Source organism: Clostridium cuniculi (genome assembly GCF_004353185.1).
GTDB lineage: Bacteria > Bacillota > Clostridia > Clostridiales > Clostridiaceae > Clostridium > Clostridium cuniculi.
The window spans coordinates 115,344-166,832 of record NZ_SMUS01000003.1 but is presented as its reverse complement, the minus strand read 5'-3'; the positions used below and the strand labels follow the sequence as shown (position 1 = coordinate 166,832).

Here is a 51,489-nt window from a genome sequence, read left to right as displayed (position 1 = left end):
ATTTTGTTGTAAGATTTTTTTTGTTAGCATGAAAAATATTTTACCATAAATCCTAGGCTTATAGAGTCTAGGATTTATTTTTTTAGCAAAAGGGGCTGTCGCACTAATTATTTAGTGCGACAGCCCCCTTATTTTTTCAATTATTAAAATTTATTTCTTTTTCTTAAACATTACAGAACCAATAGTTGCAATAATTGTACCAAATAATCCTACTGCTACTGCTGGAGTTCCTCCTGTCTTTGGTAAATTAGAATTTCCTTTGTTTCCTTTATTTCCGCCATTTCCATTATTACTGTTGTTATTAGAATTTCCGTTATTATTGCTATTAGAGTTACCATTATTATTGCCATTGTTATTATTGTTACTTGAATCTGCCATAACTAATCCATCTATTGCTTCTTTTAATTCCTTTTCTGAATCAGTAACATCTTTATCAGTAGCATCTCCATTTTCCATTACAGATTTAGCCTTAGCTAGCTTATCCTCTAAAACCTTCCAAGACTTTTTAGTATATTTACTTTCATCTAAGCTTTCTGCTTTATTTATTAAATCTTGTAACTTATCTTTATTTGGTTTTAATCTTAATTCTAAGAATGATCTTATTAATTGATCATAACTCTTAGAAACTTCTGCTTCTAGTGCATTTTCATCAGCTATAACTTCATTTGCTTTATCTAAAGCAACTTGTAATTTAGCCCAAGTGCTATCTATATATTCACTAGCATCTAATTGGTTAATTATGTCAACTAATTGTTGTAATTGCTCCTTATTACCCTTTTCAAAAGATAACATTTGCATTGCACTACTTAATCTATAAAATGCCTTATCTACTTGCTCTTGAGTATATTTTCCACTTTCTAGTAAACTTTCTGCTTCAGCTAATGCAGCTTTAAACTCTTCAACAACTACAGGAACAACATTTGAAAGTTCTTCATCTGTAACCTTATTAGCTTCTTCTATAGCAATTTCTAAATGTATCTTATATACATCTTCAACTGGTGGTGTAACTTCTCCTCCATCTTCAGATCCTTCACCAACTTTAATGTTTATAGAGTTAGATACTACTGTAGTTTTACCATTAAATGATACTTTAACTGTTAATGTAGTATTTCCATCCTTTAATCCAACTAACTTACCATCCTCTACTTTAGCAACTTCATTATCTCCTACAACATACTCTATTTCTCCATCACCTATATTAGCAGGAGCTCCATTATTCATTAAAGCCTTTATTGATAATAAAGATAAATCAATGCTTTCATTTACACCTATTTCCGTAATAGATGATCCTAATGTTACCTTATCAATTACTGGACTTTCAATACTTTCATCAATTTCAACAACATAAATATTATCTAATATTAAATCTGCATATCCAGTTCCCTTATCAATTGAAATATAATAATCATCCTTATTTCCAGTTGTGAACTTTTGATTCTTAGAGCTTGTCTTAGTATATTGTCCACTTTCAACTACTGTAGCTTCAAGAGGTATACTTAATAAAGTTCCTTCACTTCTTGATTTAATATTTACTGTATAACCTGGTGTAGCATCTTTAAGTGAATATAGGAATCCTAATTCATAAGTTTTATTCGGTTCTAACTTAAATGTTGAATCATCTGTTACTAACATTTGACCTGTTTCACCAGATTGTTGATTAGTCTTTAATGAGAATCTTCCATCAAGTACCCAGCTCATTTTTTGTCTTCCAAGTAGATCTTTTTCTGCTAAGTGAGATCTGTTTGATGTACCTCTTCCTGGTGCTAAGAAGAATGGTGTAATACCTTCATCTACATTTTCAAAATCTTCATAGAATACATATCCATCCTTATTAGTATTACCTGGATGTTCCCAAATTCTGAAGTCATCTATTATTACATCACCCTCTCCATCTTCTGCATTAAGATAAATATCTGCAGTAGTTACATTCTCTGGTACTGTAACTTCAATCTCCATTCTTTGGAATCTATCATCTAAATATTTATGCCCTTCACCAGATCTTGCAAATGATGCTCTAGTAATTACATTAGTTAATTCTTCATCTCCACAGTTTACACCTAAAGTAACTTTTCTATTACCATCATTTTTAACCCAAGCAGATATAGAATAAGTCTTACCTGGTTCTAAACCTTCAATACTTTGTGATATACTACCTTGCTTATTAGATATTGATACAACATCATTACCAGCTCTTCTACTTGCAGTTTCATTTACAAAAGAAATATGATCTGTATTTCCATCTTCAGAATTCTTTGACCAAGTCTTCCATTCTTGAGAGTCAAATCCTGGGTCCTTTATTTGTGATCCATATCCCCAATCATCAATTCTTTCTTCTGCTACCTCACCTTTTGTTACAAGGTATGGAGTACTTTGTTCAACATCTAATTTAACTTTACCATTTACAACAGGAACTGATTTAACATGTTCTCTTCCAAGGTCAGTTAACTGATATAATTCAACTGTAGATAAGTTTTCCCATTCATCAGGTAATTCCCATTCAGAAGATGTTCCAAGTGGATTCCAGTGATAAATCTTTGTATCTTCCCCTTCATCAAAATTCCATTCTAAGAATAACTTAGTCTTTCCTTCACCAATGCTGTTATATGAACTTTCTGGAGTAGTAGCTACTAACTTATCATTTTTATAGTAATTGATATTAGCTCCTTCTCTAACCCCTACTAAATTATCAGTAAATTTAACTTCATCATCAGTTCTAGACATTATTTCAAAATGTTGCATGTATTTAGTAGGTAATACTTGATTATAGAATCTTTCTATACCATTTACACCTTCAATTGCATGGTTATTACCCCATCCACTTGATAATAAATGCTTATTACCTTTTAAAATAGGATCTGATAAGAATCCATCCTTAGTACTATTCCTAATAAATCTTAATATTTCACTTGTACCACCTTCATTTGGATATGCAGGGTCTGCTCCCCAGTGAGTCCAAGTTACATGTTCTTCAAGAGGACTATGGAACTCTGTTGCAACTTGATATCCTAAATCATTTAGCTTTTCACCAAGTTGATGAGCATTCCATCCATTACCTGTATAAACGTCAACATATACCCAACCTAAATTAGGTAAATCTTCTTTTAACATATCTAATCTTCTGAATAATTCACCTGTAGTTAAATCTGCTCTTTGATTAACATAATAAGCTTGATCTAACCAGTTCCATCCTGGAGAATTAGTATTTACTGAACCATTATCAGGATATTGGAATGCATCTAATTGATATTCTGTAGCATTTATATGAACACCAAACTTAGCATTATATTTAGCACCTTCTTCTATTAAGGTGTTGAAATCTTCAACTCCACCTTGTCTTATACCAATATGTCCACCATAGTCTGGAATTGAGTCATCATGCCCTTCAGCTTGATATCCTTTTTCAAGTACCATTTGTCCAAATCCATCTGTATAATTATATAACTTCTTAACTGTATCTAAAGTTCTTAAGAATGGACTTTGAGTATAACCTATATTAAAAGCAATATATGAAAGACTATTTTTTAAATCCTCGGCTCCTAATGGTGCTTCAACTCTATTTCTATATTCAATTGCAGCATCTTGCCAGTTTATTGTCTCATCCTCATTCATATCTTTAGTTATATATGCTTCTGCCCATAAATTTTCTTCATCACTATAAAAATCTACATCTGACTCAGAATCTAATACTTCTCTATATGTCCAAGCTCCAGTTCCAATACTAGTACTCTTATATCCATTTCTATTTTCAGTATTTAAAAGTATTCTACTAGAGTATTCCACAACATTATTATTTAATGATATAGCAAAATCATTATCATTAATAAATGCATAAGTCTTAGCTTTACTTGATGGCTCTAAATCTTCAACAGTACTTATTTCATCAGTAATTTGATGCCAAGCTCCTGTTGATAATACAGCTGCAATAGCACCACCATTATCACTTCTTACTTCTGCAAAGCTTTGATTTGGTAATGATACTTTTTTAACTATAAAGTCACCAGTTTCCTCAATATTAGTTATTTCTAGTCTTATTTTATTATCTTCTACAGACATAACAGCTGTTAATGTAACTCCAATTTCATCAATAGCCATTGTATAAGTAGCCTTATTATCTTCTACAACACAATTAACTTCTGGAGTATAGTTTTTACCATTAAGATTAACTTTATTAGATCTTGTTTCTTGTCCAATTAATGTTGAATCATCAGCTTTCCAATTATACTCAATAACTCTTGGGAAAGTATTATCTAATTTAACTGTCATTATGTCTGATTCAATAGTTTGCTCTGTTATTTCTGGTAAATCTGTATCTGTTTCAGAAGTGATCTCATTAACACTAACATTATCTAAAGTAACAGTCTTATTTCCAAACCATCCAACTAATCCTATCTTACCTCCTGAAGTTGGGAATTTATCTGATGTTGCACTACCTATAACTTCTCCATCTATAGATAATGTAACTTTGTTATCTTCAACTTCAAGTTTCATTCTATAAGTTTTATTTCCCTCTAATTTCTTTGAACCTGGGAAAGAACCGTAAGACTCAGAACCATTTGTACTTGCTTTCCATACCCATGAACCTGCATCATAACAAACAGCTCCCCAGTTTTTAACATCACTTACTCTAAAACCTAATCCAATTCTTCCTGAATCATTGTTTACAGTAAAATCAGTTTCATATACAAAGTTCTTAACGTCAGGACAATTCATATCTGCTGACACAGATACACCGTTCATAGGAACTTTTACTGCTCCATCTGCTACTGTTGCAGAAAGTCCTGTTGGTTTTAAAACTTGCCAATCTCCACTAGTTTCAGGAGTTTCAAAATCAGTTGAATATTCTATTTTATCTCTAACTGTAATATTAGCTTTAGCCTTTGGTGTTCCTTCAGCAGATCCTTTAATAGCTCCTTCAACAACAAAGGTACCTACTTCTGCATATTTAGCTGGGTCAATATAATCCCAAATTACAACTTCTTGTCCTTTTGTACCATCAGAGTATGTTACATTAACTTTATATGGCAACTCAGGCTTAGCATTTAATAATGTAGATATATTTGTCTCTTCTACCTCTTTTATATCTGTTACAACTTCATTATCAAGTGACTTAACCTTTAAATAGTCAACATTTATAGTTTTATTATCAAACCAAGTTCTATATCCAAACTTACCAGCTTCTTCAGGGAAATTACCCATATTAACGGCATCATTAAATATTTCAGTATCATTAACAGTTAAAGTTATATTATTTCTTTGCACCTTTACCTTCATTGTGACCCATTGGCCAGCTTCAATTGTTGGTCCTTCAATATCATCTTTCCATGCTGTTGGAGTTTCAATAAGCCATTTTCCTTGCGCAGTTTCTCCACCATTATATCCAATAAATCCATAAGTATTAGCATCTTGCCCTCTAAATACAAGTCCAAACCTTCCAGCTGCCTTACCTTCTTCTGGATTAAGTTGAAATCTTACTTCAGCCTCAAAATCCTTTATGCTTGGACTTTGATTTTCTAAAAATACTAATTGATTATTAGCAGTAGTATCTCTAGAAATTTCCAGATATCCAGTCTTTCCTTCAGTATCCGGTACATCATTATCCATATTCTTAACAATAGTTCCATTTCCTATTAAGTTTGTCCAAGATGTACTTGAATAATTATCATACTCTTGATTATAAGCATATTCTTCTGATGCCTTTTCTACATTTTCTACCTCGCTATTTTCTACTATTAGCGTAGTGTTATTTTCAGCTAATGCTGATACTGGAATTTGTCCAACTGTTACTGCCACTGCTATAATAAGAGCTATTTTCTTATTCATTGATTTGTTTTTTATCATAATGATACCTCCCCTATTTAATTAATATCTATTGATATAAAACTCAATTTTGTGTATACCTTTACACTGCATATTTATATTTTAATATAATTTTCTATTATTTTCCTTATTCAAGTTGTTAATTTATATAAACATCTTGCGAATTTTAACTATTTTGCCTACTTTATAAATAAAAAGACGTCTTAAATTTTAATTTAAGACGCCTTTTTAGATAGTAAAAAAACATTTTTATATTTTCTATTTTCCTTTTTCTATTAACTCTTGTATTGTTTTTTTAGGACTAAATCCAGTAATTCTATGCAAAAATTGACCATTCTTTAATAATATTAATGTAGGTATTGATTGTATTTGATAATAATTTGCTAAAAACCTTGAATCATCAATATTTACTTTAATAATTTTTACATTTTCATCTTCAGCATTTATTTGCTCTAATATTGGTGAAAGCATTTTACATGGTCCACACCATTCAGCATAAAAATCTACCAAAACTAATCCTTCATTTATTTCATTAATAAATTCTGATTCTTTAATAACTTTCATTTTAGTTCTCTCCTATAATTTATAAAAAAGACATTTTTTTAAACTATTATTTTGGTCTTTACTAAAATTATATTCAATAAACTAGCTATTGTTGCCCTTGAAAACTACTAAATGTGACTTTATCACATATAATCTTTATTTTATCCCCTTTTTTCTTACTGCTCGTGACTTTTTTATAGTTATGTTTTTATTTGGAGGCTGATTTTTTATATATCTCAAATATCTTGCAACTCTTTCATCCTTTTCTAAAGCTGCTATTGTATTTAATCTCATCGCAAGCTCCTTATTAGTATATAAAGCATGAATTTGCTTATGACAATCTTGGCATAGTAATGCCACAGGTAATTTTCCTCCTCCAACCTCTTTTGGTACTAGATGATGCTCAGTAATTTTAATAATCCCTTCACGTTTACATAACTCACAAATATAATCCTTCACTATAAACTCACCTACATATCACTAATAATTATATTAAATAAATACTTACAAATATATTTTATACTTTTTTTTGCAACTTATAATATATATTAAATTTTATTTATCCACTGACATGCTAAATTAAACCAAGTAGCTAGATGCTCATCTATATGCTCCTCTTTCCCATTCATAGCAGTACTCTCGTCACAAAGTGCCATTCCATGTCCTCCATTTGGATATACATGAAGCTCAAAAGGAACTTTATTCTTGGCTAATGAGTTTGCAAATAATAATGAATTTTCAACTGGGACTGTGGTATCACTAAATGTATGCCATAAAAATGTTTTAGGTGTATCTTTAGATACTAAATTTTCTAAAGATAACTTATATCTATTTTTTTCACTTTCTTCTTCTCCAAATAAATTATCAAAAGATCCCCTATGAGCAAACTCTCCAGCAGTTATAACTGGATAACATAATATCAAACCATTGGGTTTTATATTTTCTTTATTTACTCCTAAATCTTTTTCTATAAATTCATTATTCCAAAGCACTCCTAAACTTCCGGCTAAATGTCCACCTGCTGAAAATCCACATACAATAACTTTTTCTTTATCTACATTCCATTGATTTTCTTTTTTACGTACATAATTAAAGGTTTCTGATAACTCTAATAAGGCATTAGGATATCTTGTTGGTGCAACACTATATCTAAGTACAATTGCATTGAATCCTTGAGCCATAAATTTTAAAGCTATAGGCTCTGCTTCTCTATCTGAAGTAAATCCATATCCACCACCTGGACAAATTACTATAGTTGCTCTTTTTTTATTAATATTAATTTCTTCACTATTATCAGGAATATATGCACTTATAACAGCCTTACTTTCTTTTAATTTACTACATATATCACTTATTTTTATCTTCTCATAAATCATTTCCTTTTCTCCCTATATAAAAAAATAAACTTCAAATATTATTTTAATATTATTATTTTATTTATACAACTTTCTATATTAGTGATATTATACATTCATTTATTTAGAAATAAATTATAGTATTCTGGTGTCAATTATAACAAATCCCATTTTATAGTTACTTAGTATAAAATAGAGGAGAGAATTATATTGAAAATAAAAAACAACAATTATTAACTTATATTAATCTAATAATTGTTGCTTTCTTTTATATAAATTCTTATTTCTTTCCTGGATCTGGCTCTTCAAAAGCAGGTGCTTCAGGATTCTTTAAATCATCAAAATACTTTCCTGGTGTAGATAAATCTAGATACATCTTTGCATCTTTAGTATCTCCCCATTCCTTTAATGATCCTGTTCCAAGTATTTTATTAAAAGCTTCTCTAAACATTGTATTATGTGCTTCTTCACGTTGTAATAGATATTGAATAGTTTCTCTAACATATTTATCTTTTATTTGTCTATAAAGATTCTCATAAGTAGTTTTAGCCCTTTGTTCATTTCCTATATTAGTTAATAAATCCGCAGCTAAATCTCCTGTTTCATTTACATATGCTGCAGTCCATAAATATCCTGATGAATTAGCAAGCAATGGTGTTAATCTTGAGGTTGTACTTGCTTCAATAGCACCTACTTCTGCTGGAGGTGCTGTCACATCTTTACCATTTAATAAATTTATAGTTGTAGCTACCATCTCTGCATGACCAAATTCCTCAGCAGCTATGTCTAAAAATAAATCCTTTATCTCTTTATTCTCTACTCTAAAGCTTTGAATAAAGTAAGTTAGAGCTGCTGTTAATTCACCATTAGCTCCTCCTAATTGCTCTTGCATTATATTAGCATATGTGGAATTAGGTCTCTCAACTTTAACTTCACGAATTAGATGTTTCTCATGTTTGAACATAATTTAACCTCTTTCTTTCTAATATTTAACTTATTTATAAAAGTTCCTTATTAGTTTTTCTCTCTTTGTTAATGTTATGCTAATTATATTCTAATTTTTAATATTTATAAATTTAAAATACTTCTAAAAATAAAAAACAACAATTGTTGAAACTAATCAATAATTGTTGTTTTTATAGATAACTATTTTAATAATAAACATAAGATTTTACTTCTTATTAAGTTGTAACTTATATACTATGCTATTATCATAAAAGAAAGTAAACCATAAATAATTTATAAATAAAATAAACCATAAATAATTATGTGTAACAAAGCCTTTAAGTCCTATTAATGATAATAACCCTAAAAATCCCAAATATTTATATTTCTCATACTTCATAATGTAGCCCCCTCATATACTATACTCATATTATACCATATTTATATTTTATTTCCTATTATTTTCAGCCCTATTTTTTCACAAAGTACTTATATTCTGGTCTCCCAACATTACCAAAAGTCATTTCTGAATCAACTTTCCCTATACTATCTAAATAATCCATATACTTTTTAATAGTTACGTTACTAATTTTTATTTCATATGCAATTTCTCTTAATGTCCAAACTTCATGAGAATTTTCATTTAAAAATTTAATTACTCTATCTAATGTTTTCTCATTTAAACCTTTAGGAAGTTTAACCTGACTTTCTAAGGAATTGTTTATAAGTAAAGTATCTATATCTTTTTGAGTTAATATTTCATCATTAAGTAATAATTTCTTTTTTGCTTTATATTTATTAATAGATTCTTTAAATCTTTCAAATTCAAAAGGTTTTACTAAATAATCTACTACTCCATATGCAAATGCCTTTTTAATTTCATCTGTACTATTTGCTGCAGTTATCATTATTACATCTGTAAAAATATTTTTTTCTCTAATAGATTTTAATATATCTATCCCACTTTTTTCTGGTAAAAATACATCCATCAATATTAAGTCAATATTATTTTCTTCTAAGCTTGAAATTATTTCTTTTTCATACATTACAGGACCAAATGTTTTTACTCCTGTAATTTGTTCTAAATACCTCTTATTAATTAAAGCTACCATTGGATCATCTTCAACTATTAATACATTCATTATTTGTCTACCCCCTTTAAAATAGTTATAACAAATATTTTTTCATCATCAAACTCTTCAATATCTATACTTCCATTATAAATTTCAACTCTATTTTTAACTAAATATAATCCTGTTCCTCGTCCCTCTCCTTTTGAGGATATTCCCTCAATAAACAAGGTATTTCTTATTTTTTTATCAATATTTCTTCCATTATCACGAACTTGAATTTCTATAACAGATTCATCTTCATATAATGATACCTCTACTCTTTTTTTAATATCTCCACATAAAGAGCATGCTTCAAATGCATTTTCAATTAGATTTCCAAGGATAGTTACTATATCATTTGAATCTATAATTCCATGATTCTCTTCTAAAAATGATTCCTGTGTTAATACAAAATCTATTTTTCTTTCTTTAGCAACTGATTCTCTACTAATTAATAATCCTCTAACATATTTATCTTCAATACTAGAAAACTTACTTATAGTATTCTCTTGAATCTTCTGTATTTTTAAAATATATTTTTTAGCATCATCATAAGCATTTATTTCAAGTAATCCTAAAATTACATAAAGACTATTTTTAAACTCATGAACATTTGCCCTTAAATTTTTAATTATTTCATCTACTCCAGTTATTTCTTTTGCTATTTTATTAATAGGATTTTTATCAACTAAAGTAATTATTGTTCTAAGGCAATTATCACCTAATTTAATATTTTTAATTGTTATAAATATTTTTTTACCTTTTATAACAAATTCCTTCATTTCAACTTCTTCTCTATTATCTATATAAACATTAATTTTTTCTAAAATATCTTCTACTTTAAAATCATCAAATAACTTGTAACAACTTTTATTTATCTCTACAACTTCCTTATTTTTATTTAAAGATATAATTCCATCATTTACACTATCTATAATTATATTTTTTTCCCTATATAAAGCTGCAATTTCTAGAGGTTCCATATTTAATATTGATTTTTTGGTTTTATCCGCTAATATTTTAGCTCCTATTATTGATAACGATATAGAAAAAATAAATAATAAGCTATAGGTAAACTTAGTTTGAGATGTAATTATAGCAATATCTTTTTCATATTTACCTACCATAACAAATCCTACTTGCTGATTATTATAGAATATAGGTTGAAACCATCTTAATGTAGTGCCCATAGAACCTTCCATTATAGAATAATAGCTTATGCCTTTATTTATAACATCCCTATTATCTTCATTCACATATATTTCACCTATTTGTGTCTCATCTAAATGAGAATATTTTTCTCCAGTCATATCTCCAACAACAATAATATCAACATCATTAAAGTTTTCTATAAATATTTTTGTATAGTCTTGAATACTTTTATCATTATCTCTATTATAAAGTTTTTCTCTAACTACTTCATTTTTACTTATAATATTACCTATTTCTTTCAAAGTATTTTTAATATCTTCATTTGTGTCTGATATCTTTGAACTTACAAAAATAATATAAGATAAAATTAATGGAATAAATGTAATTGTTACAGCACCTAAAATTATAGTACTTTTAAACTTCATCTTCATATATATCACCAATATTATTTTTTTCTTTATAAATTATTTCCATACATAAAAAGGGGATGTTAAAAAACACCCCCTATAATATTAATTATGCTATGCTATTTTTACAAGTACCTTCATTTAAGAAATCTCTTAAATTTTCATAAGAAAACTCTATCATATTTGTTAATGCTTCATCTGTATAAGAACCCATATGAGGAGTTACTAATACTCTTGGATAAAGATCTACTAATTTTTGATGTAAATCATTTTCTAATTCTTTTTCTCTTAAATCTTTAAAGAATATTGCAGATTCACCTTCTAAAACATCAGTTCCAAAACCGCCTAACTTTCCACTTTCAATACCTCTTATTACAGCTTCAATATCCTGAACTTCACCTCTAGCAGTATTAATTAATATAGCTCCATCTTTCATTTTTGATATGAATTCATCATTTATCATATGGTAATTTACATCTTTAATATATGGCATATGTACTGATATTATATCAGCTTGTGCTAATACTTCATCTAACTCCATAAACTCAACTATTTCTTTAGCTGCCTCACTTTGGAATACATCATAAGCTATTACTCTAGCCCCTAATCCTTTAAATAACTTAGCTGTAGTTAATCCAATTTTACCAGCTCCTAAAACAGCAACTGTACAATTTCTAACTTCTTTACTAAACATAAATGAATCAACAACGAAATTCTTTTCTCTTGTTCTGTTTACAGTATAAGCTGTATGTCTTAATAACATCATTGCTAAAGAAACTGCTAATTCACTTATTGCATTTGGAGAATATCCTGGAACTCTAGCACATTTTAAATCTAAATCCTTAACTGCTTCTAAATCAACATGGTCAAATCCTACAGTTCTAGTTAAAAGATATTTTAAACCATTAGCTTTTAATAGCTCTAAATTTTGTCTATCAGCCTTACAGTTACCTCTAAACATTACAGCTTCTGCTCCAATTGCTTCTTTTACATTTTCATGATTAAGACCTAAAGTTACTAATTTAATATCATAACCAAATTTTTTGTTTATTTCTTCAAAGTATTTAACTTCTGTTTCTCTAACACCATAACAAACTAACTTTATCATAATTTTTATCTCCTTTTATCTCAATCTAAATAATACGATTCAGGACAATAACCACTCTTTTTATAGAATAGCTTGTCCTATTTTCTTTATTTTAAACTCTAAGATTTCACTCAGTGATTTTATGCAAATAATCCTATATTTCTTATAATTTCTAATATAACTATAAGAATTGGCATTGCTACTACTGCTACAACAGTTGATAATAAAGAGCAATTTGATGTAAATAATGACTCTCTATCGTAACTAATTGCATAAGCTGCTGCAACTGTAGCTGTTGGTGCTGCCATCATTATTACTGTTGTTGCCATTCCTTCAAAAGAAACTGGTAATATTCCTAATTTACTAACAGCTAATAATAAAACAAAGTTTATTGCTGGTACACAGAATACTTTAATTAAGCTATATCCCCAAGCATCTTTTTGTGATACTGCTTTTTTAAATGGAACCTCTGCTAATGTAGCTCCAATTGAAATCCATGCAAGTGGTGATGCTAAATTGCTTAAATAAGTAAGTGGTTTATAAAGCCATGGTAAAGTTTGATCTATTCTTAAAAATGCATAGTTTGTAACTCCATCTGCTGATGCTACAGCTATTTGAGGAAGCTTTTCTTGGAATAACCAAATAAATAATCCTAAGAATGTAGCTAATATAATTGGATTTAAGAAAATTTCTTTCATATTCTTTTTTAAATTCTCTTTATCCATTTTTGTTCCTGACATTTTTACAAATGCATAAGAATATAAGAATACTCTATAAGCTATGTTAAATATATTTGAATACATAGTACCTACTGCCCCGTATACTGCAGTAACTATTGGTGTACCAAAGAATGTAGTTGAACCAAATATAGTAAGAACTCTATAAACATCTTGTTTATCGCCTTTTACTTTTGCATACATTATTTTAGTTATTGGTATTAATACAATATAAATTGCAAATCCCCAAACTAATATACTCATACCTTGCTTTAATTGTTCTCCATTTATATCTTTCATAAATGATGTAAATGCTAATGCTGGTAATGAAATTGTAAGAACAAGTTTTGTTAACATTTTAGATGCATTTGAATTTAAAATTTCTTTCTTTCTTAAATAGAATCCTAAAAGAATTATTGCTACTGATGAAAATATAGCTCCTAAAATTGCATTGTCCGTTAATGTCTTTTTTATAATTTCTAACATATAATCTTCTCCTTGTATATTTTTTAACATTCATATTGATATCTAATGTCTCTTACAAAAATAATTGTACAAGCATCGACTTTTTTCTACAATTTATTTAAATATTTAAATAATTATTTAAATTATTTAAGTTATTATTTTAACAATATAGTTTTTTTATTAACAAAAAAAGCCTAATTAGAGCAAACTCTCTCCTTATAATTTATAAGGTTAGTTCATTCTAACTAAGCTTCTAACACTAAACTAATATTATTTACCTGTAGCTACAAGAAAATAACTTTTATCTTTTAAATTTTTATCAATTACTGTATTAACTCTTAATATAGCATCATTATAAATATACTCCTTTATAGGATCTTCTAAATAAGCTAATTCTTGAACTCCAACTTCCTCTTTGGAATATAGATATAAATTATATTCTCTATTATTTTCTATATAATTAAATTGTTCTAATATAGATAAAACTATTTTACCTATACTTTCATCACTATCAATTAAAATAGTATTTTTTTGCTTATTTAAATTAAAAAACATTTCCTTGTTACTTATCATTATTACTAATAAGTTTAAATCTATTGTATTTTCTTTCTTTAATTTATTTATTATTATTACATTGTTTAACTTATTAAATTCTTCTTTTATATCTTTATTTGATATATTAACTTCACCAACTGCAACTATTATATTATAGTTACTTCTTATTTTCTTAATTCTTTCTATATTCTTATGATTTAAAGATTTTGCTAATACTAAAATCATATCTGAATTACTATTTAAATTATATTTATTTATGCCTTCTTCTTTTTCCATCAAATAGTAAACTTCAACTGTATTTTTTTCAATATTATAATATTTAGCCCTCTTCTTAAAACTATTATCACCTAATATTTCAAACTTAGATGAAATATTATTAAATTTAATATTCTTTTCATCTTCTAAACAAATTATTTTTATTTTCATTAGTATTACCCCATTTTTAATGATATGTTAATTATATCACAAATAAAGGTAATATTAATAAACTTTTATCAATTAGTAAAAATGTTATTTATATAACATTCCTCCATTAATTTATATTTTCATACCTTTAATTTCTTGATAAAGATAAGCTGCATAAGAGTCCGTCATACCACATATAAAATCTGTTACTAATAATAATCTTGAATAATCCTCACTACAATCACTTTGCTCTATATTATTTTCACAAACAAACCTATAATTCTTAGAAATTAAAGAATACAACTTACCATCATATCCTTTATAAGGTTTAACCTCTTTATTTAATGCAGCTGGTATAAATATATCTAATAGCGTATGAATTATATTATATCCAACTATTTCATTAGCCACTATTTTCTCATTAGTATAAACATATTCTTTAGATATATTTCTTAAAAACATAGAAATATTTTTAGCTTTTGAATTTCCTATTAAATCGCCTTCATAAACTCCATTCATAATATCATCATAAGAATTAATAAATTCCTCTATAACCGAATCCTTTAAATATCTATTTAACTTTATTATAAATGACTTTAATGCATACTCTCCAGGATCCTCATAGCCATATTCCTCTTTAGCTATATCATAATTTTTTGATAAATAAAATGATAAACTTTCTTCTAGAGTTTTCTCTTCATAGCCTTCTTCTTTAATAAATTCCTCATACTTTGCTTTAAAAACATCATGAGATATTATTTTCTTGTTAAAAGAATCTTCTAAATCTCCTAAAAGATATGCTATATCATCAGCAGCTTCTAAAATATATACTAAAGGATTTCTGCTACACCATATATTAGTATCATCTGCTATCTCTTTAAAAACATCACTTTCTGATTTAAAATATCCAATTTTCTTTAATTTACTTTTTTCTAATTCAACTGACGAAATTGGATATTTTATAACTGAACTTAATACTCCTGTTGTTAAGTTCATTCCAAATCTATCTATAACAAAATGAAGCTTTGTTAAAATCCTTAATCCTTGTGCATTTCCTTCAAAATTTAATAAATCTAAAGCTTCTTGTTTATCTAAATTAAAGGTATATTTATCATAACTAAAAGTATAAGTATCATCATCATTTTTAGATAACTTTTCTTCAAACCATTCTCTAATAGCAACCTCTCCAAAATGACCAAATGGAGGATTACCTAAATCATGTATAAGGCCTGCACAAGCTAATATATTACTCATATCTTCTACCATAGTAGCATTAACTTCATCCTCTGATTCACTAGTAATATCCATTAATTTATATCCAATACTTATCCCAAGAGATTTTGCAATTGAAGATACTTCTAAAGAATGTGTTAATCTTGTTCTAACAAAATCTAATTTTTCTAAAGGAAATACCTGTGCTTTATCTTGAAGTCTCCTAAATGATGCACTAAACAAAATTCTATCATAGTCATTTTCAAATTCATCTCTACAATCTAAGTGCTTTTTATTACTTTTATAATCTCTAATACGCTTTTTATTCAATATTTGTTTCCATGTAAATCTAGCCATATCTAAAGCTTCCTCTTTACTATATAAATTTTTGCATATACTTAATTTCAGCTATATTTAACATTTTTATTCTCAATTCTTAATAAAGTTCTGTTAATAGTTTTCCCTTTTTCATTTTGATATTTTCTAGCTAAATACTTTGTAAAATAAAATAAGACCCTAATAAGCTTTTATTTTGATTGCTTATTAAAGTCTTGTTTTATATATTCATCTACAGCATGTTTTAAAAATTTTCTTTATCCTACTTTAGCTACTCCACTATTAATATTCTTTTTGCTTCTTATAGTTGATACACTACTAACCTTCTTAGTAATACTTATATTTAAAATCTCATTAGTTAAACTTCTATATTCCTTTGTGCTTTTGCATCTTGGATCATACATAGATACTGGTAATCCATTAATTTGACTTTTCACTATTATACTACTTTGATGAATTTCTGTATCAAAAACTTTATATGGATAAAGCTCTTTTATCTCTTTTCTAAAAGATTCGCTAAGCTTTGTTCTTGAGTCTACTCTTGTTAATAATATTCCTTCAACCTTTAACTTTTTATTAAATGTTTTTTGAATTAACTTTATTGTCTTTGATATATTTTTAAGACCTTGCATATTAAATAAAGAAGGCTCCATTGGTATTATTATACTATCACTAGCAACTAATGCATTAATAGTAGTAATTGATTGACTTGGTGGACAATCTATTAATATAAAATCATAATCATCCTTTAAATTCTCTTCTTCTATCAAATTACTTAATAGTCTTTTACAATTTTTCATTTTTATTAAAGCTAAATCACAATTACCAACTTCTGAATTATTAGGAATAATATCTAACCCATCTAAGGTTGCACATTTCTTTATTGTTTTTCTTAAAGATTTTCTCCCCTTAAGACAATTAACTAATGACTCATTATCTGGCTTAAATCCTACACTAGTTGTTAAATTAGCTTGATAATCATTGTCTATTATCAAAACTCTATAACCTGAATTAACTAACTCAGCTGCTATATTTACTACTGTTGTAGTTTTAGCACATCCCCCTTTGTGATTGCATACACTAATAACCTTCATTGTTTTTCTCCCCTAACTCTCATACCATTTTGTTTATTTTTTTATTTTTCTTATCATAGTTTATCAATCTATAATATTGCTAAAATTTAAATATGTATTAATTACATTATAATACATTTTACCACTTATGTAATATTTTTACAAATTTTATTTAAAAACTCTATTTTATATCTCTACAAGGATTCTTTTCTTACATTTACTTATACTATACCATTCACAATTCCCACATATGTCATCCATAATTTCCTTAGTAATATGACTCTTTATATATTTTAATAAAGAGTCATATTTATATATTTTTTCTTCTAACTTAAAATATCTTATTACTTTTTTATCAATAATATTAACAGTATCAGATTTACATATCTTATTTTCAGCTAAGTTAGGGCACTTACTACAAATATCATCTTCCGAAAATATCAACTGTACTTGTGCATTTTCTTTTTTTATTAATTCCACTATTTCAGTCATATTTTCAACAAACTCTTTGCTATATCCTTTTCCACTATATCCTTGAGTACATAACAAATGATGTGGTCTAAGCTTTATCATAACTAATAACTCCTTTTATTGATTTATGATTTCTTAACATAGAACCAATTATAGTTGCTAATGCTGCTTTAATTATACCTACTAAGATAAATGGTAATACACTTACTAAAAAAGCATTATAGAAACTTGATCCTGTTACTAATGAAAATTGAAATGCTCCAGCTAGGTAGTTAGGAATTGAAGCTAATATCATTCCTAAAAAAATTAGAATTTTATTATCTGTTCTTTCGCAAACTAATCCTATAATAAAACTCATAATTGGAAAAGATAAAATAAACCCACCTGTTGGTCCCACTATCGCACCAATTCCTGCTGAAAATCCTGAAAACACCGGTAATCCAATGGCCCCCATTAATACATAAACTAATATTGATATAAATGCTTTTTTACTACCTAAAAGAATTCCAACTAAAGAAACTGCAAATGTTTGTAATGTTAATGGTACTCCCCCAGGCAAAGGTATTGCAATTTGTGAAAGTATTGCCGTTATTGTTGCAAATATACAACAATATACAATGTCTAAAGTTTTTCTTTTCATAATATTCCCCCTCTTAATTGTTAACCATTTTAAATATTTTGGTTTACAAATATTTTATATTACAAATCTTATTAAGTCAATTTTTTTAAATTATTTAAAAACAAATATGATATAATCAATATTACTTATATAAAATTAACTAACGAAGAGGTACTAATAATGAAAGAATTAAAAGTTTATTTTACATCCGACCTTCATGGATATGTTTATCCAACAGACTATATAGAAAAGAATGAAAAAAATATTGGTTTACTTAATATAATTAATAATTTCAATAAAGATGGAAATACCTTAATAATTGATGGTGGAGATACTATTCAAGGTTCCCCTTTTACAAATTACTTAAGTAATTCAGATTTTGATATACATCCAATTGCAACTATTATGAATGTTGGTGGATATGACTTTATTACTTTGGGTAATCATGACTTTAATTATGGAAAAGAATACTTAAAAAAATATTTAAATAACCTGAATGCTAAGTGTCTTTGTACTAATGTTATAGATAAAACTAATGAGCTACCAATTCTTCCATATAAAATAAAGACAATGGAAAATGGATTAAAAGTTGGCGTAATGGGATTTACTACTGATTTTATTACTAGATGGGAACGTCCTGAAAATATAGAAAATATAGATATTATTGATACTTTTGATTCAATAAAAAAATATTATGATACTGTAAAAGAGCAATGTGACATACTTATAGGTGTATATCATGGTGGATTTGAATATGATTTAGAATCTCACAAGCAATTAAGTACTACAAAAGAAAATATAGCTTATAAGATATGTAAAGAATTTGATTTTGATATACTTCTTACTGGGCATCAACATTTACCTATTGCTAATATGACTCTTCATGGAACTCATATAGCTCAAACTCCGCATAATGGTAGTAAATTCTTAGAATTAAAACTTACTATAGATGATACTGGTTCAATAAACATTAATTCATCATTAGAAAACATAGAATTAAATCCTAATAAAGAAATGTATGATAAATTCTTACCATTAGAAAATAAAGTTCAACAATGGTTAGATACTCCTGTTGGTGTTTTAGATACTGAACTTCAGCCTACAACTCATTTAGATATGGCTTTAAATGGTTCAAATTTAGCTAATTTTATAAATCAAATCCAACTTGAAAGTAGTGATGCTGATATAGCATGTACTGCTTTTGCAAATGTAATAAAAGGCTTTGGTAAAAATGTTACTGTAAGGGATATTTTATCTACTTATCCATATCCAAATACTTTAGTTGTTCTTGAAGTTAATAGAGAAATATTAAAGTTAGCTTTAGAAAGAGCTGCTAGTTACTTTGAAAATAATAATGGTAATGTAACTATATCTGAAAGATTTTTAAAACCTAAAGTTGAACATTATAATTATGACTATTTTACAAATATTAATTATGCTTTTGATTTAAATAAGGAAGTTGGAAATAGAGTTACTTCTATTACATATAAAGGTGAAGAATTATCAGATAATCAAACTTTAACTTTAGTTATGAATAACTATAGAGCAAGTGGTGCTGGTGGATATGAATTCTATGAAAATTGTAAAGTTGTTAAAGAAATTTTAATTGAAATGCCTGAAATAATTATTAATTATTTTAAAAATAATCCAAAAGTAGTTGTAGATACATCTAGATACTATACTACTTTAATATAAAAATAAAAAACTAAAAGAGCATACATCTATATGATGAACTCTTTTAGTTTTTTATTTTAAATTATAAATATTTTTCATTTTATTATATAATTTGCTATTTTTCTCCTTAAAAGATATAATTTCATTAGTTTAAAATTTTAGATATTATATTTACAGGAGAATTTAATTTATGAAATATAAAGTTATACTATTTGATGCAGATGAAACATTATTTGATTTTAAAAAAGCTGAAAAAGAAGCCTTTAAAAATACTATGATAGAATTTAACATTGATTATGATGAAAACTATCATTTTAGTACTTATAAAGAAATAAACACAGCTATTTGGAAAGAGCTTGAAGAAGGTCTTATTACTCAAGCAAAACTAAAAACAGAAAGATTTAGAAGATTAATTGAAAAATTAAATCTGAACTTTAATGAAAATGACTTTTCAGATGCTTATATGAAACACTTAGCTGCTGGCTCATTTTTATTTGATGGAGCTACTGAGCTTATAGAAGATTTAAGTTCTAAATACATACTTTCTATTGTTACTAATGGACTTACTTCTGTCCAAGAAGGAAGACTAAAAAAATCTGTAATAGCAAAATACTTTAAAGATATAGTAATTTCAGAAAGTATAGGTATAGCAAAACCTCATCCTGACATATTTGGACATGCTATAAATAATCTTGGTACTTTTAATAAAGATGAAATTCTTATGATTGGAGATAATTTAAATTCTGATATAAAAGGTGGTATTAATTATAATATAGATACCTGCTGGTATAATCCAAATAAATTAGAAAATAAAACAGATTTAAAGCCTACTTATGAGGTTTGTGATTATACAGAATTAAGAAATTTATTATTAGATAAATAAATTCTAAATTCAATTTATAAAAAAATATAGGGTAAGTATATATGTAGTACTTATCCTATATTAAAACTTCTACATATTTTTGAGTTTACTTTATCTACAGAGTAAATATTAGCTGCCTCCCTTAGTCTCATTGTATTTCTTATAATTTAATAAGTGTGTATACCATATTCTGTTTTTTTTATTTTTTTTATAAAAATATTATTTTTTGATTCTAATAAGTTCTTTATATTATTACTTATATTTAACTTAACCTTCTTATCTAAAGAACTATCTAAAAATAATATATTATTAACCCCACCTTTCTCGCAAACGTTTTCAATTAAGTCATAATTATAAAAATACTTCATATATAAATCTCCACCTATAGCATTATTAATAGAATTTATAACACCAAATATTTGCATACTCTCTAAAGCTTTATACCTTAAATATGCATTTTCAAAATCCAAACTTATTAAAGAGTTTATAAAGTATTTTTCAATATCATTTAATAAATTAATTTCAACAACTAAAAGATTCAACTTATTAATTGGAGATAAATTAAACTTATATATTTCTTTTTCAAAAGCTATATTATAATCCTCTCTAATACCTACTAACCTTAAAATTTTCTCGCTATAAACACTTCCCATTCCTTTGTACCCGCAGTTAGTATCAAACCAATACTCATTTGAATCTTCATCAAATAAAATCAAATTATAATAATTTTTAGTATTACCTATTACCTCATAATAATCATGGTCTTCATTACTAAATGCCTTAAATGCAGTTATTTTTTTCATTTTACTTAATATTCTTTTTGCATATTCATAAGATTTGTAATATCCATTTTTTCCAGACTTATATATCAATATTCTCACCCCTAATTAAATTATATACTAATTTCTATAACTTTTTATTATTATTTATAAAAAAAGAAGCTACTCTCTATTTTGAGATAGCTCCTTTTATCTAAAATTTTATACAAGAAATATTATGTACTACAAATTATACAATTTCATCTGAAGATATTTCTTCCTTGTTATCAAGACCTAGCATATGTTTTTTTGAATAATATGATGTATGTAAAAGTTCATGGGCTAAATGTGATAATGGTTCTTGATAAAATTCATTGTATACTGCTACTATATCTGGATTTTGGTAACTACACTTTATCTTTAAATTTTGGTCTTTGTTATATAATCCTTCTATACGACTAAGTCTTATTTTATCGTTTATTACTTTTGTAGTTTTAGGTTGACCGCCTCCACCTATGCAACCACCTTTACAAGCCATTACTTCAATAAAGTCATAATCAACTTCTTTATTTTTTATCTTTTCAATTAATGTTCTTGCATTAGCAGTTCCTTGTACTACTGCTAATTTTAAATTAACATCTCCTATAGTTATAGATGCTTCCTTTACTCCATCTAATCCTCTTACTGGCTCAAAGTTTAAAAGCTCTTTAGTTGGATCCTCACCTGTTATTAAATGATATGCAGTTCTAACAGCAGCTTCTGTAACACCGCCACTATTACCAAATATAACTCCAGCACCACTACCTAGACCTAACATATTATCAAACTTAGAACCTTCTAAATTTTCAAAGTCTATTCCTTCTTCTTTGATCCATTTAGCTAGCTCTTTAGTAGTTATTATAATATCGTTGTCTCTTAGACCTTCTATGTCATTAAATTTAGCTGAATCATTCATCTCTGGTCTATCTATTTCAAACTTTTTAGCAGTACATGGTGTTATAGTGACATTTACAATCTTGCTTGGATCAATATTTGCTTTTTTAGCGAAATATGTTTTGATAGTCACTCCTTGCATAGAAATTGGACTCTTAGCAGTAGATAAATTATTTAATAACTCAGGATAGAAAGTTTCTACAAATGTAACCCATCCTGGACAGCAACTTGTAAATTGAGGTATATTTTCATTCTTTTCAACTATTCTTTTTACAAGCTCATTTGCTTCTTCCATTATAGTCATATCAGCTCCAAAAGTAACGTCAAATACATAATCTCCTCCTAGTTCTCTAAGGGCATGTACCATTTTATCTTCCACATATGAACCTGCATCCATTTTAAATTCTTCACCTAAAGCAACACGAACTGCAGGTGCTGTATTAAATATTACTATTTTGTCTTCATCTTTTAAAGCTTCTTTTACTCTATCTATATCTTCCACTTGAGTTATAGCTCCTACTGGACATGCTTGAGCACATTGTGCACAGTTTATACATATTGCTATATCATTAGTTTTTTCTAAATCAAAAAAGTTAGCAACTCCTATTTCTTTCTCACATACACGCTTACAGAGACCACATTTTATACATTTTTCGTGGTCTATTTTTATAGCCTTGTTATCTGATTCTATTGGTACAACTTTCTCTGTAAATAAATGTTTCATTTTTTTAGCACTCCTTGTAAATTATTTTATAAAAAACATAATAATAATATTATACTATTTTTTATAAAATTTTAAAATATGTTATGATTTGTAATTTTATGTAGTATAAGCACTTAATTGTAATAATATTGTATTATTATTAATAAATTCAAATAAAATTAAAAGCTAGCAGCTGTTACTTAGTAACCGCCACTAGCTTTTCAACTACCTTAATATCTGCTGGAACCCATTTTTGTGATGATAACTCTTCTATTAAAACCCATTTTGCATCATTATGAGCATTTAAGTTTAATGTTCCACCACATATTTCACAAATAAAGCAATGCATTGTTAAGTGAAAATTAGGGTAATCATATTCTACAGTTGTTAGATAGTTTAGATTAGTAATATCTAATTCTAACTCTTCTTTTATTTCTCTTATTAAAGCCGCTTCTTGGGTTTCCCCTAATTCTATTTTTCCTCCTGGAAATTCCCACATATCAGCAAACTCACCATAGCTTCTTTTAGTGATAAATATTTTATCTCCCTTTTTTATTATTGCTGCAACAACTTCTATAGTTTTCATTGGTTCTTACCTTTCTACATTACTCATAACTTTAAGCTGAGTTATATTTAATAATAATATTATATCTTATATTTCCACACCATATTATCAACTCCTGGTGCCCAATAGTCTTTAACTATCACGTAAGGGTCTCCAAATTTTCTAATCCATTTTGGTTGTGCTTGCTTATATCCACTCTCTAAACAAACCTCTTCTATTCCTTGCTTCTTCAAATATGTTATTAGATAATTAATCAAAGCAGAGCCTATTCCTCTACTTTGATATTGTGGTAGTATATATAATCCACCTATTTCCCCTAAGTCTGTTATTTCGTTATTGATACATATTTTTATATCTTCACTACAAGGAGTAAAAGATATTGTACCAATTACTTTATCATTATGTTTAGCAATAAAAAATATTGGTTCATCATTATTAATTGATTGCTTCAATAAATCTCTCTTTTCATTTATCATGGCTTTAACTTCATCATCATCATCTAAATGACATAAGTCAAATGCGTATGGAATAGTAGTTTTAATAACTTCATATGCCCCTTCAAAGTCTTCATCTGTTAACTTCATTATTGATAGATTCTCAATCATCTTTAATCCCTTCATTTCTATTATTAATTATTCTATACTTATATAATAATGAATAATTTTCCAAGTATCAAATATGTTTTCGAAACTTATGAATTATAGCCATATTATAAATCCACTAAATCACTATATAAAAATAAAGGCCCTACAATAAATGCAAAGCCTTTATTTTATTTATAACTAAAATTTATAATACTTATATAAAAACATTTTTTACATGTTTTTATACTTAATTTTTAACTCTAAAAATACCCCACATACCTGATTCTATATCCCATTTTATTATACCTGATCTATATAAATAATCACCAGGTATCATAGATGCTCCGCCTAATAGCTCAATATTAAATACATTACCTACACTCATAGCCCCTTGAGCTGATATTATTCTTGTAAATGGATCATCTGATTGTTCCTTCCATTCATGACCATGAAGTACAAAACAAGTATTTCTAGGCTTATCTCCAGGCATTATAAGTCTTATTATCACTTTTTCTCCTGGCTTAGCTTCAAATACTGGTGTAGATGGATCTCCATGTGTCTTAGAACTAAATACTTTTGAGATATCATCATCTTTAAATTCTAACCTATTAAAAAATCTTTCTGAACGATAGTTAAAGCCTTTTTCACCTCTATCTTCAAAATCTACTGGCTCTACTTCTCCCTCTTCTCCTACTTCTCTGTTAGTTTGTATTAGATTACCCTCTTTATCTAAAAGTCTTATTCCATTATGCATAAATAAGACAATTTCTTTAAATTCTTCTTTATTTTTCTTTATAATAGTTACTTGTTCTCTATATTCTTTATTATATCCACAATTATAGTCGCTATCTATTATAGCTCCTTCTGGCTCTATTATTATTGCCCCAAATAGACCATGGTATCTATGGTTTCTTATATCTGTTAAAGATGATAATAGACAAGTACCATACTCTTTATCTGCATACCATATATAAGTTATACTTTCCCCTGGTGCTACAGTTTGCTCTACATTATTGTAACCTATATTTACGCCACTATCTTTTATTGGATCGAATTTTAAAAATTGTGGAGTAATACCTACTCTCATAGATGGCTTAATTTTTTTATCAACTGGGACACCTGGAAATTCACAATATGGTATAGGTTTATCAAAACAATTAGTTAAAGTAAGCTTTATATATTCACCCTTTCGTGCTCTTAGTATAAGAGGAATAGGCTCTATCTTTCCATTTATCACGTCATCTTTATATTCATATGGCACAAATAGCAATCCATCTGGATCATGGTCGCCAAAATCATTATACTTAATATCTTTTTGAATTGCAGCTATATGAAACTCTCTAACTTTTTTACTTGGATAGCATTTATTTTCAATCATCCATCTTTTAATTTTATATTTACAATATTTTATTTTTGTGAATAAACATCCCTTGAATTTGTTAATTGGTAATAATTTATCAGTTTTATTTTTGTAAGCTCTTATTATTCCCCATAGTCCTAACCAAATATCATCTTGTCCTCCAAAATAGTAAATATAATCTCCTGGTTTATAATCATCTGTTATTCTTATATTAAATGCTTCTGATATTCCTAATGTTTGAGCTTGAACTAATGGTGAATTATTATCTGTTATTTCTTTTCTCCACTTTAATCCATTTATATTAAAGGCATGTTGTTCTTCGTGAGCTCCATCTAATAATCTTATTACTATTTCATCTCCAGGATAAGTTTCAAGTATTGGTGTCACTGGATCACCATGATATCTAGAACTAAATACATATGCTGGATCATCATCTTTATTTTGTAGTCTCTCTCTTAATGGCTCTGATTTATAATTTATACCCATAACACCTGGATCATCATGTGAACCTGGGAATGGAGGCGGATTTAATGCCTTACCATCTTTATCAAATAACAATGCAAAATCATGAACGAATAATCCAAATTCTCTAAAAGCTCTACCTGAAGGTGTCTTTATTACAGCTTTTGTTCCATATTTTATTTGCTTACCTGTTTTAGGATCATGATATGTGGCTCCTTTAGGCTCTATTATAAGACTTGCAAATACACCATGTTGCTGATGTGAATTTGGGTTAAAATGATCATGGAAGAAACAAGCATTTAATTCATCATTTGCAAAATATCTTTCTACTAAAGTTTCTCCAGGAAATACAGAAGCCATATTATTATATCCATTTGCTCCTCCATCCGAAGTTATACCATCAAACTTAACTAGGTGTATATGGAAACCTACATTGTCAGTTATTGTTTCTAATTGGAATTCTGTTGCAGGCAATGTTTCTGGTAAAAAGTTTGTAGTTCTAACTTCTATACAATCCCCTTTATTTGCTCTTATAACCAGCGGCTCAGCATCAATATAACCATTTTCTACACCCTCTATATATTTCTTAACCAATTTTTCTCTATTTTCTAGAGTGAGCTTACATCCTGTATAATCTTCTATTTGCTCTTTTGAAATATAAAATCTACCATAAGGATCATTCCATCCTGCCCTGTTATATACTAATTTAGCTTCTACTACAAATAATTCAAATACAACATCTGGATCTCTAAATTTACATTTACAATCATCATTACAATCATTTTCGGGCTTATTATATGATTTGTATAACTCTTCCTTAGCTCCTTCACATTTATTCTTTTTAGGACAACTTTCTGCATATAAAGCTCCTGGAGCAAAGTTATCTACAAAATTTGCCGCCTCAAGACAAGTAGGACATATTTTATTAGTTCCTGTTTGATTTAGTATACCTAAAGGTGGTTGATTCGCTCTTTGTCTAAAATCTCCATTTATAAAATTAGGATATCCAGGATGAAGCAAATCTTTTTTAGGTGGCATTTCTCTATCAGGAAGAGGATTTAAAGCCTTTATATAACTTCCATCTGGATATAATGGTGGTATAACTTCTCCATTTTCAAGTATTACATCTTTTCCAGTTTCTAATCTATCAAATACTCTCCATAAAGACCACATTCCTTCATGGAAATGAGGATAAAGATGGCAATGCCATATATGATCTCCTATAGCACCAACCAAACTTCCTGCTCCAAATAATATATCAATATCGTATGATTCTTGTGGACTTATTGATATGGAATCTATTATTATTGAATCAGGATTATCTTTTTCTAATCTCCATTGATGTGAATGAAGATGGAATACATGGGTTTCTTTTACGCCACCATGTATAAGTCTAAATCTTGATGGATCTCCTTTATAAGCTCTTGGTATAAAAGTAGATGGATCCCCATAAGTCCAGGAACTCATAGAAACATCTTCTCCATCTACTACATGGTGATGTTCTGGTCGCTCCACTATATCTACACAATTAACAGAATCACATATATCACAAGGTTTACATTTATCATAAGGTTTGCAATATTTAAATCCTTTATCTTTTGGCGGTATATAATTAGCTCTATTTACCATAGGCTCTGATCTGTAACTTATTGCAGTTACTCCCATTGGCTGATTTGTATGAGGATCTATTATTATTCCTCCAAATCTATTTACCATTTCAAGTTCATCTTGAAAATATACTGCATATTCTCTAAAGCTTGGTTTAAATGGATTATGGATATCTGCAAATATACCACTTCTAAGCTTACTTCCATCTACAGGGTCTGTCCAAGTAGATCCTTTAGCTTGGACTATTAATGCTCCAAATAATCCATGGCTATTAGTTCCTTCTTCACTAAATCTTGTGTCTCCCATATCACTAAAATAGAAAATACCTTCTCTATCTGCATACCATTCATAAGTTATCTTTTCACCTTTACCAACTGTAGAATCTTCATTATAACCAACATTAGCACCATCTGATTTTATATTTTTATATTTAAGTCCTTGCATATTAATTGATAGTCTTCTATCTTCATTATGCTTAAATTCTATTATTATTGTATCTCCAACATTTGCTCTTATTGTAAGAGGTTGAACTTCTTCTGTAGGTTTTGGAAGTGGATCTCCATTTTTGTCTTTATTTTTAAAGTTACATAGAGCTTTCTCTCTTACCCTATCTTTATCTTCACTTAATATATACATTAGCCCATTTGGATCATAGTCACCAAAAATATCATATACAATCGGAATTGATAATACTGTAACATTAAACTTCCTAATTTTACTTTCAAATCTATTGAAATCCATTTGTATTTCTCCTTTAATCATTTGTTTAACTTAATCATGTGTTTACTTTATTAATATGACATATGATTACAATCTGTTACTTTCTTCTTGTTTTGACACATCATAATTTAAGGAGAGTTTTTCTACCAACAACAGTCATAAAATGATTTTTATTTATGTTATTAAAAATATTACTTTAATTAATTAAAAATAAAATAAAGACCCTGCACTAAATACAAGGCCTTTATTTTATTTATTCTAAAGTTGAAATTTAAATATATTCATATTTAGTTTTATTTTTGATAAAACATATAAAACTTACGCACAGAGCCAGTACTTCTGCAAATATTACAGCCATCCATAAACCATTTACATTAAATAATAAAGGTAATACAAATATCATTATTATTTGGAATACGAAAGTTCTTAAAAATGCTATAACTCCAGATACCACACCATTATTAAGTCCTGTAAAGAATGCTGATGCAAAAACATTAAATCCACTTATTAAATAAGATAGAGAGAATATTCTAATTGCATTAGTTGTAAGGTTAAGTAAATCTATATCGTAGCTTACAAATATTTTAGCAAGTATTTCTGAGAATGATTGTGCAAGCCCTGTAAGTACTAATGACGCTATTAAAATAAGTACAAAGCTCTTTTTAAGTAAACTTTTTAATTCATCCTTATTATCTGCTCCATAGTGATATCCCACAACTGGTGTAATACCCATTGAATATCCTATATAAACCCCATTGAAAATAAATGATACATACATTATAACTCCATATGCAACTACGCCTTCTGCTCCAGCATATTTCATCAATTGCAGGTTATATAACATATTTACAATAGACATAGATAGGTTGGTAAACATCTCTGAAGAACCATTTAAACAACTTTGTCCAATAGCATTAAAATCTAATTTAGTTTTCCCAAGCCTTAAAGGACTTTTATTTTTCATCATAAAGTATATAAGTGGTACAAATCCACCTACAATTTGACTTATACATGTTGCTAAACCTGCTCCAACTACGCCCATATCAAGTATCACAATTAATAAGAAATCTAAAACTATGTTAGTAATTCCTGCAAATATAGAAATAACAAGGCCCATAGTAGGCTTTTCTGCCACAACTAAGAAACTCTGAAAAGCATTTTGAAGTAAGAATGCTACAAGACTAATAAGTAAAATTCTACCATACATCACACAGTATTCTAAAATTACTCCCTCAGCTCCTAAAGCTTTAGAAATTGGTTTAATAAATATAAATCCTATGACAGCAATTATTAATCCTATTATTATTAATAAATATATTAACATGGAAAAAGTTTCTTTTGCTTTTTTAGAATTTCCCTCTCCAATTCTCTTAGAAACTAAGGCTCCTCCCCCTGTTCCTATCATAAATCCAAATGTTCCACAAATCATTATAACTGGCATTACTAAATTAACTGCTGCAAAGGCATCACTTCCCACTACATTTGAGACAAATAAACCATCTACAACACCATATATACTAGTAAATATCATCATAAAAATTGTAGGTAAAGTAAATTTGATTAATTTACTATAATTAAAATTATCGGATAATTGTATGTTCATCCCATCTCCTCCTCTTATCTTTGGTTAAAATATTAAGTTTGACATATAATAATCAAAACCGTATATTAGTATAAAGTGTACCATAATGGTAGAGTCAAGGAGATTTTCATGAAAAAAAATTTATTAACTATTGGAGATATATCAAAAAAAACAGGATGTAGTATAAAGTCTCTTCGTTATTATGATTCCATAGGATTATTAAAACCAATATATGTTGATCCTAATACTAATTATAGATACTATAATTTTGAACAAACCAAAATCGTTGAAATAATACAACTATGTATTTTTTTAGATATCCCACTTAAAGATGTGAAAGAGCTAACTATTAAAGATGATAACACTATGGATTATTCTAATTTAATTGAATATGGTAGAAAAATAACAAAGGAAAAAATCATTAAACTTCAAAATAATCTAGATTTTTTAGATACTTTAAAAAAGGAAGTAGAAAGAATCAATAGCTATGATAATAATGAAGAAAAATCATTTCATATAGATGAAAAATACTATTATGTCTTACCTCTTTTTGAAGATGAAATGAATGATAATTATTATAAAATTCTAGATACTTTAATTACAAATGCCTTAAATGAAAATATATTATTGAAACATGATTACGGTATTATTATGAATATAAAGGATGATGATATTAATAAGTTCGTGGCTGTAGAAGTTGATAAAAAATACTGTAATTTGGAGAATGTTATTAAAGTTAAGGCTGGAAAATTTTTATGTAAAAAAACTAATGAATTTAATTTAACTAAAATTTATGAGATGTTTTCTAATATAATGTGTTCTGAAAAAACTATTATTATTACTTCATGTTATAGCTATGATTTTTCAAGTCCATATTTTGAGGCTAAGTGTTCATTATAAATAATTAATATTTATAGGGTAAGATAAAGGCTCTGCAGTAAATGCAAAGCCTTTATCTTACTCTAGAATCTCTTTTACCTTTTCCTCTGTTATTTCACATAATTTTGCTATCTCATAAATGGATACACCTTCCATAGACAATAGTAATTATTTCATCTATTTTAAACTTAGCTTTAAACTCTTTATATTTAATTTAGATCAATTTTTTCAACTCTTATATCATCTAAGTTTATTTCAACTATTGCCATAGATAAAGGTAGTGAAAATCTCTTTCTTCCACAAGATCCTGGATTTAAATAAACTATATCATCAATCTTTTCATTACTAAATTTATGTGAATGTCCATAAATAACTAAGTCTACTTCTTTTAAATCTTTTGGTATATCTGCCTTGTTATGTACAACATAAATCAGAACTTCATCCATTTCTATTTCCTTATACTCTGAAAGGGTAGCTCCCCATTGATCTTTATCATTATTTCCTCGTACAACAAAAGTTTTTGTTATACTTTCTAATTTATCTATTATTTCCCTACCACCTACATCGCCTGCATGAATTATATAGTCGCAACCTTGAAGTTTTTCAATTACTTCATATCTTAATACTCCATGTGTATCTGAAATAACTCCTAATCTCATATTTTTTTACTTCTCACTCCATTAAATTTTTTTATTATAAAATATTATAATTTTTTATACTTTTCAAATGCTTTTTCTGGATAAATATAAAAATGCTTAATGAATATAACTAACCAAATAAAAATTGCTATAATTGAACAATACTTATTTATGTAATATGATAAAATTGCTCCTAAAAATAAAATTATAGCCCAAATTAAAAGAGAGTTTCTCATATCTATGCTCATTTTCTTTTTATCATATTTTTCTCTTTCTTCTTTAGAAATACTATTAAATCCACTAATCAATATTGTGCTTTTTTCTTTTAATAAAGCAAAGATACTTGAAAGAACAGAAAAAAACACTGCTAATATTAGGCATGTTAATACACCTATATTCATACTGCTATTCTCCTTTTAATACATTGATATTAATATTTTAAAAATTATATTTAATATGCTCCCCATCCATTTATTTTCCACTCATTATCTTCCTTAATCAATTCAAATGATTTTGCTGAAACTGACTTTCCTGCTTGCCAATCTCCTGCTGGTATATAGTTTTCATAGCATATAACTTCTACTTCAGCATCTACTATAATCCTATCTGATTCACTCTCCCTTATTGTATATTTTAATAGCTTTGCCGACTCCAAAGTTTTATTTAACTCATTTATTACACTTTGGTCAAACCCATTCCCCCACTCAACAGTAGAATATTTCTCTAAAGCATCTATATCTTTTTTAGATAACGAGTCTAAATAATTAGATATTAGAATTTCAGAAATTTCATTATTTTTATTTTCACTCTTTTTTTGAGAATCTCCAATACTACAACCACCAAAAGTAAAAAATGTTAATAATAAAACTAAACTTATACATATTTTTCTCATAATTTATACCCTCTTTTAAATTTATAAACCTATATTTTTATTTATTCTTATCCTTATCCATTACTCATAACTTTAATATTAGTTTTATTTATCATGATATCTATTATTATTCCTATTATAATACCGATTGTATAACATATTAAATCACTCCATAAAAATCCAAAGCCTAAGATTAGTCCACCTAAAGTTGTATTTCTTATAGCATCTATCCAAGGTGCATGATATAACTGACTTATTTCTATGCTATATGAGAAAATTATTGCCCAGGAAATAATGAATATTGTCGATTTTTTATTGAATATAAATGCAATAATTAAAAATACCATAAGTGCCCATAATATATCTCCTGAATATAATTCTATTATTTTAGGTAAGCCACTTATTTTTCTTGATAACAATCCTAATATCATAACTATTATTGTTAATATTAAATATAATAATCTACTTCTTTTCAAATAAACTCCCCCAATACCCTTAAATTATTACTGATTAAATACTAAATTTCATCATTTATATGCTCATGCCCCCATGCACAAATTTCACTAAGTACAGGCATAAAGCTTTTTCCCCTCTCTGATAAACTATACTCTACTTTAGGTGGAACTTGTGGATATTCTTTTCTAATTACCAATCCATCTCTTTCTAATTCCTTTAATTGAGTACTTAACATTTTGTGAGTAACACCTTCTAAGTTTCTTTTTAATTCACTGTATCTTAAAACTTCTTTATGCCAAAGCCAAAATAATATATGCATTTTCCATTTACCACCTATTAAAGAAATTGCATAAGCAAAAGGTTTTACATTTACTTCTTTTTCATTGCTGTTATCTACTGTTTTCATTCAATACTCTCCTTTTAGATAGTATCTTACAAAAAAGTGCATACTACCATTATTTATTTTTTATTATACAATTATATATATAAGAAATAAACTTAAATTATTTTTAATGTCCATGGAGGTTATTATGAAAAAAGAAATTGAAGTATTTGATTATGCAAATATAATTATGAAAGCTGTTAAAAGTGGGGTTTTATTAACAACAAAAACAGAAGATAAAGTTAATTCTATGACTATTTCATGGGGTACTTTAGGAATTGAATGGGGCAAGCCTATCTTTACAGTGTTTGTAAGAGAAAATCGTTTTACTAAGTCTCAGCTTGAAAAGAATCCTGAATTTACTATAAACATACCACTAGGCGATTTCAATAAAAAAATATTAGGTGTATGTGGTACAAAATCTGGTCATGTAAGTGATAAAATTGCTGATCTTGGCTTATCTCTTGAGGAACCAAATAGTATTTCTGTTCCTGGAATTAAGGAACTTCCACTAACTCTTGAATGTAAAGTTATCTACAAGCAAAAACAAGATGCTAATGAAATTACAGAAGAAATTAAAAATACTTGTTATCCACAAGATGTAGACAGTTCATTCCATGGAGCAAATAAGGATTTCCACATAGCTTATTATGGTGAAATCGTTAGTGCATATATTATCGAATAGTTTTACTAAAGCTAAATTTATTTTTATAAGTAAATTATTTTAACTTCATAGGTAAAAAAAGAATTCACCTAGGAATTCTTTTTTTATTTTTAATTCTATATTCAACTATAAAAATTAAATAACTATATTTTAATTTTTAAATTATTATTGATTTATTAGCTTTATTAATCATACTTGCTGGAATTTCTTCATGAAGCTCCCATACAAAACTAATAGGTTTATCACCACTATGACTTCTGTACTCACATGTACCTAAGTAAGTAAATGGTGATGTAAGACCATCTCTAGTTTTATATTCTCTAACAAAAAGAGCTATCTTGTTACCAGTTTTTAAATGATTGATATATCTTTGTCCTGTTGTACTTTGTATTGAAGTTTTACTTTGAGTTTGCCAATGAAATAGCTTTTCATTAATTGCGTAATCTTCATAAAGTGTAGATGGTGAAAAGTCTTTATCGCTCTTATTTAATGTTATAAAGAATATATCTGTTTTCTTATCCTCAAAATACTTAACACCTTCTCTAAAAGCTGGCTTTTTCTCTTCATTAAAGTATCCAAAAGCAGCCATAATTACATCAGTTGTATAATCACAATGTAAATCTAAAGGGCAATCAAAGCCTAAATCAACTTTCTTATCTATAAATTCAATATGTTTATAATTATAGCTTAATATATCAGAAACTTCTTTCATCATAGTTTTATTGCTAAGTAATTTATTAATTCCTTCATTTATAGAAGATAACCCTACTTTATTAGGTGCATCATTATAGAAAATATAATATATCATATTCAGCATTAGTCTTTCTTCATTATTAAAATCAACTTCTGAAATATTATCATAGTTATTAATTATGCTAACAATAAATTCTATGAATCTTCTTGAATTAATAAATAATAAATTATATAACTTTTTAGTTATTATATCTTCATTTTCATCATAAAAATCTTCTTTTTCTTCTGCAAGTACACACATTCTTGAAAAACTTCTGTCTTTACTCTTACCATAAAAATCTGTTAAAGATAGATTATGATAATCTAAAAAGTTTTCTAAAGTTAATTCTAAGTCTGTGTCACCTTTGAAAGTTCTAATCTTATTTATTAAATTTGTTTTTGTATTAGCTGCAGATTTTATATTTCTTAAAATATATTCTTTAGCTTCTTTTTCTAATTGGATGTAACAACCCTTAGGTAAAGTTAAAAATCCATTTTCAATATACTCTTTTATAGACTTATTAGTTCTACCAATTAGTGATCTAAACTTTTCCTCAAAGTTATAATTTTTATGTGCTTGCCCAACATAATCAAGGACTGTTAAACACTCTTTTCCTTCACTTAGTCTTAATCCTCTTCCTAGTTGTTGTAAGAACATAGTTAAGCTCTCTGTTGGTCTTAAAAATAAAATAGTATTAACTTCTGGAATATCAACACCTTCATTATATATATCAACAACAAAAATAAACTTTATTTCTCCATTAACTAATCTTTCCTTAGCATTATTTCTATCTTCTTTTTTACTTTCATCTGTTAATGCTAATGTTGGAATTCCAGCTTCATTAAATCTTAAAGCCATAAATTTTGCATGTTCTTTACTTACACAGAATCCTAGCCCTACTACTTCATTTATATCTGTAATATATTTATTTAAACTTGCAAGTATATTATTAACTCTTATATCATTACCTGTATAAACTTTATCTAATTCACTTATATTATAGCCTTTTCTTTGCCATTTAAGCTTTGATAAGTCCACTGAATCAGATACTGCAAAATATTGAAATGGACTTAATAACTTTCTATCTATTGCTTCTGGTAATCTTATTTCACCTGATATTCTATCTTCAAAATATTTAAATATATCTTTATTATCATTTCTTTCAGGAGTTGCAGTTAATCCTAATAATACTTTAGGCTTATAATAACTTAATAATCTTTGATATGATGGTGCAGCTGCATGGTGGAATTCATCAACTATAATAAAATCATAGTAATCTTCAGATGTTATTTCACATAAATCTTTGCTATTTAAACTTTGTATAGAAACAAATAGATGATCTAAGGTTTCAGGAGTTCTTCCTCCTACCATTAATTCACCAAAATTATTATTTTTTAATATTGCTCTAAAGGTATCTCTTGCTTGTTTTAATATTTCTTCACGATGAACTACAAACAATAACCTATTAGCCTTGCCCCTGTTTTCTTTGCAAAAGTCTTTATAGTCAAAGGCTGAAATTACAGTTTTACCTACACCAGTTGCAGCAATAACTAAGTTTCTATTTTTATTAAAAATCTTTCTTTCAACTTGTAATTTTTCTAATATTTCTTTTTGATAAGCATATGGTCTTATGTCAAAAGTAAAGTTTAAATCATTATCAGTATCCTTTTGTTCTTTTCTTAATGATTTTTGCAATCTTCTTTTATCTTCTTCTGTTCCATTGTAAGAAACAAATTCTGAATCATTCCAATAGCTTTCAAAGGTAGCTTCAAACTTCTTTATAATATCAAAAGAATCTTGTTCTGTTATTTTTAAATTCCACTCTAATCCTGAAGTTAATGCAGCATTTGAAAGATTTGATGAACCTATATATGCAGTAGTAAAGCCTGTTTCTCTTTTAAACATATAAGCCTTTGCATGAAGTCTTGTTCTATCTGTATCATAAGAAATTTTAATTTCTGTATTAGGTAGCTTACTTAATTCTTCAATAGCTTTAACATCTGTAGCTCCCATATATGAAGTAGTTATTATTCTTAGTTTTTTATTATTGTTTATTGTTGCTTCTCTTAGGCTTTCAATAATACATCTTATTCCACTCCACTTTACAAAGGACACTAATAAATCTATAGAATCACAGGATAATATTTCTTTATTTAATTCTCCTAACATATTAGGTTCTTGTCCTGATCCTGTGAATAGTGAACTTTGTGATAATGGAGTTACTGGTCTTGTTGCTTTTTTGCTGTTTAATGCTCTTTTATTGTTTACTTTTGAGTATAGAGCTGTTATCATTTCTCCATTTTTATCTATTTCATATTTTTTAATGTCTTCTTCATTTGATACTTTGCTTAATATGTTAATTATGTCATTACAAGCTTCTATTTGTTTTATTAGTTTTTCGCTATCTTCTTTTTCTTTATCTCTAATGTAGTTTAGGGATTTTCTTATTATTTGTGATATGTATTGTGAAAGGATTGCTTTTGCTTCTTCTTTATCTATTTTGTCTTTATCTATAATGAATTTTTCTTGTTCCAGGTTGTTTAGTTGCTGTTGTATTTCTTTGTTTATTATTTGCTCGTATAGACCTTCTTTCAATATTACTCCCTCCATTATACTTTTCTTTACTTTTAATTTTATCATAGATGTCTATAAAATTTATATTTGAGTATAATAAAAAGCCACATTTCTGCAGCTTTTTATTAATGTTAGGATAAAATAATAGATGCATAAAGTCAAAATGCTTTTAATATCATCTTCTATTTTCAATTAATTTTACTGTATTCTTTCTATTTTACAACTATGCTTTTTAGTTTTAGAATCATAACATATTGCTACTGCTAATACCTCATTATTTTCACTCTTAAATTTTTGAACATATTCTTTTTCTTTTATTTGTGCTAATGCTATATCTACCTTTTCATCTTTCTTTAGCTCAACAATAAATGCCTTATCTATCTTTCTTATTGGATGAAAACTAAAGTCTGTATATCCTTTTCCGCTCTTTTCTTCTCTTTCAACTCTATAAGTATCTCTAGCACTTAAATATGCTAATGTCAAAACACGAGATAAACTATTTTCATCATTATATTGAAGTATTGGTATTTCCGAGTTATGAATATCATGTAATAAACTTACTACTGTTTCACAATCCCCTGATACTGTAGCCTTTAACATCTTTCTAGAGTTCTCAATAATTTGTGATACTACCCCGAAAGATTCATCTGCTAACGCTTTTTCAAACTCTAACATAAGCTCTTTATTAGGAATCTTTAAATATCCATCATGATAAGATAAAAATCCTAAAATTATCATAGCTGAATATATTTCTTTCTTTGTTTTTGGAGCTTCTTGACCTGCCCTAAACTCTTCATTTATGATTATATCTATTTCTCCCCCTGATACCATCTCTATTACATCTTCTCTAATTTCCATTGTGTTATACTTCAAATACTCTGCCACCTCATCCATAGATCCAGTATTTGTCCAATAGCTTTCACAATGTTTGTTTTGTAATGCCTTTACTACCGATCTTGGGTTATATATTTTCTTACCTTTTATTGTTAGATAACCATTATACCAATTCTCTAATTCATTAAATTCAATTTCATCATTCTTTTCACATAAGCTAATTACTTCTTCACTTGTAAACCCAAAATACTCATCAAAAATTCTATCTTTTAAAAATGTATATTCATCAAACATGTTAAGAGCTGAACCTGTTGAATATTTTTTTATTGGTAATATTCCTGTCATATAACATAAAGCTACATAACTTTTATCCTTTAAAAGTTTCATTAAAAATTCTAAAAATTTATCTTGTTCTTCTAAATATAAATTTCTATTAAAGATATAATCCCATTCGTCAAATATAAAAATAAACTTTTCATTTAACTCATTTAAAATATCCCATATAGCATAATTAGGTTTAATTTTAATATTAGGAAAAACTTCTTTTAAATCTTGAATTAAAAGCTGTATAATTCTATCAATGTATTCATCACAATTTTTACAATTATTATTAACATCTGTAAAAGATATAGTTATTACATTATATTTATTTAAATTCTTTTCATAGCTTTCACAATTACTAATATTTAAATTATCAAATATATCTTTAGAATCTACAGCTTTAGAATAATACGCACCAAGCATATTCGCTATTGATGATTTACCAAATTTTCTAGGTCTTGTTATACATAAATACTTACTTTTAGTATTTATTTTTTTATTTATTAAAGAAATAATTTTAGATTTATCTACAAAATACTCTTCATTATATAATTCTTTATAATTTTCAAGATTTTTATTTGTATTTAAATATACTGCCATGTAGATCTCCTTTTTTATTTGTCGCTTTTTTATAAAGATAAACTTTTCATTATATTAATAATTGTAGCATAAATATTACTTTTCTAAACATAATAATAACAACTTCCTAACTACTAATTAGAAAGTTTCTATATTTAAATTTATAATATTTGAATTAAACACCTTCTCATAATCAGTAATTTCAAAAAAGTGACAGTCAATGCCTGTCACTAGAAATTTACTGACTTTGTCGTGTATTTGAGAGAACAGAGTGACCCTCTTTCTAATTCTACTCCATAAATTTATTCATAAACCTAATAGTTAAACTCCTATTTAATATTTATTTATAAATAAATATTCAGAATATATAATACAACTATACAAATAACCATACCTTGTAATTCAAACTATTGAAAATAGTAAGGTATGGTTATTTGTATTCTATAATTATCACGAAGTAAACTACCATAATCTATTGTTAAAATTTTCTTTTACAACTTCTTTATAACTTTACGATTTTAATATATCCATTTTAATTTTAGATCCAATAGTTCCTTCTACAATTCTATCTATAATCTCTGCCTTTTTACTTTTACTCTTAATAAATACTTTAGATTCTTTAGCTATTTTTTTCAAATCAACAACCTTAAATTCACTTAAATACTTTATGGCTTCTTCTCTACTTGAAATTGAATACAAATTTTTTATTGAATCAGCTATCATTTCATTTTCCGTTTTACTATTATCATCTATTATAATATCTTTACATTTTACTAACGCTAATTTCTTACTCTTTTTTAATAATTCTTCCAATTCTAATTCTGAAAGACTTAATATAAATTCAAAAACTACTTTATTTGCTAATAATACGCTTTTCCTATCCATATTATTTTACCTCTTTTAAAAATTCATCCTTAAAATTTTCAAAGTCAATTTCTATTGGAGATTTTTTTCTATTAATACTACTTAGAACAAAAGGAATACTACTATTATTATCAATCTCATCATCATTACACCTAATTTTACTGTTAAATACTCTCATTTCTTTAACATTTTTAAGTTCACCTAAATATTGATTATGAAGTATTTTAGGATTTCCATTTATTAACTTAACCATAGTAGGTAATACCCCTATATTTCTTACTTTCATTTCATTAAATCCTTTAAAGTCAAAATCATATATTCCCTTTTTAACTTCACTTCTTAACTTCTCAATATGTTCATATAAAGTAGGAGCCCCTACTGTAGATAAGTAATCTAACTTTGTTGGTGTTAAGTAAAAATCTGAAGCATAAATTGCACTTTGAGTTATTAAATCAAAACTAGGTTGACAATCCAATAGAACAAAATCATACTCCCCATCAAGTGTCATTATTTCTTTTTTTAGTCTAGATATACACTTTAATTTATTCTTTGTATACATTCTTTTTCCTCTACCAGTAATGCTTCTGGCCAAGTCTATCTGCACCTCATATAAGTCAGTATTTGATGGCAATAAGCTTAATGCTTGTCCACCATTTTTAGTAATTATATCATTAGCTTTCAAATCCTTTGTAACATAATTCTTAATATTATCCTTATCCTTATTAATTAAAGAGTTTAATAATGTTTTTATTGTTTTGTCTTCTTTATATGATTTCTTCCAATTTTCAACACCAATATATGAAAATGTTAAGCTAGCTTGTGGATCCAAATCAATTAACAAAACCCTATAACCATCTAATGCTAATAAAGCTCCTAAATTAGATACAACTGTACTTTTCCCAACTCCACCTTTGTAATTAACAATAGAAATAACCTTCAAGTAAATTTCTCCTTAAAATTATTTACTTATTATATATATTCTTATAATTGTTAAATAATATCTATTCTTAAATCTATACATTTAATTTTTCATTTTCTATGATACTTTTTTCTAATCCTTCAAAATCTGAATTTGCTGTATCTATATATCTTTTGAAATATTCCCTTAACGCTTCATCACAAATATAAATATAAGTTCCTCTTATCCCTCTAGTTAATATGGTCTTATATATATTAATGATATATTTTTTCAACTCTTCTTCATCTACTATTGTACGTTTTCCATTTTTATCATAGTAATTTTCTTTAACTATTTCTATTCTATTATTTCTATATACTATTTCACTACCTAATATTACACCTGCATAATTAATATCATATCCTTGAGTTGTATGAATACATCCAACTTCCTCTAACGCATTCGTTGAATTTATCCAATCCTTATTCGTAGAATTCCATTTTAATTTTTTATCTCCTATTATAATATCATACTCATCTGTATTATTTTTACTTTTCCAATCCCAAGCATAACCTGCAATTAGACGACAAAGTCCATACTTTTCATCTTTATCTCTTATAGCTTTATGCATATTATCTAAATCATCAAAAATATACAATTCATATTGACCAAATCTTTTAACTTCTTCTTGATTTTTATTAAGTATATTTTCAATATACTTAATATAATCCTCCCCTGCTAATACTCTCATTTGAGAGGTAATTTTATATTTTTTAAAATCTATTTCTTCAAACTTTTCCGGTCTAACATCAGATGGTTTTATTGATTGATTTTTATCATAACATAAGATCATATGTTTAGTTGAAAGCCTTATCCAATCAAGTTGATCATTATCTTTATCAAGTCCAAGCTTTTTATTACAATCATCAAAGGACTTCATATTAGTTATATTTACTCTTCTATTTAATCTATGTGCTTCATCTACAATTAATATATCATAATTTTCACCAACAACATCTGCAGGTCCTAATACCATGCTTGCTTTCAATCCTTTAATACTTCTAAAAACTTTCTTTAATGTTGCTCTTAAAGATGTCATTGGTACAACTAGTCCTATTTTTAAGTCTTTACTTTCTTCTTTTTCAATTAAATATTTCAATAAATAGATAGCAACAATAGTTTTACCAGTCCCTGGTTCTCCTTGAATAAGATTATTACTTTTTTCATTACTAATTACGTTATTTACTATAGATTGTACAACCTCATATTGTTCATTAGTTAATGATTTGTACGGTGAATACTTAAATAAATCACTATTTCTAATTTCAAATAGTCCTCTTTTAACAATTTCTTTTTCCTTTAATTCATTCCAAATATAATCAAATTTTTTAATATACTTTTCTCTATTATAATAATTATGCTTCCTTAAACCACCATTCCCATTTTGAATAATATATTTGCCATCAGCTGCCATATATTCAATCATCATTGATTCAAACTCTGAAATAACAGATTTATTAAAATCATTATCAGAAATAATATCAATTGTATCTAGCTTTATTCTTTCTTTATTTTTTAAATGTTCTAAACTTCTATTATAAACTCTCGTAGATTCTCCAATATATGCCTCTTTATCATTTCTTATAATATATACAACCGGCCAATTTAATCCATATTTATATTTTTTAATTCTATCTAAAAACTCTTCCTTATATACAAAAGTTTCTACTAATTCCATATATACCTCATACGTTAAATTATAAATATTTAAATTTAAAATTATATCTAATAATATTTTACATAAGTTATTTTATATTATACCTTATCTAATTTCTACTTGAATATTATACGAATATCTCTCAATTAAAAGAAAGATATTTCTCTAGACTTAAAAACTAACTATTATCATAATTTTAAAATGTTAAAGTTCCATCTCATTATATATTTTCTATTTTACACCTATTAATCTTACTCTTATAATCATGACACATTGCTATTGATAATAACTTTTCACATTCATTTCTTCTTTTAAACTCATTCGCTCATAAGATAAATCTTCTTAAATTTGATTTTTTATATATTCTTCTATTACTTTTTTTATTTCTACTCACCTCTAGAAGCTTTCCGGAACCATAGGTCGAACTGTGGTATTCTAAATACAAAATACTACACTTTAAATTAAGTGGATTCTTTATATCCTTAAGTACCTCATAAATATTTACAGGATTAAATTTATCCCTCTCTAACCCATCCAAACATACTATCTTCATTTAATACTTCTTCACAAACCTGACACTTTATCTCATTATTACTCATTTTATATACATCCTTCCAAAAATTATTCCCTTCCTTGAAAAACTAGCCGTTATCCAAAATCAACTCTTCTTATATCCCCCTCCTAACAATCCCACTGGCTTTTCTTCATATCAACATGATTTTCATTCTTAAAAAATACACCTTCATCTAATAGCAAAAATCTTTGCTCCTTCCATCCCGGTGCCAGCCTACCAGCATAATTGACTACACGATGACACGGATATTTTCCATAAAATTCTGCATAGCTAAGAACCTTTCCAACAAGACGTGCATTTTTATCTCTACCAATAAGTCTGGCAATTTGTCCATATGTAGCTACTTTTCCCTTTGGAATTTCCTCTACAGCAGAAAGTATTTCATAAATTAATTCTTCATTAATAATTTTTTTCATATATTATTCACCTATAATACAAATCCTTACTTTAAGATATTATTATATTTTACACTATATTTTAATATTTAGTCTTCCCTGATTATTAAACAACCTATTCAATATATAATGAGCCTCCCCCTTAGTTAAATCACCAATTTCCCTACTTCCCATATACCTCCTAATCCACTCCATCTGCTTAAAAGATGCAGGTTCCTTGCCCCATTTCCTTATTATATGCAAGTCCCATAGAGGCCTTTGATCCTGATAATGCAAATTCAATATATTAAATACCTCATCAAGAGCATCCTGCATTTTAATTCTTTCACCATTATAAACCGTATATCCTAACTCATCCTGGCAATGTAACTTAATTCTTATATCCTTCAATATCAAAATCAAATCTCCATTAAAACTTCTTGTCCAATTTATATTATGAAGATTATAATTTCTCTCTTTAGCCCAAAGATTCACCTCTTCAGTTTCCTTAATCCAAAGTCTTGGACTTTCAAACTCTTTTATTTTCCTTGGAATATCAAGCAAGTTACCATCTAAATCCTTAAGTTCATCATCATCTAAATTATCTACATTTAAACCTAACAAACTTGCTGCTGTACAAAGCTTATTTTTCCCCGTAACACCAACTAAATCAATTAAATTAAGCTTATCCTTATCTTCATGAAGTCTAAGACCTCTTCCAACCATCTGTGCATATAATGAACTATTTTTTGTTGGCCTACATATTATTATTGTTTCAACTAAAGGCATATCTGTACCTTCAGTAAATATCATGCAATTTACAAGCACCTTTATTTCTTTATTTGTAAATTTTCTTATAATCTCATCTCTATTTTTAGTATTAGAACTTACAACTACTGCTCCTTCTATTTCAGCTGCAATATTTTCACAATGAGCTATAGAAGCACCAAAAATCAAAGTTTGTCCTTGTGCATAATTCTTATAAGCTAAAGCAACCTTCTTATTACTATCATCATTATTTATCATCTCTTCAAGATCATCTAAAGCATAATCACCAAGTCTTGTTTTAGCCTTAGAAATATCATAATCAATATTAACCCTCATACAATGAATATCACAAAGATATTTATTTTCAATGGCCCACCTTATATCTTTCTCATAAATAATGCTATCAAAAATTCCATCTAGACTTTTACCATCTCCTCTATTTGGAGTTGCTGTAAAACCTATGTGCAACCTGTAATTAAAGTATTCATAAATCTTTCTATAAGATTTTGCTATACTATGATGACATTCATCAGTGATAATCATATCAAAGTCATCTTTATTAAACTTATTTAATCTACGAACTAAACTTTGAACTGAAGCTATAACAACTTCTTCTCCATTTGACTTTAATTCTCTCATTTCTATACCAACTGGTATATCATAATATTTAATAGGTTGAGTTACCAATTCTTCTCTATGAGCTAAAACAAGAACTCTTCCTTTTCTTTTTATATTGGCAAAGGTAACTGTCTTTCCTAAACCTGTTGCTAACTGAACTAAATAACTTCCACTATTTAAATTGTCAATTATATCTATAATTTCCTTTTGATAAGGTCTAAGCTCCATAACTTCTCACTCCCTTTATACTAATTAATTTATTGTGTCTACCCTTCTGTCGACCTTATTAACCTCTGCAATCCCTTTAAAATAGCCACTGTCGACCTGTCGACCTAATAATGAACTCTATATATAAACTTTTTATACTATATTTATTTTTTTATTAAATTCTAACTCTTTTATAAGTAATACTTTTTAATGTCGACAGGTCGACAAAAACATTTTATATAGCTATAACCCAGTATTTATAAGTGTTGTAGCGTGTCTACCTTCCTTTAAAAATAGGTCGACACTTTATTTAAAAAGGTACATTATCCTCAACAATCTCATTAAAAAAGTTGTCATCTTCTTTCTCATAAAGCTTTAACTTTATACAATTGGTTAATATTCCATTTACCCTAACTCTTTGAGTATATTTATTTCTATTGTCTCTAAATAAAAAGCCTTTTTCTACTAATCTGGCTTTAATACCATCAAAGCTAATATTTCTCTCCTCTAACATGTCAACTAAAATAGATTTAATTACAAAACATTCACCTCTTACAGTATTAATCTTTCCATAGATTTCGTTATTATCATTATTCTTAAACTTATTTATATTTTGACCAATCCAATCATTAATGACGTTATAGGTCCTTTCAGATAAATCCACATTATTTTCTTTAGGTAAAACTTCAATAATATCCTCAATAGTTAATAAATCATCACTAAATATCCTATTGCTAAGTTCATCACCTAAAAGAACTGTTGCTACAGCAGCTGCTTGCTTATCTTTAATATCTGTAGTACTATTAACTTCCTTCAAAATCTCACTATATCTCTTAATGATTTCTTCCTTTGGTGGTAAGTTATCAATAAAATCTCTAGATGCATGTCCATAATTACTTTTAACTAAATTAGCAGTTAATACTCCATTATCTATAATCTTTGTAGTTGCTTCAATTTCTAGAACTCTATTTTTAGCTCCTCCACCTGAGTATTCCTTAGTTACAGGCTCTTCACCAGTAAACAGAAAAATATTTCTCCATGTACCTTGTGTTTGTATTCCTCCATCAGCTCTTCCAAGTCCTCTATCTATTCCCTCTGCAAGCTGCATTATAATTTCATCAAAGGATTTATATTTACTTCTTACAATTTGAAGTTCATCATAGGCTACAGGTAAATTGTGCATAAAAGTAGCATATCTAGACATTGCAAGTACTGTAGAATTTAAAGTCTTAATAAGCTTACCAATACTAGGGTTACCCCATATACTCATAGCCACCATGGTAGCAACAGTTTTCCTTGTATCAGTTCCACCCCATAAATGAACTATAAAAGGTAAAGTTCCTAATATTTCAATGAGTGGACTTGCAAATGAAGCTGCCATTAGAATCTTTAAAATCTTACTTTTACTTCTTAGTTCCTTAACATGTTCCTTCCATACCTCATAATCACCATTTGTTTTAATACTTTCATACACACTTTTAAAAGAAATATCACCATCATATTTATAGTTATCTACAAATGGTACAAAGTCATTATCTACCCAACCTAATCTATTAATACTTTTTGTAACAGGGATTTTCTTATTATTTAAAGAAAGGATATCGCTTAAATATGAAATTAAAATTCCTGCATTATTAGAGTTAACTTGAATTCCTCTATCTGCTAAGGAAATTATAGATGATCTATTAGAAATCAAACTATTATCAACAACTACATCTTCCCAAATATTATCTCTACGAAAACTTAGTCTAACTTTTTCTAAACCACTTTCTACATTTTTTAACCTTTCTACTGGTAAAATAGGATGTGGGCATGCCATTACTTTTACTGGCTCAAAATTTCTAGTTTCAATTTTCCATATGCCATCATCACTGGCATTCCAAATACCAGCATCTAAATTACCTATGGGGCAATCTTCAAAATTAACTAGATTTTCTTCAATTTCTCTTTTAGAACTTTCTCCATTATTAGAAGTTTTATTAAAGTCATTTGAAATATTTTTATTAAATCTCTTCTTATATTTTTTATAATTAGCTTGTTCATTATCTTTACCATATTCTTTGTTATAAGCTTTATATAGCCTATTAAATTCATCCTTTACACCTAAATTTTTAGCTATATCTCTTACTTTCAATAAAATACTTTCTTTGAAAAACTCATTTTCAATAGCATTTAAATATCTAAATGTATCTTCTGAAAGCACCTCTTCCTTAGTAGCTCTGTAAGGATCTAATGGTAAAAATTCTGCTTCAACTATCTTTTTTGATAAATCTTTCATTTATAGCTTGCACCACCTTCTTGTTGTACTTATAAAACTCTAGTTTTTCTTCTATATCATTGCTTGTAAATATATCTAGATAATAATCAATTATATTTAGCATCTCTGCTGTTTCTTCATCATCTTTTTCTGATAAATATCTTCTATAATCACTTAATAATAAAAAGGTGTCATTTTCCCATCTTTCAAAAGCTTCTATTATTACTTTTGAGCTATTATAGTTTTCAATTTTAGATATTTTATTATATTTTGTTTTATTATTAGTAACTATAGACTTGTCCTCTTTAACTTCTATCCCTAAATTTAAAAGTTTATTTATGTAAAGTGCACTTTCATAGTTATTTAACCCTTTAAGTTTAGAAACAAGAGCTATACTATCACCTGACTCTCCACAGCCAAAACACTTAAATAACTGTCTTTTACTACAAATACTAAAGGAAGGTGTTTTTTCATTGTGAAATGGACATAAACCTTTGTTATATCTATTTAAATTAAGCCCAATTGCCCTAGCTACTTCTAAAATATCGCTTCTTTCTTTTACTTCTTCAAAGATATTCATTTTTCGTCTCCTTTGCATAGTCTCTAGTTAATAAATATCCAATTTGAATAGTTTTTTACAAAAAATAATAATTTTTTTTATTTTATTCTTTTATGCGAAAAAAGATCTAATTTTAACGATGTTGCATTAAAGGTTTATTAGATCCTAAAGTAGATTTCGTATTTAAGAATATTTTTGGATCACCAAATCATCCTGAAATATTAATATCATTTTTAAATGCAACTTTAAAACCTAAAAGAAAAATAGTAACCGTTGATATAAAGAAAACAGATATAGAAAAACAACTGATGTTATGGAAGTTCATTTTATTGAGATACCAAAGCTTGAAGATTCTAATGATGAAAAAGATATGCTAGTTGCTTGGACAGAATTTTTAAAGAATCCTGAAAGTGAAAAAGTTAGATGTTTAGAATTAAATATAAAAGAAATACGACAAGCAAAAGATGAACTTATACGAATGAGTAATGACAGTACTCAAAGACAGTTGTATGATATGAGAGCTAATTCTTTAAGAGATAAAATAAGTGAATTAAATGCATCAGAAAGAAAAGGAATTGAAAAAGGAAAAAAAGAAGAAAATAAAAAATACTTACACATAGCAATCTCAGTCCTTCCTCCTTCTGTAACGCCTCAAACGACCAATTATTTCTAAAATACAAACTTTTGAAGATAAAAGAGCATCAAATTATCATTCTCCTAATTTGATGCTCTTTTTTGAATCTAAAATATCGCTAAAAAAAATATTTAGATAATTATTTTCTTTTCATTAATAACTATAATATCATCTCTATTTTTAGTATTAGAAATTACAACTACTGCCCCTTCTATTTCAGCTGCAATATTTCCACAATGAACTAAAATCAATTAATCTCTAAAATCATTTTTTATTTTAAATCCGTTTTTACCATTATGTTTTACTTTGTAAAGTAGCTCATCTGCTTGTTTATATAACTCATTAAAATCAGTGTGCTTATTAGTTATAACACAACCAACACTTAAAGATATTTCTTGTTTAATATTATTATATTCTATATCTCTATTCATAGCTTTACATAATATTTGTAATCTTTCTCTAATAACATCAATATCAACTTCTTCAATGTCTTTCATGAAAACTACAAATTCATCTCCACCTAAACGACAAATAATATCCTTAAAAGCAAAAACTTCTTTTAATATTAGTGCAAATTCCTTTAATACATCATCACCGATTTGATGCCCTAATCTATCATTTACTTGTTTAAAATAATCTATATCAATTATAGCAAAAGCTGAATATAAATCTGAAGGCTTTGCATTTAAATATTCTTTTACTAATATTTCTCCTGCTTCACGATTATACATACCAGTTAAAGCATCTAGTTGTGATTTCTTTAATAATAACTTCTTAGCTTTTTTTAGTTCTTTAAATTTATGTATAATTATAGTAAAAATTACTATTATTATTATTATTGCTATTGCTGTAAATAAAAAAGTATTTTCAATGAATAACTGCTTTAATGTAATTTTATGATGAATATTTGAAGTATTCTCATAAATAATATTATTAATCTCCTCTGTGGATAAAGTATCAATTGCTTTATTTATAATATTAATTAATTTTTTATCAATTGGTTTTTCAAATGCCATACTTGAATTAACCTTTTCTTCTTGATATAAAACTATTAAATCAGAATAATAATCAGAAGCAATATAGTTTAAAATAGAATAACTACTTCCATTAGTTATGGTTGCTTCCCCTTTTTCTATTGCATTTAAAACCTCTTCTATAGTTTCATAATATTTAACTTCATCATCATCACTTAACCCTTCATATTCATACCCTTTTGCTAAAGCAACTATCTCTTTGTCTGTTTGAATATTTTTATTTTTTACTTTAACTAAATCTACATCCATATATGATTGTGTAAGAAATAAATCATTTTCCTTTTCAACTGAATATGTATCTGGTACAGCTATTATAAAATCAGCTTCTTTATTTTCTAACATATTATAAGCTTCTTCATAAGTATCTGCCTTTATTAATTCAAGTTTAATACCTGCTCTTTCCATAATTAAGCTTACTAAATCAACATAGATTCCATCTGGTTCATTAGTCTTAGTATTATAATATTCAACTGGTATAATATTATCAACATAAATTCCTTTTAATACACCTATATTATTGATATACTCTTTTTCTTCTTCTGTTAAACTTATTACCTTGCTACTAAAAGTTTTAAAATATTTATTATATAAAACTTGCTCATAATCTGGTTCTTTTTCTTTTATTTTAGAAATAGCTTTATTTAAGCCCGATATAATTTCTGTATTTCCTTTTGTTGTTGCAAAATAATAGGGAATTGCTCCAAATTTAGCAATAACTTTTTTTTCATCATCAAGTAATAAGTCACCAGTAATGATAGCATCTACTTCTCTAGATTCTAATGCCTCTTCAATCTCATTACCACTTTCATATGGATATGGAACAAGTTCAATATTGTTAAATCCATTAGTTTTACAGAAATTTTTAAAATTTTCAAGTTTTATATTTGATGTTTCAAAATAACCTACCTTAATTCCCTCTAATGTTTCATAGTTTGAAATATCAATACTATTATTGTCTTTTAATGTAACTAAAGTAGTATATGTAGCACCGGAATTATATTCTGGAAAGTCATATAATTCCATAGTTTGCTCATTTTTAAGCATAGCTCCTGCAATATCAATCTCTCCATCTTTCAATTTATTAATCATGTCATTAAGACTCATTTCAATAAATTCATATTCCCAACCTGTATATTTAGCAATTTCTCTTAAATATTCAAATCCAAAACCACTATAAATATCATTTTCAACTTCTGTAAATCCAGAAACAATTGAGTAACCAACTTTAATCTTATTATTAGTTTCAGCATTTATATAATTGCTTTGTACACTTAAACATATATTAATAATAACTAATATCAAAATAACTTTATTAAATTTTTTTAAAATATTTTTCATTATATTATAATTCACTTTCTCTATCTCTTTTTTACTCTAGTTTAATTTTTAATAGTCTATACTGAAAATTAGAGTTTCTCTATATCTTTTATATACATTGGCTTATTATAATAATATCCCTGTACATATAGTAAATCATTTTCTATTTTTTTAATTGCACTCTCTTGTTCTACTTCTTCAACACCTTCTAATACAACATATTTATTTGTATTTCTTGCTATTTTAGATATAAATAAGACAATTTCATTTCTGATTATATCTTTTCCAATTCCATCAACAAAGTTTTTATCTATCTTTATAATATCAATATCTAATTTTTGAAGTACATCTAAATTTGAGTATTCTACCCCAAAGTCATCTATTGCAATTTTAAATCCTGCACCTTTTAAAAGATCTATATTTTTATTTATTTTATCTAAATCATTCATTTTAACTCTTTCAATTATTTCTAAACAAATCTTATTAGGTTCTAAATTAGATTTATATAATATTTGAATAGCCTTTTTAACAAATGCTTCATTTTCTATTTCATTCAAAGATAGGTTAAGTGAAATATAAAATTCTTTACCATTAACACATTTGTAATTTTTAATTTTATCATAGTCTTTAATAACCTTTTTAATTATCCAAAGAGA

General features: G+C 27.0%; 43 protein-coding genes (1 of these 43 cut by a window edge). 6 read left to right on the top strand and 37 right to left on the bottom strand.

The features are described 5' to 3' along the window. Nucleotides 1-150 precede the first annotated feature (150 nt). The 15 genes from EJJ37_RS02290 to EJJ37_RS02220 form a co-directional block, all read right to left on the bottom strand. A complete protein-coding gene (locus EJJ37_RS02290) occupies nt 151-5,838 on the bottom strand; it encodes an endo-alpha-N-acetylgalactosaminidase family protein (RefSeq protein ID WP_133013978.1) in 5,688 nt (1,895 codons plus the stop codon). Nucleotides 5,839-6,075: 237 nt separating this feature from the next. After that, nucleotides 6,076-6,381: a thioredoxin gene (gene trxA, locus EJJ37_RS02285; protein WP_133013977.1), complete on the bottom strand. Its 306-nt coding sequence runs from the start codon at nt 6,379-6,381 to the stop codon at nt 6,076-6,078. 135 nt (nt 6,382-6,516) lie between these two features. Then, entirely contained in the window at nt 6,517-6,819 is a 303-nt protein-coding gene (locus tag EJJ37_RS02280) for an HNH endonuclease (protein WP_275547902.1), read from the bottom strand. Between the two features lie 89 nt (nt 6,820-6,908). Then, nucleotides 6,909-7,736 (bottom strand): alpha/beta hydrolase, encoded by an 828-nt coding sequence (locus EJJ37_RS02275; RefSeq protein WP_133013975.1) that lies wholly within the window; start codon nt 7,734-7,736, stop codon nt 6,909-6,911. Nucleotides 7,737-7,995: 259 nt separating this feature from the next. After that, a complete protein-coding gene (locus EJJ37_RS02270; RefSeq protein ID WP_133013974.1) occupies nt 7,996-8,679 on the bottom strand; it encodes a manganese catalase family protein in 684 nt (227 codons plus the stop codon). 207 nt (nt 8,680-8,886) lie between these two features. Next, a complete protein-coding gene (locus EJJ37_RS02265) occupies nt 8,887-9,060 on the bottom strand; it encodes a hypothetical protein (RefSeq protein WP_133013973.1) in 174 nt (57 codons plus the stop codon). A 70-nt stretch (nt 9,061-9,130) separates the two neighbouring features. Then, nucleotides 9,131-9,802, bottom strand: a complete 672-nt coding sequence (locus EJJ37_RS02260; protein WP_133013972.1) for a response regulator — start codon at nt 9,800-9,802, stop codon at nt 9,131-9,133. Beyond that, the gene (locus EJJ37_RS02255) at nt 9,802-11,355 is read right to left on the bottom strand and encodes an ATP-binding protein (protein ID WP_133013971.1); all 1,554 of its coding nucleotides are present in this window, start codon (nt 11,353-11,355) and stop codon (nt 9,802-9,804) included. The genes EJJ37_RS02260 and EJJ37_RS02255 overlap by 1 nt, the downstream gene beginning before the upstream one ends. 85 nt (nt 11,356-11,440) lie before the next feature. Beyond that, nucleotides 11,441-12,439: a 2-hydroxyacid dehydrogenase gene (locus EJJ37_RS02250; RefSeq protein WP_133013970.1), complete on the bottom strand. Its 999-nt coding sequence runs from the start codon at nt 12,437-12,439 to the stop codon at nt 11,441-11,443. 119 nt (nt 12,440-12,558) lie between these two features. After that, nucleotides 12,559-13,620, bottom strand: coding sequence for an AEC family transporter (locus EJJ37_RS02245; protein ID WP_133013969.1), 1,062 nt, complete (start codon nt 13,618-13,620; stop codon nt 12,559-12,561). A 249-nt stretch (nt 13,621-13,869) separates the two neighbouring features. Further along, on the bottom strand, nt 13,870-14,580 hold the full coding sequence (locus EJJ37_RS02240; protein WP_133013968.1) for a hypothetical protein: 711 nt from the start codon (nt 14,578-14,580) through the stop codon (nt 13,870-13,872). A 111-nt stretch (nt 14,581-14,691) separates the two neighbouring features. Next, nucleotides 14,692-16,128: a deoxyguanosinetriphosphate triphosphohydrolase gene (locus EJJ37_RS02235; RefSeq protein ID WP_133013967.1), complete on the bottom strand. Its 1,437-nt coding sequence runs from the start codon at nt 16,126-16,128 to the stop codon at nt 14,692-14,694. Nucleotides 16,129-16,364: 236 nt separating this feature from the next. Further along, nucleotides 16,365-17,201, bottom strand: coding sequence for a ParA family protein (locus EJJ37_RS02230; protein ID WP_133013966.1), 837 nt, complete (start codon nt 17,199-17,201; stop codon nt 16,365-16,367). Nucleotides 17,202-17,366: 165 nt separating this feature from the next. Then, nucleotides 17,367-17,753: a DUF1284 domain-containing protein gene (locus EJJ37_RS02225; protein WP_243124824.1), complete on the bottom strand. Its 387-nt coding sequence runs from the start codon at nt 17,751-17,753 to the stop codon at nt 17,367-17,369. Then, complete coding sequence (locus EJJ37_RS02220; RefSeq protein ID WP_133013965.1) at nt 17,740-18,291, bottom strand: biotin transporter BioY; 552 nt, start codon at nt 18,289-18,291, stop codon at nt 17,740-17,742. The genes EJJ37_RS02225 and EJJ37_RS02220 overlap by 14 nt, the downstream gene beginning before the upstream one ends. Before the next feature lie 159 nt (nt 18,292-18,450). Here EJJ37_RS02220 and EJJ37_RS02215 point away from each other — a divergent pair, with 159 nt between their 5' ends. Both EJJ37_RS02215 and EJJ37_RS02210 read left to right on the top strand, forming a co-directional pair. Next, nucleotides 18,451-19,965, top strand: a complete 1,515-nt coding sequence (locus EJJ37_RS02215; RefSeq protein WP_133013964.1) for a bifunctional metallophosphatase/5'-nucleotidase — start codon at nt 18,451-18,453, stop codon at nt 19,963-19,965. A 169-nt stretch (nt 19,966-20,134) separates the two neighbouring features. Further along, the gene (locus EJJ37_RS02210; protein WP_133013963.1) at nt 20,135-20,827 is read left to right on the top strand and encodes a YjjG family noncanonical pyrimidine nucleotidase; all 693 of its coding nucleotides are present in this window, start codon (nt 20,135-20,137) and stop codon (nt 20,825-20,827) included. Nucleotides 20,828-20,973: 146 nt separating this feature from the next. On the opposite strand, the gene EJJ37_RS02205 is transcribed toward EJJ37_RS02210, so the two are convergent. From EJJ37_RS02205 to EJJ37_RS02180, 6 genes are all read right to left on the bottom strand, one after another. Then, the gene (locus EJJ37_RS02205) at nt 20,974-21,678 is read right to left on the bottom strand and encodes a hypothetical protein (protein ID WP_133013962.1); all 705 of its coding nucleotides are present in this window, start codon (nt 21,676-21,678) and stop codon (nt 20,974-20,976) included. Between the two features lie 136 nt (nt 21,679-21,814). Further along, the gene (locus EJJ37_RS02200; protein ID WP_133013961.1) at nt 21,815-23,221 is read right to left on the bottom strand and encodes a [FeFe] hydrogenase, group A; all 1,407 of its coding nucleotides are present in this window, start codon (nt 23,219-23,221) and stop codon (nt 21,815-21,817) included. A 175-nt stretch (nt 23,222-23,396) separates the two neighbouring features. Beyond that, entirely contained in the window at nt 23,397-23,786 is a 390-nt protein-coding gene (mutT, locus tag EJJ37_RS02195) for an 8-oxo-dGTP diphosphatase MutT (protein WP_133013960.1), read from the bottom strand. Nucleotides 23,787-23,845: 59 nt separating this feature from the next. After that, nucleotides 23,846-24,370 carry a GNAT family N-acetyltransferase gene (locus EJJ37_RS02190; RefSeq protein WP_166484640.1) on the bottom strand — a complete coding sequence of 175 codons (525 nt, stop codon included), beginning with the start codon at nt 24,368-24,370 and terminating at the stop codon, nt 23,846-23,848. A 226-nt stretch (nt 24,371-24,596) separates the two neighbouring features. Further along, the gene (locus EJJ37_RS02185; RefSeq protein ID WP_133013958.1) at nt 24,597-28,520 is read right to left on the bottom strand and encodes a multicopper oxidase domain-containing protein; all 3,924 of its coding nucleotides are present in this window, start codon (nt 28,518-28,520) and stop codon (nt 24,597-24,599) included. 250 nt (nt 28,521-28,770) lie between these two features. Beyond that, the gene (locus EJJ37_RS02180; protein WP_133013957.1) at nt 28,771-30,102 is read right to left on the bottom strand and encodes an MATE family efflux transporter; all 1,332 of its coding nucleotides are present in this window, start codon (nt 30,100-30,102) and stop codon (nt 28,771-28,773) included. Nucleotides 30,103-30,210: 108 nt separating this feature from the next. Between EJJ37_RS02180 and EJJ37_RS02175 the strand changes: the two genes are divergently transcribed. Next, complete coding sequence (locus EJJ37_RS02175) at nt 30,211-30,981, top strand: MerR family DNA-binding transcriptional regulator (protein WP_133013956.1); 771 nt, start codon at nt 30,211-30,213, stop codon at nt 30,979-30,981. Nucleotides 30,982-31,169: 188 nt separating this feature from the next. Here the strand turns inward: EJJ37_RS02175 and EJJ37_RS02170 are convergent, their stop codons facing one another. From EJJ37_RS02170 to EJJ37_RS02150, 5 genes are all read right to left on the bottom strand, one after another. After that, nucleotides 31,170-31,619, bottom strand: a complete 450-nt coding sequence (locus EJJ37_RS02170; protein ID WP_133013955.1) for a metallophosphoesterase family protein — start codon at nt 31,617-31,619, stop codon at nt 31,170-31,172. Between the two features lie 44 nt (nt 31,620-31,663). Beyond that, the gene (locus EJJ37_RS02165) at nt 31,664-31,999 is read right to left on the bottom strand and encodes a DUF3784 domain-containing protein (protein ID WP_133013954.1); all 336 of its coding nucleotides are present in this window, start codon (nt 31,997-31,999) and stop codon (nt 31,664-31,666) included. 50 nt (nt 32,000-32,049) lie between these two features. Further along, nucleotides 32,050-32,490, bottom strand: coding sequence for a hypothetical protein (locus EJJ37_RS02160; protein ID WP_133013953.1), 441 nt, complete (start codon nt 32,488-32,490; stop codon nt 32,050-32,052). A gap of 53 nt (nt 32,491-32,543) precedes the next feature. After that, the gene (locus tag EJJ37_RS02155) at nt 32,544-32,900 is read right to left on the bottom strand and encodes a ribosomal maturation YjgA family protein (RefSeq protein WP_133013983.1); all 357 of its coding nucleotides are present in this window, start codon (nt 32,898-32,900) and stop codon (nt 32,544-32,546) included. An 86-nt stretch (nt 32,901-32,986) separates the two neighbouring features. Beyond that, entirely contained in the window at nt 32,987-33,331 is a 345-nt protein-coding gene (locus tag EJJ37_RS02150) for a winged helix-turn-helix transcriptional regulator (protein WP_133013952.1), read from the bottom strand. A gap of 124 nt (nt 33,332-33,455) precedes the next feature. Between EJJ37_RS02150 and EJJ37_RS02145 the strand changes: the two genes are divergently transcribed. Beyond that, nucleotides 33,456-33,992: a flavin reductase family protein gene (locus EJJ37_RS02145; RefSeq protein ID WP_133013951.1), complete on the top strand. Its 537-nt coding sequence runs from the start codon at nt 33,456-33,458 to the stop codon at nt 33,990-33,992. A 136-nt stretch (nt 33,993-34,128) separates the two neighbouring features. Here EJJ37_RS02145 and EJJ37_RS02140 read toward each other — a convergent pair whose 3' ends face one another. From EJJ37_RS02140 to EJJ37_RS02100, 9 genes are all read right to left on the bottom strand, one after another. Further along, the gene (locus EJJ37_RS02140; RefSeq protein ID WP_133013950.1) at nt 34,129-37,299 is read right to left on the bottom strand and encodes a DEAD/DEAH box helicase; all 3,171 of its coding nucleotides are present in this window, start codon (nt 37,297-37,299) and stop codon (nt 34,129-34,131) included. Between the two features lie 177 nt (nt 37,300-37,476). Then, complete coding sequence (locus EJJ37_RS02135) at nt 37,477-39,033, bottom strand: AAA family ATPase (protein WP_133013949.1); 1,557 nt, start codon at nt 39,031-39,033, stop codon at nt 37,477-37,479. Nucleotides 39,034-39,522: 489 nt separating this feature from the next. Further along, on the bottom strand, nt 39,523-39,897 hold the full coding sequence (locus EJJ37_RS02130; RefSeq protein ID WP_133013948.1) for a hypothetical protein: 375 nt from the start codon (nt 39,895-39,897) through the stop codon (nt 39,523-39,525). A gap of 1 nt (nt 39,898) precedes the next feature. Further along, nucleotides 39,899-40,816, bottom strand: coding sequence for a ParA family protein (locus EJJ37_RS02125; RefSeq protein WP_166484639.1), 918 nt, complete (start codon nt 40,814-40,816; stop codon nt 39,899-39,901). A gap of 73 nt (nt 40,817-40,889) precedes the next feature. After that, on the bottom strand, nt 40,890-42,512 hold the full coding sequence (locus EJJ37_RS02120) for a DNA/RNA helicase domain-containing protein (protein WP_133013946.1): 1,623 nt from the start codon (nt 42,510-42,512) through the stop codon (nt 40,890-40,892). Between the two features lie 660 nt (nt 42,513-43,172). Then, nucleotides 43,173-43,481, bottom strand: coding sequence for an MGMT family protein (locus EJJ37_RS02115; protein ID WP_133013945.1), 309 nt, complete (start codon nt 43,479-43,481; stop codon nt 43,173-43,175). Between the two features lie 54 nt (nt 43,482-43,535). Next, on the bottom strand, nt 43,536-45,053 hold the full coding sequence (locus EJJ37_RS02110; protein ID WP_133013944.1) for a DEAD/DEAH box helicase: 1,518 nt from the start codon (nt 45,051-45,053) through the stop codon (nt 43,536-43,538). A 289-nt stretch (nt 45,054-45,342) separates the two neighbouring features. Continuing rightward, nucleotides 45,343-47,310 (bottom strand): DUF927 domain-containing protein, encoded by a 1,968-nt coding sequence (locus EJJ37_RS02105; RefSeq protein ID WP_133013943.1) that lies wholly within the window; start codon nt 47,308-47,310, stop codon nt 45,343-45,345. Further along, on the bottom strand, nt 47,282-47,869 hold the full coding sequence (locus EJJ37_RS02100) for a CHC2 zinc finger domain-containing protein (RefSeq protein ID WP_166484638.1): 588 nt from the start codon (nt 47,867-47,869) through the stop codon (nt 47,282-47,284). The genes EJJ37_RS02105 and EJJ37_RS02100 overlap by 29 nt, the downstream gene beginning before the upstream one ends. 125 nt (nt 47,870-47,994) lie before the next feature. Here EJJ37_RS02100 and EJJ37_RS20745 point away from each other — a divergent pair, with 125 nt between their 5' ends. After that, on the top strand, nt 47,995-48,225 hold the full coding sequence (locus EJJ37_RS20745) for a PD-(D/E)XK nuclease family transposase (protein WP_338032237.1): 231 nt from the start codon (nt 47,995-47,997) through the stop codon (nt 48,223-48,225). Next, a complete protein-coding gene (locus EJJ37_RS02095; protein ID WP_243124823.1) occupies nt 48,162-48,521 on the top strand; it encodes an Rpn family recombination-promoting nuclease/putative transposase in 360 nt (119 codons plus the stop codon). Before EJJ37_RS20745 ends, EJJ37_RS02095 begins: the two co-directional genes overlap by 64 nt. Before the next feature lie 212 nt (nt 48,522-48,733). Here EJJ37_RS02095 and EJJ37_RS02090 read toward each other — a convergent pair whose 3' ends face one another. Together EJJ37_RS02090 and EJJ37_RS02085 are read right to left on the bottom strand one after the other, a co-directional pair. Continuing rightward, a complete protein-coding gene (locus tag EJJ37_RS02090; RefSeq protein ID WP_133013941.1) occupies nt 48,734-50,869 on the bottom strand; it encodes a GGDEF domain-containing protein in 2,136 nt (711 codons plus the stop codon). Nucleotides 50,870-50,922: 53 nt separating this feature from the next. Beyond that, a protein-coding gene (locus EJJ37_RS02085; protein WP_133013940.1) for an EAL domain-containing protein crosses the window boundary here: on the bottom strand, nt 50,923-51,489 show its 3' end. Its footprint extends 1,056 nt past the window's final position; the window shows 567 of its 1,623 coding nt (coding positions 1,057-1,623); its start codon lies off the right edge, out of view — the gene reads right to left on this strand; its stop codon occupies nt 50,923-50,925.

Excerpts from the sequence above, each read along its gene's own strand:
- EJJ37_RS02180 (WP_133013957.1), bottom strand. The coding sequence starts at position 30,102 with ATGAACATACAATTATCCGATAATTTTAATTATAGTAAATTAATCAAA.
- EJJ37_RS02230 (WP_133013966.1), bottom strand. The coding sequence starts at position 17,201 with ATGAAGGTTATTAGTGTATGCAATCACAAAGGGGGATGTGCTAAAACT.
- EJJ37_RS02095 (WP_243124823.1), top strand. The coding sequence starts at position 48,162 with ATGGAAGTTCATTTTATTGAGATACCAAAGCTTGAAGATTCTAATGAT.
- trxA (WP_133013977.1), bottom strand. The coding sequence starts at position 6,381 with ATGAAAGTTATTAAAGAATCAGAATTTATTAATGAAATAAATGAAGGA.
- EJJ37_RS02215 (WP_133013964.1), top strand. The coding sequence starts at position 18,451 with ATGAAAGAATTAAAAGTTTATTTTACATCCGACCTTCATGGATATGTT.
- EJJ37_RS02210 (WP_133013963.1), top strand. The coding sequence starts at position 20,135 with ATGAAATATAAAGTTATACTATTTGATGCAGATGAAACATTATTTGAT.
- EJJ37_RS02100 (WP_166484638.1), bottom strand. The coding sequence starts at position 47,869 with ATGAATATCTTTGAAGAAGTAAAAGAAAGAAGCGATATTTTAGAAGTA.
- EJJ37_RS02185 (WP_133013958.1), bottom strand. The coding sequence starts at position 28,520 with ATGGATTTCAATAGATTTGAAAGTAAAATTAGGAAGTTTAATGTTACA.
- EJJ37_RS02255 (WP_133013971.1), bottom strand. The coding sequence starts at position 11,355 with ATGAAGATGAAGTTTAAAAGTACTATAATTTTAGGTGCTGTAACAATT.
- EJJ37_RS02150 (WP_133013952.1), bottom strand. The coding sequence starts at position 33,331 with ATGAAAACAGTAGATAACAGCAATGAAAAAGAAGTAAATGTAAAACCT.
- EJJ37_RS02225 (WP_243124824.1), bottom strand. The coding sequence starts at position 17,753 with ATGATAAAGCTTAGACCACATCATTTGTTATGTACTCAAGGATATAGT.
- EJJ37_RS02270 (WP_133013974.1), bottom strand. The coding sequence starts at position 8,679 with ATGTTCAAACATGAGAAACATCTAATTCGTGAAGTTAAAGTTGAGAGA.
- EJJ37_RS02165 (WP_133013954.1), bottom strand. The coding sequence starts at position 31,999 with ATGAATATAGGTGTATTAACATGCCTAATATTAGCAGTGTTTTTTTCT.
- EJJ37_RS02175 (WP_133013956.1), top strand. The coding sequence starts at position 30,211 with ATGAAAAAAAATTTATTAACTATTGGAGATATATCAAAAAAAACAGGA.
- EJJ37_RS02190 (WP_166484640.1), bottom strand. The coding sequence starts at position 24,370 with ATGATTGAGAATCTATCAATAATGAAGTTAACAGATGAAGACTTTGAA.
- EJJ37_RS02170 (WP_133013955.1), bottom strand. The coding sequence starts at position 31,619 with ATGAGATTAGGAGTTATTTCAGATACACATGGAGTATTAAGATATGAA.
- EJJ37_RS02265 (WP_133013973.1), bottom strand. The coding sequence starts at position 9,060 with ATGAAGTATGAGAAATATAAATATTTGGGATTTTTAGGGTTATTATCA.
- mutT (WP_133013960.1), bottom strand. The coding sequence starts at position 23,786 with ATGAAAACTATAGAAGTTGTTGCAGCAATAATAAAAAAGGGAGATAAA.
- EJJ37_RS02115 (WP_133013945.1), bottom strand. The coding sequence starts at position 43,481 with ATGAAAAAAATTATTAATGAAGAATTAATTTATGAAATACTTTCTGCT.
- EJJ37_RS02130 (WP_133013948.1), bottom strand. The coding sequence starts at position 39,897 with ATGGATAGGAAAAGCGTATTATTAGCAAATAAAGTAGTTTTTGAATTT.
- EJJ37_RS02120 (WP_133013946.1), bottom strand. The coding sequence starts at position 42,512 with ATGGAATTAGTAGAAACTTTTGTATATAAGGAAGAGTTTTTAGATAGA.
- EJJ37_RS02240 (WP_133013968.1), bottom strand. The coding sequence starts at position 14,580 with ATGAAAATAAAAATAATTTGTTTAGAAGATGAAAAGAATATTAAATTT.
- EJJ37_RS02260 (WP_133013972.1), bottom strand. The coding sequence starts at position 9,802 with ATGAATGTATTAATAGTTGAAGATGATCCAATGGTAGCTTTAATTAAT.
- EJJ37_RS02290 (WP_133013978.1), bottom strand. The coding sequence starts at position 5,838 with ATGATAAAAAACAAATCAATGAATAAGAAAATAGCTCTTATTATAGCA.
- EJJ37_RS02220 (WP_133013965.1), bottom strand. The coding sequence starts at position 18,291 with ATGAAAAGAAAAACTTTAGACATTGTATATTGTTGTATATTTGCAACA.
- EJJ37_RS02235 (WP_133013967.1), bottom strand. The coding sequence starts at position 16,128 with ATGGCTAGATTTACATGGAAACAAATATTGAATAAAAAGCGTATTAGA.
- EJJ37_RS02250 (WP_133013970.1), bottom strand. The coding sequence starts at position 12,439 with ATGATAAAGTTAGTTTGTTATGGTGTTAGAGAAACAGAAGTTAAATAC.
- EJJ37_RS02135 (WP_133013949.1), bottom strand. The coding sequence starts at position 39,033 with ATGGCAGTATATTTAAATACAAATAAAAATCTTGAAAATTATAAAGAA.
- EJJ37_RS02160 (WP_133013953.1), bottom strand. The coding sequence starts at position 32,490 with ATGAGAAAAATATGTATAAGTTTAGTTTTATTATTAACATTTTTTACT.
- EJJ37_RS02145 (WP_133013951.1), top strand. The coding sequence starts at position 33,456 with ATGAAAAAAGAAATTGAAGTATTTGATTATGCAAATATAATTATGAAA.
- EJJ37_RS02200 (WP_133013961.1), bottom strand. The coding sequence starts at position 23,221 with ATGAAACATTTATTTACAGAGAAAGTTGTACCAATAGAATCAGATAAC.
- EJJ37_RS02275 (WP_133013975.1), bottom strand. The coding sequence starts at position 7,736 with ATGATTTATGAGAAGATAAAAATAAGTGATATATGTAGTAAATTAAAA.
- EJJ37_RS02155 (WP_133013983.1), bottom strand. The coding sequence starts at position 32,900 with ATGATATTAGGATTGTTATCAAGAAAAATAAGTGGCTTACCTAAAATA.
- EJJ37_RS02105 (WP_133013943.1), bottom strand. The coding sequence starts at position 47,310 with ATGAAAGATTTATCAAAAAAGATAGTTGAAGCAGAATTTTTACCATTA.
- EJJ37_RS02245 (WP_133013969.1), bottom strand. The coding sequence starts at position 13,620 with ATGTTAGAAATTATAAAAAAGACATTAACGGACAATGCAATTTTAGGA.
- EJJ37_RS02110 (WP_133013944.1), bottom strand. The coding sequence starts at position 45,053 with ATGGAGCTTAGACCTTATCAAAAGGAAATTATAGATATAATTGACAAT.